A 44,993-nucleotide genomic window follows, 5' to 3' on the forward strand; every position below is an offset into this window, starting at 1 on the left:
TCTTCCTGCTGGCAGGCGTGTCTGCTTTGACAGGGTGTTCGCGGCCGGCCGGTCCGCCAGTTGCGAATTCACATGATGCTCTTCTGCGGCCGGTGGTTCCTGACCGGAGTGCGGACAATCCGGATGATGGAACGGTTTCGGACAGGAAAGTTCACGGATCGATAACCGTCGGTAGCGGCTTTGGTTCGGGTCGGAATTATGGGGAGGGGCTTCCTGGTGCTTCTTTGCCTGGACAGGGTCTGACAGGTTCTGAAAGGGCCGGCATGGGGCCAGGAACAGGTAGCGATAGTATAAACGGCGCTATGGATGGTTTCTGACAGGCTTAGAGACCGACATGGAAGGTCTTCGTAGAGAGAGTGACGTCTCAGGTTGAGTATTGGGAACCAGCCTGAGACGTCATGCTGTCTTCAGAAGACACCGGTGTCTGTTGTCAGTCAGAGCAGATCAGTGAAGAACCGGGCTGAACGGGAGGTGTTGTTCCGTTTTCTTTTTCAATCTGGATGTTACGGAACCTGGCGCGTCCTTCAATGCGCTGGAAGAACGAGCTGGCGATCAGCCAGATGCTGACGATGCGTTCCGGGTTGGGGCCGGGAATGGCGCGGTTGTAATCGAACAGCAGACGACGCTTTTCGTCGTGCCATGTTCCGAGGTCGTTGGTTCCGGAGCGGACGACCCAGTGCGTTTCCCGCTGGCACCACCATGGGAGGGGGCAGTTGAAATGATGTCCGGCCGGGAGGTCCTTGCTCCACATGTATGTCAGATCGCGGCCATTATCGAATTCGAATGCGATGCTGATGTAATCATGCGTGACGGACAGATCTTCCGGAAGGTTGGAGGGAAGCTGCTCCACCATCCATGACCATGAGACGAGTGTTTCCCGGTCGAGAGGGACGTCAACCGCGGTCTTGATGATGCAGCAGTCTCCCTCGGAGGTGCAGACATCAATATCGTTGCTGGAGCCGGAGAAGATGTTCGTGGCTCCGAAAGAAGACATGTACTCCCAGTGTTCGGGTAGGGAGGGTTTTGTGACCTCTTTCTCGCTGGCGCAGACGTTGACGCCAATTCCGCCGGGGTGATGCCTGCGGGGATCAGGCATGAAGTTGCCTGTCTTGTCTGTCCATCTCGGGGTCAGCTGGGCGAGGACTTCGACCGGGCCGGACGCCCAGGCCTCGAACACGGTCTCGGTGTCAAAGACGACCTTGCGGACAGGCGCCTTGTCTCCGATCCTGACCCACAGTCCCGATTTGGGCTGCAGGAAAAGGCTGAGGGCCTTGTTGATCAGAAGGGCGCCCGAGGCGCGGACAGCGAAGCGTTTTCCTTCCTCGGCGGTGTAGCCGGTTTTCGTCCAGGAAATCTCGTTACCGTTCAGAACGACATCTGACGGGCCGATGGGAGAGATTTCCTTGAGATTGTGCGAGCGGTTGCGGAGTTGCTGTCCGATAAAGCGCGCGTAAGTGATCCCCTTGTTCCAGTTGGATCGCTCGACGTCCTCCATGATTATCCTTTCCGGTGTTCCTGTATTGATTTGCGGACATTATGCCGGGACGGGACAATTTTCATGACATCTTTTGAAACAAAATATCGTGAGGTTTATCTGTCTTTCGCTCAGACCGTTCTGTTATGAATGACGGAGACATCGTTTCGATTTTGTTCTTGAGAAGCGAAGTCTAAAAAGACGTCATTTTCAGAATTTTGTTGGAAACACTCTTTTTTCTTTTTCGATACTTTCGGTAACTTTCTCGGAACTCAGGGAATATGCAAATGACGCTGAAGGAAGACTGGAAAAATACGCAGCATCTTGCCCAGTCTCTTGGGCAGGTCGTCCGTGCCATGACACTGTCAGCCTGGATGAAAGTCCGGGAATCCGGGAAGAGCGCACACGACGGGAAATAGTCGTTCCCGCAGGAAGGGGGCCTGTCAGCGCGGGGCGAAAAGCCCAAGATCAAGCTTGTGCCCATTGGAATAGTTCAGGCCCTTGATCCGTCCGTATTCCACTGTTTCGAGGTCATTGGCTTTCAGGGCCTGCATGAACGTGGGTTCGTCTTTGCGATCCACGAGTGCCAGACTGCAACGGGGGTGGTCGTGCAGATAACGGGCGGCTTCGACGGGGCCGATCAGCTGTGTCTGCTGACCAACCAGGAAGACCAGACTGGGCTCTGAATAGGATGTCGAGACCAAGACACTGTTTTCGCAGGGACGGACTTCATCAAAAAGAGCGGCAATGCGCGGGGCCAAGCGGATGGTGTGCAGGTCAGGGATGACAGCCAGGAAAAGGCCGGCCTGTGACAGGACGGCGGCCCCCATGGCACAGAATGCGGCCTGCTGGCGGTAGCGGCGCAGGAGGAGAATGATGGCGGCCAGCATGAGGGGAAGTGACCCTCCGAACGCCATCAGTTCCCGTACCGAAAGCAGATGCTCCATCCTGTACAGCAGGACGGTCCCGGCCACGCAGAATGCCAGCCCGATTACACTCCACAGGACGCCGTAAAATCCGATCAGGCCTTTGACCCAGGGCCGGGTGGCCACGGCAGGCCATGCCATGAGACCGGCGGCGGCTAGGATCGCGATGGGGGGATAGGTTGGCAGGACGTAATGGGGGAGTTTGGTCGCGATCAGTTCAAAAACCAGCCAGTGCGGAATGATCCAGCACAGGAGGAAGCGGACCTGGGGTAATTTGCGCTTGGCCCAGATTGCCGGGATGGCCATGACGGCAAACAGGGAGCCCGGCCAGAAGGCCAGACCGAAGACAAGCAGGTGAAAGCCGGGCGGAAGGCCGTGTGCTTCCTGACCGTGAGCAACCTTGCCGAGAAAATTGCGTCCCACGGCCCGGGCGAAGAAGTCACCTCCGCTGATGACATCAATGGCGACACACCACGGGACGACGACGGCCAGCATTACGAGCCAGCCCCATGAGGGGCGCAGGCGGCTCCACCAGGTGCGGTCACGTGTGGTGAGCCAGAGGGCGAGCGGGGTTCCGAAACCGGGAATGAGGGTGACCGGTCCCTTGAGCATGAGGCCGACCCCAAGGGCCAGCCAGTACCCCAGGGCGACGGGCAGCGGGGTTGGATGTCCTTTCTGTTCGTCCGTATAGGCGCGCAGAAGCATGGCCTCGATGCAGAGGATATCCAGCAGGAGAACGGTGTCGATCGTGGCCATATGGCTTTCGGCCACGAACAGTGTGGAGACCATCAGCAGGCCGGCGGCCATCAGTCCGGTTGCACCGTTGAAAAGCAGTGCGCCCATCCATGCCGTCAGGGGAATGATGAGGGCGGCGGCCAGCAGGCTCGGGATGCGGTAGGGCCAGGTCTTGCGCAGGACGCCCGGGCCCAGAAGTTTTTCCATGGTGGCCGTGGAGGCGGCTTCCAGCCAGTATATGCCTGCCGGCTGAAGATACCGGGGTTTGTCCTGAAAACGCACATCGATGAAATTGCCGGAGGTCAGCATCTGTTCGGATGCTTCCATGTACCGGGGTTCGTCGCGATCCAGCGGAGGAAGGGACATGCGTCCGGGGAGGGCCAGAATGAACGTTACAAGCCCGAGCAGGACATAATGCCGGAGGGTCAGTTTCATGAAAGGCGCTCCGTTCCGGTCCGTCAGAACATGCTGGCCCGGGAATGGCCTGATGACCAGCCCGGCCGGATGTGGATCAGTGTTCGATCAGACGATCGGGAAGATGTGTCCGGTTCTGAAGCCACATCACACCGAGCAGATCGCGGATGCCCACGAGAGCCCGATTGAAATTGGTATATTTGGAGACCCCGTACAGGCGGGCGCGATGCTGCACCTCGATGCAGATGAGGGGCGCGCCATAATGACCTAGCAGCGCGGGAAGAAAGCGGTGGACGCCTTCGAATTGCGGAATGCGGAGGAAAAGCGCCCGGGAAAACAGTTTCAGGGGTGCGCCCGTATCGGGGCAGCCGTCATTGAGCAGGCGGCGGCGCAGGCCGTTGGCCAGGCGTGTTGCAACACGGCGGGAGAGGCGGTCATTCCGCTTGCGCCGGACGCCGACGACGAGCGGGGGCGCGCCGTTGGATGTCCGGGCCCGCTCCAGCATCTCGACGATGGCCTGCGGGTCATCCTGTCCGTCACCATCAATGGTGGCGATCCATGAGCCTTTTGCAGCGGTAACGCCTGTGCGCAGGGCGGCGGATTTACCCAGCCGTGTGGGGTGGCTGATGATGCGGAGGGTGGGGATCAGGGTCCGGCGTGCTTCCAGCAGCTGCTGGACGGTTGTGTCGGTGCTGCCATCGTCGATGGCGAGGACTTCTGTTCCCGGAGAAAGGCGTGAGAGGGTTTCAGCCAGTTCCCGGCAGACGGGAAGGATGTTTTCCCCTTCATTGAGAACCGCCATGACGATGGACAGGGACGTGTTTTCTTCTCCGTCCTGTCCATGTTCGCGCAGGGAGGCAGATGCCATGGATCAGGCCGCTGAACGGCGCAGGGCGTCCGGCAGGCTTGCGATGCTCTTTTCCACCAGGCTGGAGGCGACTTCCGGCTTTTCGGACAGCTGGCTGGCAACGACTTCACGCGTGGCGGACACGGCGATCTGCAGGGCGCATTCCTGAATTTCACGGATGGCGGCGCGCTGGGCCGCATCAATGCGGTCACGGGCCATCTTTTCATAACGGGCGGCCGCTTCTTCCGATTCCCTGCGGGCGCGTTCGGCTAGGGCGGCGGCCTCGGCTTCGGAATTGGCGATCATGGCCTGCGTCTCCGCCAGCGTCTTTTCACGCTCGCGGGTGGCGTCTTCCAGCATCTGCTCGGCTTCCCGGCGTAGACGGGCGGCCTCGTCCAGATCGCGACGCACGTCATCGGCGCGGGCATCCAGGTAGCCTGTCAGGGCCGGCCAGATCTTCCGCCCGAAAATGACGAAAAATAGGATGAAGGCGAGAGCAGTCCAGAAACGGGGCTCGTGGAACATCGTCGTCTCCTTCAGGCGCTGGCGCGTTCGACGGCGCTGGCGACAGTCTGTTCATCCTGCTGCGTCCCGAGCAGACGCGTCACCAGAGCCTGTGCGGTGCCGGTGGCGATCTGGGGCACGCTGGACAGGGCCTGTTCGCGGGACTGCGCGATCTGGTTCTCGGCGCTGGCGATCTCGGATTCGAGGCGCTTGGCCGTTGCTGCTGCGTGGGCTTCCGCGTTTGTCCGGGCTTCGTTCTGAATACGCTCGATGTTGGCGCGGGCCTGTGCGGCGGCTTCATGACGGGCCCGGACCAGATCGGCCGTGGCCTTGTCGGCTTCGGCTTTTGCGCGGCGGGCAATATCGAGGTCATTCTGGATGCGGGTCCGGCGATCGGACAGCACCCGTTCGATCCGCGGCAGGGCGGAGCGGCTGACAACCAGGTAGAAGCCGGCAAAGATGACGGCTCCCCAGACGACCTGTCCGATCAGCAGCGGATCGTGGACGTTCAGCTGTGGCATGCCCGCAGCCAGCGCTTGGACCGGCACGGCCGCCAGCGGAGCGGCGAACAGGAAAAGGCGTGGCGTGCGGTGCATGTCCGGCCTCAGGCGAACAGGATCAGGAAGGCGATCAGCAGGGCGAACAGGGCCACGGCTTCCGTCAGGGCGAAGCCAAGGATGCCGATTCCGAAGACATGCGGACGGGAGGCCGGGTTGCGGGCGACGGAGCTGACGAGCGTGGAGAAGATGTTGCCGAGGCCCATGCCGACGCCGGCGAGAGCGAACATGGCGATACCGGCGCCGAGGTCGCGGGCGGCCTGGGCGATACCGATGCTGAATTCGTGAGCGGCTTGAACGTCCATTTGGTCAGTTTCCTTTAGGATCTATACAGGGAGTGGCGGGGTCGTGCTCAGTGAGCAACAGCCTCGCGCAGGTAGATGCAGGTGAGGATGGCGAACACATAGGCCTGAAGCGCACCCACCAGCAGCTCGAGAGCCGTCAGCGCAATATTGATCGCGATCGGAGCGACGGCCAGGATGTGGCCGAACGCGCCCAGACCGGCGAGCATGATCGTGAAAGCGGCAAACACTTCCAGCAGCACGTGACCCGCCACCATGTTGGCGAACAGACGGATCGACAGGCTGACCGGACGGGAAAGGAAAGAGATGAGTTCGATCGGCACGAGCAGCGGGGCAAGCCAGATCGGCGTGCCGGCCGGGAAGAAGTGCCGGAAGAAGCCAAGTCCCTGAAAGCGCAGGGAGGCGAGGATCGAGATCACGAAGACCAGCGCCGCCAGAGCGAAGGTTACGGCGATGTGGCTGGTATAGGTAAAGGAGAAGGGCAGAAGGCCGAGGTAGTTGCCGGCGAGGATGAAGAAGAACAGCGTGAAGACGAAGGGGAAGAAGACGGCGCCTTCTTCACCCATCGTGCCGACGGCGAGATCCCTGACGAAATCATATCCGATTTCGGCGGCGGCCTGGAGGCGGCCCGGAACCACGGCGGCAGGGCGCATCCCGATATACAGGAATGCCAGCACCAGGACGACGGCGATGATCATGAACAGGGGTGACTGCGAGAACCGCAGGGCCTCGCCCACGGACCCGAAGACCGGATGGAGCTCGAACTGTCCGAGCGCGTCAATCGTCGATCCGGCTGCCACGCTGGCTTCTCCCATCATCTGTGGGGCCTGACACCATGCCCGCCCCATTCAAAACCCGCCAGACATTCATCATGCCGGCACAACATCCAAGCAGGGCGAAGACCGTCAGGAACAGGGCCTTGTATCCCAGCCAGTAGCCCAGAGCGTAACCAATCGCCACGCCAACGGCCAGACCGGCAACAAGGTCCGTCCCCACCCGGATCGCGAGGCCGAAGGATGACATCGTTGTGCCATCGTCATCGGCGTCTGCGGAGGAGTCCTCCGAATGGGGATTCAGTCTCCGGCTTGCGCGTTTCAGGCGCGCATCGAAGTTTTCGTCACCATCGGAAGGGGCGTGTCCCACGCGATCTGATCCCTTGCCCTGTGCGCATCCTCTTCTCCGGTCATCATGAGCCGGATTCCGTGTCAGCGCAGGCGCTTGCTACCGGCGTGTCCCCGGGCTGTCAATGTATTCCCGCCACGGGACCGCCGGAGCATGCATTTTCTTCCTAACTTACCAGTCTCAGGCGGCGTCCGCGAGGGGGTTCTCCGGAAGACTGGTCGAAGGGAAGCATCGGGGCCGGATCGTCAGCATCCGGTTCAATCCGGGGAGCATCCGGCATGTGTTCGCCGAGATAGGCATCCGACAGGGTTCGGAAGGCGTAATCCAGCATGGAGCTGGCATAGGCTGCCTTCGGATCGCCCTCGACGGTTCCGGCGGGGCCGAAGCGCGTGTAGGCGAATCGTTCTACGAATGCTTCCAGTGGTGCCCCGAACTGGAGACCGATGCTGACAGCCTGTCCCAGGCATTCCATGAGCCCACGGGCCATGGGGCTTTCACGGGTCGGGACGAGGCTGAGTTCACCCAGCGTTCCGTCTTCGAATTCGCTGGTGCGCATGAAGAGGCTGTGACCTCCGACGGCGGTCCGCTGGGTAAAGCCTGTCTGACGCATCGGCAGGGGGCGTCGGACGCCGCGTTCCAGCCGGGCCAGCATGTTCGCCATTTCCGGTTCCGGAACTTCGGGCAGGAAATCGACCAGTCCCTCCAGAGCCCTGTGCATGAGCATGTGGGCTTCGGGACGGGGCGGGGAAAGGGGAAATTCCCCGGAGAGGGCCATGGCCAGCGCGGATTCGGGCGTCAGGCCGCGATGGGCCAGTCTTGCGGTTGTCGAGGCGCGCAGATGGCCGTCTTCCCGCAGGGGGGAAAAGACCGGAGCGAGGCCGCAGGCTTCCACGCCAAGCAGGGCATCGGAAGGGCCGGGGGAAGAGAAGCCCGTTTCAAGCGGGCAGAGTTTCTGTCCGTCCAGCGCCGTGAGGGCTGAAAGGGTCAGGTCGCGCATATCCGGGAGGGGGGAGGCCGGAATGGCGGGAATGGGGAGATCGGTCCCGGCGCGGGCGATGGCGGTGGCAGTGGCCGCCAGTGCCCGGGCAGCGTTGCGGCCGTCGTTGCTGTCGTAGTCCAGGCCCATGGCCGCTAGGCAGGCATCAAGATCTGTCAGCAGGAGTATTCCGGCGGGTTCATGGGCCGGATCGGGCGGCAGATCGAACAGGGGAAGTTCGCCCGTGCGTTCGATGCGGGTGGCGGCGTGAAGGCGGCGCAGGGAATCACAGGCCAGCTTCAGGCATGCGATGTAATGCTCCGGCGCGAAACCGTCTTCCTGAACGAAGCTGGACAGGCGGATGACAAAGCCCGGCGTTCCGTCCGGCTGGCGCTGCCAGAGGGCGGCGTTCGGCGCGAGCTGGCGCATCAGGAGCAGGCAGGAGAGGCTGCGGCCCGGCGACGGCATGCCGGATGGTGAGCCGGGCAGGGGCGGGCAGGTATCGATGGTGTCGATCCAGCGTGCTGCTTCCGAGGACAGGCGGACGGGGCCGACGCCGGGGGTCAGCTGTGCCAGAGCCTGCGCGGCGTCATCTTCCCATGCAGCGGGAAGGGTGACGGCACGGAGGGTGCTGTCGTCAGGATCGGTCGTGACCCGAAGCGTTCTCATCCGAACGCCGGTCCAGTGGAGGCGGGCTGTCATGAAGACGAATCTACGCCTCGGCTCGGGGGTGCCGGAAGCCGGAAAAAGCACTCCGGAAAGGCGTTAATGGGCGGAAACATGGGGATATGGGGGATAACATCTGAATTCCATCCGGGACGGGGCCGGTTTCTTCATGATGGAGGGGTTGGACGTGGGCGGCGGAGTCGGGTAGTGCAGATGGGAATGAGTTTTTCGAAGGTGTCGTCATGACCGCAGCTACGGCCCGCCACGACCGGGTGGACCTGATGGCCGGATTCATCGTGCTGGCCTGTCTGGGCGGCCTGCTCGTGGCTGCCATGGTGGGCCATCAGCAAAGCAGTGATGACGGCTATCCCGTGCATGCGTCGTTCAGCCAGATTGACGGGCTGGGGATCGGGTCTGATGTGCGTCTTGCGGGCATTACCGTCGGGCATGTGCTGTCGGAAACGGTGGATCCCAAGACATTTCAGGCGCAGGTCACCTTCACTCTTGCACCTGATGTGAAGCTGCCGACCGATTCTGCTGCGATCGTGACCTCGGACAGTCTCCTAGGGGGCAAGTATATCGCGCTGTCTCCTGGCGGGGCGGACACTCTGCTCAAGCCCGGCGGCCTGATGACGGAAACGCAGGGGGCCATCAGTCTGGAGCAGCTTCTGAGCAAGTTCATTTTCTCTGTGACGGATTCCCTCCAGAAAAGCCGGAAGGCTTCGGGACCTTCCTCCGGGGGGCTGTCGGATCAGCCGTGACGGAGAAGGATTTTCCATGGGTTGATCGGCAGGGAGAGGCCGTGTCCTGTACGGAGAAGCTGCGTGTCCTGCGGGAAAACGATGCGGAACTGCGTCAGGCCCTTCAGGACGCATTTGAAGACGGAATCCTCATGGGAGTGACGCCGGACGCCATGCGCCGCACATTCGAAGCCATGCTGGCCGACCTGAAAGACCCGACGCATCCGGGACAGAGGGCATGATGCGGCGGAACATCCTTTCTTCTGCGGTCCTGCTGGCGTTTTCGATGGCCGGGTCAGCGTTGGGAGCGACGCCGGTGGCGCCGCCTGCCATGTATCCTGCCACGATATGGCAGGGGCGGACGACGGCCGTGATCCGCGTTCTGGACCGGCTGGATTCCCATCTTGAGACCCTGACGGTCCCGGTGGGCGGTTCGGCGTCCTATCACAGTCTGAATGTTGCGGTGGAGCGGTGTGTCAGTCGGCCCGAGACCCTGCCGGCGGATTCGGCTGCGCTTCTGCATCTGAAGGATGCGACGGATGAGACGCGTCCACCTTTTGACGGGTGGATGCTGGCCCAGGAACCAGCCGTCGCGACCTATGGCAGTCCGCTTTATGATGTCCGCGTCATTTCCTGTGGGGGAGAGACGGTGGCTCCGCAGGCTGGTCCCCTGCCAGTCACAAAGGCGCCACAACTGACTGATACGTCTGTCCCGGAGGAAGAGGGCGGCGATGATCGGCCTGATCAGGCTTCACCGGATGGTGGGGCGGTCCCTCTGGCGCCGGACAGTCATACGCCGATTCCGCTTGCTCCTCCCGTTGGGGGCGCCCCTTCGCTAGCGCCCGCTGCTCCTGCAACGCCGTCCGCTCCCCGTAACGGCCAGCCCCTGCCGCCTCCCGAAGCCGATCCGGGCCTCGAGTAGGCAGAAGGGGGAGCGGCCATCATCCAGAGACCGGAAGAGATGTCAGCCGCATGATTCATGTCCCTTTTCCTCCTTCAAAAGCAGCACTTCTGCTGGATTTCGACGGTACGCTCGTCGATATTGCGCCCACTCCTGACACCGTGAAGGTTTCCGAAGGTCTCGTACCTGACCTGTTGCGTCTGAAAGACATGCTCGGAGGTGCCCTGGCGATTGTGACGGGGCGTCCCATTGCCCAGATCGATCATTTTCTGCCGGGTGTACCTCATGCTGTTGCCGGTGAGCATGGTGTGATGGTTCGTGCCGCGCCGGGTGCGGACATTCAGGGGCGTGCCCTGCCCGATGTGCCGGAAGACTGGCGCCGGGCTGCAATGGACATCGAGGCGTGTTTCCCCGGGGCACATGTTGAACATAAAAAAGCCGGAATGGTGCTTCATTATAGGAAAGCACCTGAAGCGGAGCCTGATTTCCGTGCGCTGACGGCCAGCTGGCCGGTCGAGCGGAGCGGCTTTCATCTTCAGGATGCTCTGATGGCCATCGAGCTGCGCCCGCTGGGTGTGGACAAGGGCACGGCACTCCGTGAACTGATGGTCGAATCTCCTTTTCGTGGGCGTCTGCCACTCTTTGTGGGAGATGACGTTACGGACAGGGACGGAGTGAGGGCCGCGCAGCAGATGGGTGGTGCGGGCTGGCTCATTCCGGACGATTTTCCGGATGCGAAAACATTCCGGGAATGGTTGCATGGACTGGCGGAGGGTCGTGGATGGGGCGTCTGATTATTGTTTCCAACCGTACGCCTGCACCTGGGGAGCGCACACAGCCGGCTGGCGGTCTGACCGTTGGGCTGTATGACGCGATCCAGAAGCGGGAGAGCCTGTGGTTCGGGTGGTCCGGACAGCAGGCTGAGGATGCGGGGGAACGACCTGTAGAGGAGGACCGGCTTGATAACGTGACCTATGTCACGTTTGACCTGACGCCTTCACAGTATGACCGGTTCTATCTGAACTTTTCCAACGGGGTTCTCTGGCCGCTCTGCCATTATCGCACCAATCTCATCCGCTACACGCGTGAAGACTGCGATGTCTATTACGAGACCAACGAGGTCTTTGCAGACAGGCTGCTTCCGCTGCTGCAGGATGACGATGTTGTCTGGATCCATGATTACCACCTGTTTCCGCTGGCCCGGATGCTGCGTGAGCGCGGGGTCAGGAACAGGATCGGGTTCTTCCTGCACATTCCGTTCCCGCCATGGAGCGTTGCCCGGCTTCTGCCGCAGCTGAAACGTCTGCTGGAGGGGGTTGCCGGATGTGACCGCATTGGTGTGCAGACACCGGAAGACGCCGCCAACCTGAAAGGGTGTTTCGAGGTCTACGGCATTGACGAGGAGGTGGAGGCGGTTCCGATCGGGATCGATCCGGTCAGTTTCCGTCAGCAGGCGATCGAAAGTGCGGCGTCCGATGAGGTCAGCCGGATTGTTGATACGCTGGAAGGCACGCGCATGATCGTGGGGGTGGACCGTTTGGATTATTCCAAGGGTCTGCCGGAGCGGATGCGCGGGTTTGAGATGCTTCTCAAGAACTATCCGGAGCATCGCGGGCAGGTCACGTTCATCCAGATCACGCCTGTTTCGCGTTCGGGGGTCGAGAGCTACCGGATCCTGAAGGAGGAGTTGGACGGTCTGGTCGGGACGATCAATGGCGCCTATGGCACGCCGGACTGGGTGCCGATCCGCTATACGACCTGGCCGATTGCGCGGCAGATCCTCGCGGGGCTCTATCGTGTGGCGGATGTCGGGTTCGTCACGCCGCTGCGGGATGGCATGAATCTGGTCGCCAAGGAGTTCATTGCGGCACAGGACGAGGATGATCCAGGTGTGCTGGTTCTGAGCCGTTTTGCCGGGGCTGCTCCGGAGATGCCGGAGGCGCTTCTGGTCAATCCCTTGGACGCGGAAGGGATGGCTGATGCACTTCATGCGGCTCTGACCATGGACGCGAAGGCCCGTCATGATGCATGGTCCGCCATCTATGGCGAAGTGAGCCGCAATACGGCGGGGAGCTGGGCCAAGCAGTTTCTCGAAAGTCTGGAGACCGTCCGAGCATGATCCTGAGCAGAACGACACAGCCCGCCCAGACACGATTACTGGGGGGGCTGTTCGTTCTGTCCGGGATTATTGCGCTGGGGATGGTCTGGTACGCCGAGCACCGGTTGCAGCTTGCGCCCTGCGAGCTGTGTCTATGGGAGCGGCGGCCGTGGCGCGTTCTGATCGGGGCTGGCGCCCTGACGCTGATCCTGCCAAAGCGGTTTGCGAAATATGGGGTGTTCGTCGGGCTGCTGTGCCTGATGACCAGTATCGGGCTGGCGGTTCTACATTCCGGTGTGGAGCATGGGTGGTGGCCCAGCCCGGCGCCTGAATGTCGCGCTCCGGTTTTTCATGGCGGGAGTTTCAAGGACTGGATGGCCAGTATGCCGGCCCGTCCGAACAAGCCCTGCGATGCACCGGATTATCTTTTTGGGCTGCCCATCTCCATGACGGAGACGGGCGGGCTTTATGCAATCATCGTGTTTGTGCTGGCCGCGTTCGGGAGCGTGCGGATGCTGCGCTCCCGGCGCTAGGCGGTCAGAGGCGCGTCCGGCCGCGACCGAAGATGAGGCTGACGATCAGCAGGACTAGGAAGACGAAGAAAAGGATCTTGCCGATATAGGCAAAATCACCTGCAATTCCGCCGAAGCCCAGAACTGCGGCACATAGGGCGAGAATGAGGAAGACAACCGTCCAGCGAAGCAGATCCATGGGTATTTCCCCTGTCGTTATGGTATCCTTCGAAGGAAGGAACCGGAATGAATAGTTCTGAACGGGGCTCGCCTTCACAGGTTCACTTCTGCAACAGTCTTTTCATGAAAATTCGCAGCTGCCTTAACGGGCAGGCCCACTCGTTCCGGGGAGGCACTCCATGACCCGCTTCCATTCCCTCTATCATCAGGAATTCGCCCGGATCGCGGCCTGTACGCTGCCGGTAACGCTGGCGGTGCCCGAGGAAAATGGACGCAGGATACGGGCCATTCTGGAGGACTGTGACCGGCAGGGTGTGGCGGTGGCGGTGTTTCCCGAGCTTGGGCTGACCGGGTACACGCTGGATGATCTGCGCTTTCAGGACGTGGTGCTTTCGGGGGCGGAAGAGGCGTTGCGGGATCTGGCGCGGGACACGCAGTCTCTCATGACCGTGGCTGTTGTGGGTGTTCCGCTGCGGCGGGGGGACCTGCTGTATAACTGTGCGGCGGTGCTGCATCGGGGGCGGGTTCTCGGGATCGTGCCCAAATCCTGGCTTCCCCGGTATCGGGAGTTCTATGAGCCGCGGCAGTTTACCGCCGGGCTGGGGACGACAGGAACGGTGTGCTTCCAGGGCGAGGAGGTTCCGTTCGGCACCGATCTTCTGTTCAGGGCGGAGGATGTTCCCGGGCTGACCCTGGGGGTGGAGATCTGCGAGGATCTCTGGGTTGCCGCGCCGCCCAGCAGCGGTCTGGCGCAGGCGGGGGCGACGGTCGTTCTCAATCCCTCGGCTTCACCGGTGACGATCGGACGGACGGATGACCGCTCCCTTCTGTGCCGCGCGCAGTCCATGCGGACCCTGACGGCCTATGCCTATGCCGCGGCGGGGGAAGGGGAATCCACGACCGATCTGGCTTGGGACGGGCAGGTTTCCATTCACGAGGCCGGTCGGCTTCTGGCGCAATCCGATCGCTTTCCGCAGGGAGAGCGACTGGTTACGGCGGATGTGGATCTGGCGCTGCTGCGGCAGGAGCGGATGCGGACGGGGCAGTTCGGACTGGATGCGCTGTCCTGCCGGACGGTCGGATTTGTGCTGGCCCCGCCGGAAGGGGATCTGGGGCTGCGCCGTGATGTGCCGCGCTTTCCGTTCGTACCGTCTGACCCGGCCACGCTGGCGCGGGACTGTTATGAGGGGTGGACCATTCAGGTCAGTGCGCTTCGCCGCCGTCTGGAGGCCAGTGGGGCGCAGCGGGCCGTGATCGGGGTTTCGGGCGGGCTGGACAGTACGCTGGCCCTGCTGGTGGCGGTCCGGGCGGCGGATGAGCTCGGGTGGCCGCGGTCGCATGTGCTGGCTTACACAATGCCGGGTTTTGCGACGGGGACGGAAAGCCGGAGCCTTGCGCATCTTCTGATGGAGGCACTGGGCGTTCAGGCCAACGAGCTGGATATCCGCCCGACGGCCCGGACCATGCTGGCGGGGATCGGGCATCCTTTTGCGGAGGGACAGCCGGTTCATGACATCACGTTTGAAAACGTGCAGGCCGGGCTGCGGACGGATTTCCTGTTCCGTCTGGCCAATTTCCATAATGGGATCGTGATCGGGACGGGGGATCTGTCCGAGCTGGCGCTGGGCTGGTGTACGTATGGCGTGGGGGACCAGATGTCCCATTACAACGTCAATGCCGGGATGCCGAAGACCCTGATCCAGCATGTCATCCGCTGGCTGGCGAAAGAGGGTGGGCTGGGAGAACGGACTGCCGGTGTTCTGGAACGGATTGTCAGTGCCGAAATTTCACCGGAACTCGTGCCGGATACGGGACAGGGCATCCAGAGCACAGAGCAGACGATCGGGCCTTATGCCCTTCAGGATTTCACGCTGTTTTATGTGCTGCGATACGGGTTCCGTCCGTCCCGGGTGGCTTTTCTGGCGGAAAAGGCCTGGAGCGATGCGGACAAGGGAACGTGGCCGGCCCATTATCCAGCGGACAAGCGGGCTGCGTATGGGCTGGGAGAAATCCGTCACTGGCTGGGGGTGTTCGTGAAGCGGTTTTTTGCTACGAGCCAGTTCAAGCGCTCAGCTGCCCCGAACGGACCGAAAATCGTTGCGGGGGGAGCGCTGTCTCCGCGTGGGGACTGGAGAGCACCTTCGGATGGAAATGCCCGTTTGTGGATGAAGGATCTGGCGGAAAACGTCCCGGAGACGAACACGGGTTTGTAAACTTTTTCGGATTTGGGCGGTTGGATCTTTCGCATCGGGCTTTCCATACCAATATGCGAATTACCCTTTTCAACAGGCAGGGACTCACATCGTCATGGCATATGCAACGACAAACCCTTACACGAACGAACTGGTCAAGAGCTTTCCCGAAGCGACGGATCAGGAAGTCCAGACGGCTTTGACCGAAGGCTATGAGGCGTTCAAGAACTGGCGGAACGCGTCTTTTGCGGACCGTGCAAAGGTTATGACGGCAGCCGGCGCCATCCTGCGCCGCGATATTGAAAAACACGCCAAGCTGATGACGCTTGAAATGGGCAAGACCTTTGCGGAAGCGAAGGCCGAGGTCATTCTGTCGGCGGAAATTCTTGAATATTACGCCAAGAACGCAGAAAGCCTGCTCAAGCCGGAGAAGCTGCCTGTTGCGGATCCGAAGGAAGGCGAGGCCGTCCTGATCCATCAGCCGCAGGGCATCGTGTTCGCCATCGAACCTTGGAACTTCCCGTACTACCAGATCGCCCGTATCGTCGCGCCGCAGCTTTCGGCTGGTAACACGGTTATTCTCAAGCATGCTTCCAACGTTCCGCAGTGTGCTGCGGCGTTTGATGCGCTGATGCAGGAAGCCGGTCTGCCGAAGGGTGGTTTCCGCAACCTGTATGCCGCCCGTCATCATACGGAAGTCATTCTGAATGACCCGCGCGTCTGTGGTGTGGCCCTGACGGGGTCCGAGAAGGCGGGTGCGATCGTGGCCAGCACGGCGGCCCAGGCACTGAAGAAGTCCACCATGGAACTGGGTGGTTCGGATGCGCTGATCGTTCTGGAAGATGCGGATCTCGAGAAGACCGCGAAGTGGGCGGCTTATGGCCGTCACTGGAACGCTGGTCAGGTGTGCGTGAATGCCAAGCGCATGGTTGTTGTGGACGCCGTCTATGACAAGTTCCTGGAGCTGTACAAGGCTGAGGTTGCCAAGCTGATTCCGGGCGATCCGATGGACCCGAAGACCACGCTGGCACCGCTTTCCTCGCAGAAGGCTGCGGATGATCTGATGGCGCAGGTTGAAGACGCCAAGAATGAGGGTGCTGTCGTCGAAGCGATCGGTCCGGAAGTGCCGAAGCAGGGTGCCTTCTTCCGTCCGCTGCTGATGACGAACCTGCATGAGAAGAACAAGGCCCGTCTGTGGGAGTTCTTTGGTCCTGTGACGCAGCTTTATCGTGCGAAGGACGAGCAGGATGCGATCCGCATTGCCAATGACTCGCCGTTCGGTCTGGGTGGTTCGGTCTTCACGAAGGATACGAAGCGCGGTGTGAAGGTTGCCGAGCAGATCTACACGGGCATGGTCTATATCAACCATCCGACGATGGTGAAGGCTGATCTGCCGTTCGGTGGCGTGGCCCGTTCGGGTTATGGCCGCGAACTGATCGGTCTGGGCATCAAGGAATTCGTCAATCACAAGCTGATTGACGTGGTCGATATCGACGCTCCGTTCTGATCGGGCGTCTGTCTTTCAGGGGCCGGTGACAGACCGGTCTCCTGACTGAAGATCTGGAAAAACCGTCACCGGCCTTTGCTGGTGACGGTTTTTTTGTTTCAGAGGCGCTGGCGGGCGCTTTCGGCTGTCAGGCGGATCCAGGGATGCCGTTGCTGTACGAAGTCCACGACGCGGGCTTTCTGGGTGGCTTTTTCCGTGGAGGTGTTGGTCATGGAGCTGTCATGCTGGCGGTAATCAGCCAGAATGTCGGGGACCAGATGGCCTGGCAGGCCCATTTCCGCGAAGGTGCACCACAGATCGAAATCTTCCCAGCCCATTGCTTCACGTGAAACATAGTAGCCGCCAGCTGCTGCCCAGGCCCATTTTGCGATCATGGCCATGGCGTCCACCCTGTTGCCGGACACGAGGGCCAGGGGGTGGAACGGAAGATCGCCCAGAAGTGCCGTTGCTCCGGGAGGAGAGGGCAGGTCCGTGTCCGAACGGGCTGGAATCGGGCCTTTTTCACCGAAACATTCAATGACCGGGTAGGCGTAGGCGGTGCCGAAGGTCATGGCTTTCAGCAGGGTGTCACATGCCGCGGGGCGCAGGGTGTTGTCAGCATCCAGTTGCAGGATGAAGGGTGTTTCTGCGGCGTCCATGCCGATATTGCGGGCACCTCCCAGTCCGGCATTGTGCAGGGATCGTCGCAGGATCAGCCGGTTGAAGCGGTCGCGCTTCCGTTCCATCCAGGCCAGGACCAGGTCTGTTGAGTCATCGGTCGATCCGTCATCAACAACAATCAGGTCAAGCAGGAGGAGGGTCTGGGACGCGACGGAATCGAGGGCGTCCAGGATATGGGCTGCATAGTTATAGGATGTGATCACGACGCTGACGTCCGCTTCGGCCAGGGCGTCATGATGGAAAAGGGTTTCGCTGTCCGGGATGACAGGGACTTCGGGGCGGCCGAGGCGCTGGCGGGCGAGGAGGGTTTCGACCGATGCTGCGGCGTCTTCGTCATTGCGCAGGGATGTGAGGGCCAGTTTCATGCGGCGGCTTTGTGCTTGGGGGCTGAATGGCCACAGGACATCATGATAGGCGTCCCGTGCCATGCGCAGGCGTTGCCCGGGATTGTCGATCAGGGTCAGGAGGGCGGCTTTCCAGTCGTCTTCAGTGTCTGCAAGCAAGCCCGTTTCACCGTTGCGCACGATACGGCGGAACGGGGCGGTGGGAGACACGATGGTTGCGGAGCCTGCGAGGGCGGGTTCGAAAAACTTGATCTCGCTCTTGGCTTCACAGAAGACGTTCCCCGTTTCCAGGGGGGCGATGGAAATATCGAAGCGGGCGAATTCTGCGGGGAGTTGCGAAAGCGGGACCATATCCCGCCATTCGATCTGGGATTCAACGGCCCGGAGAGCCGGGAATTCCTCCATCAGAAGGACCGGACGGTGGTTGTCCTTCTCCCGGAAGAGGACAAGACGGGCCTGTGGACGCTGGGCGAGGACTTCGGCCAGGGCGGAACAGGCGCGTGCGAAATCGCGCTGATGGGTGCGGGAGCCGGTGGCGTATCCGATCCTGACAGGATCCGTGGCGGGAGCGGGGCGACCAGGCTCCCCGCGCATACGGAGGGCCAGCCGTGCCTGATGGAGAGAGGCCTCGTCATAGACATTGGGCAGGAGATGCACGACCGGTTTGAGTTCATGCATCGCGTGGGCCAGTTCCTCGGTGGAGGCTGAACCCTGATCGCATCGCAGAAGGGTGCGGCGCATGTCGGTAAAGCAGCGCTCGATGCGTTCTTCCGTGGCGCCGATCGAACGGATGCCGTCGATCAGGTCGATGCGGGCGTAATGGGGGACGAAGACGATGTCATCGGCGTCAAAGATGGTGAGGACATCGTTTTCCCTGGCTAGATCCAGAATGGTGCCCACATGGCCGCTATACTCGACCCGCCAGAACACCATGACATCCGCCCACTGGATATCTTCGTAACCGACGGTCGCGCAGGGCTGGATGCGTGCATTGAAACCGGCATGCCGCGCGGCGTCCGCATTGCGGTCGCAGCGATAGGCGACGCCAGGCGTATCGGGTTCGCCGGCGATGAAGAGAATGTTCTGGATGGTGCTTTGTATCTGCGGGGCGGGCGGTTCCGAAATCAGGGTCATGTCTTCGGCCTCAACGGACTGAGGCAGTTGGACGGGTGGTAAATCCGGAAGTGTGGGAATGGACAGGGTGGGTGGCAGTGTCGGGATGTGGGGGACGAAAGGCTTTCTGAGCGCACGCAGGATCCGCCGCCAGAGTGGTGCGGGATGGGAAAGAAAGTCCCGCAGGGCGTCCAGTCCGGCGTTGCTGTCTGTTAGCCGGGTGTTCTGGTCCTGGACGGCCTGTTCTGTCTGACGGGCGTTGTGCTGGATTGCGGACTGCCAGTATTGGAACTGTTCGAGCCTGAGGCGGGACTCTGTCTGCTCAAGTAAAAGCGTCTGTATTTTCTGTTCCAGGTCTTCACTGAGCGACTGGTAGTGACTGGCGCGGATCTGAAGGTCTTGTGTTTCCTGTTCCGCCAGGAGTTTTTCGGTCGTCTGGATACGGGTCTGTATGCGCAGGTCACAGGAGGCGTGGTGACTTCGGGATAAAAGGTTCTGTGTCATGGAAAGCTGTTTTTCCAGGCTTTCGCGTGTCTGGTCCTGTTGCAACTGGGTTCTCAGGAGACGATGAAGCGACTGGCGTAATTCGAGGGTGTCCGGTGTGTGTGTGTCCAGAAGCTGCAGGAAGTCTGAGGCGCCAGCGGCGAGGAGTGTCAGGTCATCTCCGAGTGAAAGACCTTGTGCTGGTTCCTGTCCGGTAGACTTATACAGCAGGATGGGTGTTTTCGGGGAAGCTGGGCGGTCTTGCGGGGAGCCCGTAATGCCCAGAATGGTTTCCGGCGGATAAGGTGCAGGAGCCGGAATCTGAAGGACGGTCAGTTCAGCGGGGTAGGTTTTTTCCTGAAGAAACAGGGACAGGGTGCGGATGGCTGTTGTGGAAAAGCCACTATTTTCACGGATAGAGACAAGGCCTGGTGTGCCTGTTTCCCGGGCCAGCTGTTTCCCTAACCATGCAATCACCCGGATGTGATGTCTGTCTGTGGCTGAAAGGGCGCATTCTTCCGGAAAAGAAAAGGGCTCCGTCAGGAGCAGGATCAGTTCGGCGAGAAGGGTGTTGGTTCCGGCGAGAGGGGAAACGGGTGAGGCTGTCTCGGGCACAGGGAATACTCGTGATAGGAACGGTGACGTCATAGGTAGTGCATTAAAATTTGTTGGCAAATCCGAAAAGAAATTCCACTGCCCAGGAAAATTGTTGAGAATTTATTAAGTTCTTCATTCCATTAAATATCGTGAAAAGTGCAACCTTTCGGCTTGTCCGGGTATTTTTGACCGGGGTATTGCGTTTTCCCCCTTTCTTCCTTTTCCGGAGTGAAGAAAGATAACCGTGCATTGGGAACGGAACTGGGAAACTGTCCTGTTTGATTGTGACGACTTTAGGTTCGTGCCTTAAAACGTGTTTGCATCCTGCAGGCCGTGTTTGGTATAGACTGGAGTCGATACTCGATCATTTGGGTGGTCTCAGGGCTGCCAGTGCGAGACAACTTTGTTTTAGGAGCGCAGGGTAATGGCTGACATTACTACAGTTGTTGGCGCCTCCGGCCAGACTTTCGCAGTCACGGTCGATGGTGCCCAGGCCAAGACGCTCGCGGGACTTTACAGTTCTGCGGTGGCAGGCCTCAAGAGCAGCGCCCATTATGATCTGACGTCTGGCAGCAACTCCATCACGGGTGGAAGCGCTGCACAGGGCCTGATCAGTTCGGGTGGCTATTATACAATCAATGGTGAGCTTGGTTACATTGCTGCCGGCAGCTACGGGGACTCTTCGAACCCGCAGGATACGCTGAACAGCGGTGTGGCAATCGACCTGCGGAACAACACGGCTTCGTCCGTCAGTGTTCTCGCCGGCGATCAGGCTGGTGTTACGGTGTATGCCGGTGACCAGAGCGGTTCGTTTGTTGGTGGCCTCGGGGACAACGTGTTCCTTGGCAGCGGCAAGACGGGCAGCTGGAACGTTGCTACGGGTTCGGGCAATGACACGATCTTGGGCACCAATGGTAACAGCACCATCGACGGCGGCACGGGCGACAACCTGATCTATCTGGGTAGCGGCACGAATGTCGTCCGTTCGGAAGGTCAGGATACGATCGACGGCGGCGGCGGTGTTGACACCGTGACCCTGCTGGGCGGCAGCTCTGTCGTGAGCCTGCAGAACAATGCAACGGTTTACGACACGACCGGCCACAACGATGTTACGGTTGGCAGCAACAGCAGCATCACCGGCGGCAGCTCGAGCACGTACTTCACCACGGGCAGCATGTCCACGATCTCCGGTGGCCAGAACGATACGATCTCGGCTTCGGGCGATCTGGAACAGATCCGCGGTTCCGGCAACAACCTCAGCGTTGGTGGCTCGCTCACCTTCCTGAACGGCACCGGTTCCACGACGATCACGGCTGGCAACGCCACCCTCTTCGGCGCTTCCGGTCAGGACATCCAGTACACGGGTACGTCTGGTACGGCTCTGTACGTGGCTGGCGATGGCAGCGAGACGATCGACGCCTCCGCTTCCAAGACGGCTATCAATGCGTTCGCTGGCACGGGCGACGACACCATCATCGGCGGTTCTGCTGCTGATACGATGGTCGGTGGTTCGGGCAACGCGACCCTCACGGGTGGTTCGGGCGCAGCTAACCTCTTTGCTCTCGTTGATGGCAAGGCTGGTGGCGACTACACCATTACTGACTTCGGCAGCGCAGCCGGTAACCTGGTGGCCCTGTACAACTATGGCCTGAACAGCAACACGCTGCAGACGGTCCTGAACGACGCGACAGTCAGCGGTGGCAACACCACGATTGCCCTGTCCGACAACTCCAAGATCACTTTCGTTGGTGTCACGGATCTCAAGACTTCCAACTTCACTGGCTAATTGATCTGTTCCGTCTTCGGGCGGAGGATTGTAGAAAAGAGCTGGGTCTTCTAGGCCCAGCTCTTTTTTTGTTTTCCCGTCCGGATTTTTGCTTTCATGACTTCTGTATTTGAGCCTGAACAGACTGATTTTCTCGGTGCGGAAGGTGATCCGGAAAAAATCCTTCTGGATAGTTACCGGAGTTCGGCGCGTCTGAACGGAATGCGGGCTGATGGCCTTCAGGGAGAAAATGCTCACCTTCGGCATCAGATTAATCTGATGCACAGGTCCCTCTCCTGGCGGGTGACGATGCCGTTGCGGGCTCTTCGGTCCCTCAGTCTGGGACGTCTGCCCTCCGGAAAGCCGTTGAAGGTTGCCTCGGAAGAACTGTCGGAGCTGTGGCATGAAGGGGGGCTTCCTGCGGTTCGACAGGCTCTGGGGAAAAAGGCAGCGGTCTATCGCCGGCAGCGCATGGAAGTGCGGCAGGCGCGGAAGAAAGCCGGCCTGAAGATCGATCCTTCAGTCGCGGAAGCTGCGGCCTCGCCGGAAAGCGCGACGGAAGAAGAGCGTTCTGCGTTGTCATCTCCCGGCCGGAAGCAGGCATCGGAGGCTTTGTATGACGATGTTCTGGATTTGCGGGCCACGCCTCTGGCGCCGCGCATTCTGATTATTGCCGAGATGAGCCTGCGTCAGTGCGCGAAGTATCGTGTCTGGCAGAAACGCGATGCTTTTGAGGCGCTGGGATGGACGGTTCAGGTTGTGGACTGGCGGGACATCGTGGTGGCCATGTCTGCCCTGCAGCTTTGCACCCATGTGATTTTCTATCGTGTGCCGGGATTTGATGATGCCCTGAAGCTGGTGCACGAGGCGCATCGTCTCCGTCTGAAGCCGCGATGGGAGGTCGATGATCTGATCTTCGATGCGGATGAGTATCGTCAGAACGGCAATATCGACAGTCTTCCCAGGTCCGAGCGGGATCTGCTGATGTCAGGGGTCGTGCTGTTCCGCAAGTGTATGCAGGCCTGTGGCCGGGGCGTGGCATCCACGCGGGCGCTGGCGGGAGCCATGAAGGCAGCCGGTCTGTCAGATGTCGATATTGTGGAAAATGCGCTTGATCGCGAAACGCTGGAGATTGCCGCTTCGCTGCCGCCTTATTCCGGAAGCGATGACGGGCGCGTCTGGGTGTCTTACGGATCCGGCACGAACACGCATGACGAGGATTTCAGGCAGGCGGAAGCGGGTCTGCTGGCGGCGATGGAAGAAGAACCGCGGTTATGTTTGCGTGTGATCGGGCAGCTGACGCTTTCGCCTGCGTTTGATGCTTTTGGAGACCGGATTGATCGTCTGACCGAGCTTTCCTATCGCGATTATCTGCAGGCGCTGTCTGAAACCGATATTGCGATTGCGCCTCTGGAGGCGACGCTGTTCAACGATTGCAAGAGCAACATCAAATTTCTGGAAGCCGCAGTGGTGAGGGTCGCTGCTGTCTGTTCGCCGCGGGATGCGTTTCTGGCGGTTATCCGCAATGGGGAAAACGGGTTGCTTGCGGTCACGACGGATGAATGGCGGCAGGCTTTTCTGACGCTGGCGCGTGATCCTGCCCTGCGTGCACGCCTTGCGGACGTGGCTCACGGGGATGTTCTGGACCGTTATGCGCCGGACGCCATGGCGCAGACGCAGGTGCGGGCGCTGTTCGGCATGCCGCCGGCGCCCCGGAAGCGCGACAGGCTGCGTGTCATGGTGGCGAATGTCTATTTTGCGCCGCGTTCTTTCGGGGGCGCCACGATTATTGCCGAGGAAATGGCCTATCGCCTGAAGGAGCAGGGGGTAGAGGTGGGTGTGCTGACCTCCCGACCGCATCTGGAGGGACGGCTGTCGGGGAACATCCGGTATGTCACGAACGGGGTGGATGTTCTGTCGGCGATTGTGCCGGGGGACTCGGATGTCATTGCGTCTCTCGATAATCCTCATATGGCCGAGCAGTTTGCGGGCTGGCTGGAGGCCTATCAGCCGGATGTGGTTCATATCCATGCGGCGCAGGGGCTGGGGACGGCCATGCTGCGTCTCTGTCAGGAGCGGGGTGTGCCTTATGTTCTGACGCTGCATGATGCCTGGTGGCTGTGCGACCGGCAGTTCATGGTGCGTGAGGACGGGAAATACTGCTTCCAGACCAGGATTGACGAGCGGGTCTGTCAGGCCTGTCTGCCGCATGCCCGGCATCTGGAGGATCGGCGTGTCATCATGCATCAGGCACTGGCAGAGGCCGCTCTGCTCATCAGTCCGTCGGAAGCGCACCGGCAGCTTTATCTGGCCAATGGTGTGGAGCCGGCGCGTATCGTCGTGAACCGGAACGGTTTCCGCTGGCCGGAACGGCCGCACTGCAGGCGCGAAAGAGGTGCTCCTTTACGGTTCGGGTTCGTTGGCGGAACAGAGGCCGTCAAGGGTTATCCGACCCTGCGGAAATGCATGCAGTCTCTCAAGCGCGGCGACTGGGAGCTGGTGCTGGTGGATAACAAGCTCAATCTGGGTTTTGCGTCCATTCATCCGGAAGACTGGTCTGTCAGGGGGACGGTACGGATTGTTCCGGCTTATGGGCAGGATGGGCTGGACGATTTCTATGATCGGATTGATGTCCTGCTGTTTCCGTCCCAGTGGAAAGAAAGTTACGGGCTGACGGTGCGCGAGGCGCTGGCGCGGGACGTCTGGGTTGTTACGACGGCGCCGGGGGGACAGTCTGAAGACGTTGTGGATGGTGTGAATGGCACGTATCTGCCGCTGGACGGAAAGGCGCAGACGCTGGCGCGGGCAATCGAGGCTCTTCTGGACAGTCCGGAGCGGTTTGAGGGCTATGTGAATCCCTTCAAGGATCGTCTGGCGACGTATGAACAGCAGGCGTCCGAGTTGCTGGGGTATCTTCAGGATGTGGCCCGCGACGCGTCTTGATCAGCGTCCGAGCAGCAGGGCAGGAAGGGCGCGGCGTCGGTCTTCGCTGGCGATGGCCTGAACGAGACGGGCCCGGAAGCCTGCGCGTTTCTGCTGATGGCGGGGAGGATGGAACGCCAGGTAGCGGGCAATCCAGTCCGGATTGAAAAAAGCCGGGTCCGGTATTTCCTGCCGCCACAGGGATGCGGAGGCGATGCCGCTTGGATTGTCCCGCAGGAGTTCTGTCTTGATGAACGGGGCGCGGCCTGAATGCAGGACCGTGCGCCAGTCCGTATGCATGGGATTGAGGGAGAGCAGGCGGGCCAATCCGCGGCGGCTGCTCCATGAGGCGCCTGTTTCAAGGCCGGAAGCCTTCAGGGCCAGCCCAAGGCCCAGTTCGCCGTGAAGAACGATCTCCGGTTTGCTCATTTCCGTGAAAGGCTGCTGGAAGACACGCCGGATGGCCGGATGATCCAGCGCCTTGCGGTTCATGACCATAAACCAGGATTGCAGGTGCTGGACCACGGCTTCGGAACGGACCATGCCCCAGACATCATGATTCTTCTGACGCATGGTGTCCATCAGGGAGGGAAGCGGGGTCAGGGGGCCGAAGACGCTGTCATTCGCGAAAAGGATTTCCTCGGCGTCTGCGTCGCATCCCTGTGCCAGCAGTTCCTGCCAAGCGCCGAAATCGAGGCCTGTATTGGAGCGCGGATGGAAGGTTGCGCAGATGGAAGGATCGGTTTCCGCCAGTGTACGGCGGAGCATTTCCGCAATGCTTTCCGCTGCGGGGTCGGAGACGGCAATATGGAGATGGAAACCACAGGCTGCAATCTGGCGTAAAAGATGGTGTGTATGCGGGGCCAGCGTCCCGGAAGGATCGTAATAGGCAAAAAGGCAGACAGAGCGCGACATGGGGACACCGGGGTTTTGAAACGTTCGAGAATTCTGGATTTTGTCAAAGACGTCCTGTTTCTTGTCTGAAATTCCGATCCACCGGTCTATAGTTTATCTGTTGTTCCGGGAGTTTGCATATGAGTAAAGCTTTTCTTGCCGCTGTTCTTCAGGATTCGATCCAGTGCACCGGCGTTGTGGCGCAGCGGGCCGCCAATGATCTTCTGGATGCGATTATTGAGGAATTACGGCAGGAAGGGCGGTTTACCCTGCCTTCGTTCGGGACGTTTACTGTCTGTGAAACGGGAGCGCGTCAGGCGGTCAATCCCCGGACTGGCGCGCCCGTCGAGGTGCCGGCGAAGCGGACAGTGCGCTTCAAGGCCAGTCCGGGCCTGAAGCAGACGCTTGATAAGGAAGAATGAGACTGGCTGGGGTGGGAGGATTCGAACCTCCGCATGGCGGAATCAAAATCCGCTGCCTTACCACTTGGCTACACCCCATCGGAAACTGGTCCGCTGTATTGGCCGGTTCGGGTTTTAGTCCGAACCGACGGGCTTCGTAAAGCCCGAACTCAGGATTCCAGTTCCAGATCGTGATCCGGCAGGCCGGTATTGGCCATGGCCTCATCCATCTTGCGGCGAGGGGACGGTTTCAGGATACCAAGACGCTCGGCACGGCCGAGGGCGCTGTCGAGAGCGGCCATTGTGCTGGACAGGTCGGAGCTTTCGTCTTTTTCCCATGCCCGGAAGGCATGCCCCCAGACGGCGGCAAGAGCGTTGACCCGCCATATTCCGCCCAGACCGGCGCAATCCACGCCTGCGGCTTCGGCGAGCCAGCGCATGGAATCCAGCGTGGCACCGGTGAGCAGGGCTGCGAGCGGCGGATCATAGGGCAAGGCATGCAGGACGGCACGCAGGCCTTCGCGGTATTCCTGAAAAATGTCGAAGCGGCGCATCATCAGGTCGAACAGATACTCGCGCAGCGTTCCGCCGTTTCCGTCATCACGCAGGGCGCTTTCATCTGCCAGCCGTCCCAGCAGAAGGAGCAGAAGCGGTTTGACCGGATAGAGCGCACGGACTTTCTCGACCGGCAGCCCGGCATCACGGGCAGCCTCCACAAGGGAGAAGCGATGCCAGCCCCGGTCGCCCGCAAGGGTCAGGGCGGACTGTAAAAGGGCAAGGTCAAAGGCTTCCCTGTCCATTTCCGACCGGCTTTCCGAAGCCATATCGTCGGTTGCAAATGGATCCTGCCGTTCGTCCATACCCGTCTCCTGTCTGTGAGGACTGCCTTATGGTGGGAGTGCCTGCTGCTGGCAACAAGTCCTCTACCATAAACAAATAACTAGTTCGCCAGTTCGTCGGCCCGTTTCGTCGCGGCGTCAACGGCTTTTTCAACCGTCCGGGGCCAGGCGTCAGGAGCCATCAGGATTTCGAGTGCGGCGGCCGTGGTTCCTTTCGGACTTGTGACGGCCTTGCGGAGTTCATCGGCGTTTTCGGGCATGTCATCAAGCATTCTGCCGGCGCCGTAGATGGTGCCACGGGCCAGACGACGGGCGATCTTGGGGGAGAGCCCTTCCGTGATGCCGGCTTTTTCAAGCAGCTCCGCCAGCAGGAAGACATAGGCCGGACCAGACCCGGAAATGGCCGTGACGGCGGAGAGGTCTTTTTCATTGTCCAGCGTCACGACATCGCCAACCGCGAACAGGAGGTCGTGACAGACGGTTTTCTGTTCTTCCGTGGCTGCCGGAGGAGCGTAAAATCCGCTGATGCCGGCGCCGATGGCGGAAGGAGTGTTGGGCATGCCGCGCAGGACGGGGATATCCGCGCCGGCTTTTTTCGCGGCTTCAGAAAGCGAAGCGCAGGTGCGACCGGCCATGACGGACAGGATGGCGGTTCGGGCTAGTCTCGGGCCAAGGGCGGCGCCAAGTGCTGCGATCGTGTCGTCCGCGGCGCCGGGCTTGACCGCGAGGACGATGATGTCCGGCTGAAAATCCGCCGGGATCTCGGATGGGGTTCGGACAATGCGGACATCATCGTCCGAACCGGTGCGGTGACGGTCGAGGACAACCAGACGTGGCGGCGTGGGGGAGGCGAGCCAGCCATCGAGCAGCGCGCCTCCCATCTTGCCGCAGCCTGCCAGAAGGATTGAGGGAACGGATGGCACGGTCAGGCGTCTCCGGCGCAGTCAAGCATGGCGGCATCCAGGGCGGCCTGTGGTGCTTTTCCACCCCAGAGTGCGAACTGGAAGGCCGGATAGAAACGTTCACATTCGGACATGGCGATATCGATGAGGTCTTCCATGCTTTCGCCGGGCAGTGTCCTGACGCCCCGCATGAGCAGGGTATGGCGGTAAGCGGGGGTTCCGGTTTCCGGATCGATGGTGAAATGGCCGACCCAGAGGCGGTTATTGGCCAGCGAGACCAGTTCATGCACGTCACTGCGGCGTGCCGCGGGAGAGCGCAGATCCAGCATGCAGTTCAGATGCAGGGCGGACAGTTCGTCAGACCATGTGAAATGCAGGGTGTAATCACACCACTGACCGGGAGCCTGCGCGACCATTTCGGTCGGGGCGAGGCGTTCGAAATCCCATTCGTACAGGCCCATGACCTGTTCCATCAGGTCGAGCGGATGGGATTCGGTTTCCTGGAGGGATGAAGTGGTCAGGGCAGGCATGGCGTGTCTCCCAAGGCCGTGGCGCCTGGCACCGGCGGTGCGCCGGCGCGGCGCTCCAGATGTCTGCGTCCGGAAAGAGGGTTCCACTTTCCGGTATGACCACGTTATGGGGCGTTTGGGCTCCGTGCAAGTATTACCGCACGGAGCCCGGCATCTCTGCCACAGATGTGTTGCAGATCAGCCCTGAGGACCGCCCTTTTCTTCGGTGGCCAGTTCTTCGACGGCGGTAAGACGCGATTCGATGGCGCTGAGGCGGGCTTCCGTTTCGGCCTGAGCCATGCGGGCGCGGGTTGCCATTTCCTGCACGGCGTCGAATTCGTCCCGGCGGACGAGGTCGAGGCTGTTCAGGATTTCGTCCACACGGGTGCGGATGATGGAATGGAGCTCCTCGCGGGCGCCGGTCATGGCGGAAAAGGCATTGCCGGCGAGGCCGGCGAGGTCATCGAAAAAGCGGGGGCGGTCGGACATGATGGAATCTCCTGCGGGTGGGCGGCGTGTCGTCTGTGGCGCGTCGCTTGGATCGTTGTGTGGGGCAGACTATACAGGAAGGATGATTATCGTCACCGGCGGGGCCGGATTCATTGGCTCATGTCTGCATGCCGCCCTCCGTCTCCGGGGGTACAGGACTGTTATTGTCGACCGGCTGCATGACGGGGGGAAGTGGCGCAATCTTGCGTCCCATGCGCCGGATCGCATCATTACGCCCGAGGAGCTTCCCGGTTTTCTGGCAACCGAGCCCCAGGTCGAGGCCGTGTTCCACATGGGAGCCGTCAGTGCGACGACGGCCCGGGACGGGGATCTTGTCTGGTCCACGAACGTGGCCCTGTCCCAGAGACTCTGGCAGTGGTGCGCGCGGCGTGGTGTGCGGATGATCTATGCGTCCTCGGCTGCGACCTATGGCGCGGCGGACCGGCCGGAACTTTTCCATGACGGGCTGGACAGCATCGACCATCTGAAGCCGCTGAACCTGTATGGCTGGTCCAAGCAGGCTTTTGACCTGTGGGTAAAGCGGGAAGTGGAAAGCGGGCATCCCGTGCCGTCGCAGTGGGTGGGACTGAAGTTTTTCAACGTCTATGGGCCGAACGAGTATCACAAGGGGTCGATGATCTCTGTGGTGAAGGTCAAGTATGACGAGCTGCTGACGGGTCATGCCGCGCGTCTGTTCCGGTCGGATGTGCCCGGGCTTGCGGACGGGGAGCAGAAGCGGGACTTCATCTGGGTCGGTGATGTGGTGGAAGTCATGCTCTGGCTTCTGGATCATCCGCAGGTCAGCGGTCTGTTCAACTGCGGCACGGGTGTTGCACGGAGTTATCTTGATCTGGCCCATGCTGTCTGTGATGCCATGCACCGCGCGAGAGATGTCGAATTCATTGACATGCCAGAGAAGCTGCGCGGGCAGTATCAGTCTTTTACCTGTGCGGATATGAGCCGTCTGCGCGCTGCTGGTTATGATCGGCCGTTTACGTCCCTGGAAGAGGGAATTGGCCGTTATGTCCGTGATTATCTGTCCCGACCGGAGCCCAATCTTTGAGCCATCCCCTGATGTTCCCGGGGTTCGACCCGGTTGCCTTCCATATCGGTCCGCTGTCCGTGCGCTGGTATGCGCTGGCCTATATGGTGTCCTTCATCATTGCGCTGCCTGTTGCCAAGAGGCTGTGCCGTCTGTCGCCGGCTGTGGCGACGGGAGAGCAGGTGGATGACTTCCTGTTCTATGCCATTCTGGGCGTTCTGCTGGGGGGGCGGCTTGGCTACGTCCTGTTTTACCGGCCGCTGGATTATCTGTCCCATCCGCTGGAGATCGTGAAGACCTGGGATGGGGGAATGTCGTTCCATGGCGGGGCGCTGGGCGTCATTCTGGCGCTGGCCTGGTTCGCGCACAGGAACCGGTTCAGTTTTCTGGGGTTTTCGGACCGGATTGTGCCGGTGGTGCCGATTGGCCTTGGACTGGGCCGCTGCGCCAATTTCGTGAACGGGGAACTGTGGGGGCGTCCGGCGTCTCCGGATCTGCCTTGGGCCATGGTGTTCCCGACGGGGGGTCCGCTGCCGCGGCATCCTTCTGAACTTTACGAAGCCCTGACAGAAGGGGTTCTGCTTCTGTGTGTGATGCTGTTTGCCGCGGGGAAGCCGGTTCTGCGGGCGCATTTCGGTTTCCTGTCCGGGCTGTTTCTCTTCGGATATGCCTGCGCCCGGAGTTTCTGTGAATTTTTCCGGCAGCCGGATGCGAATATCGGCTTTCTGCCCGGGGGTGTGACGATGGGGCAGATTCTCTGCATTCCCATGGCGCTCGCGGGGATCGGGCTGATGACCTATGCATTCAAACGTCCTGCGCAGGAGACGGCTCATGTCTGATGGTGAATGGTTCCTGCGCAGCGGGATTCTGAATGTTTCGCATGGTTTCTTTACGCGCGAGGGCGGCGTTTCCCCGGCGCCCTATGACACGCTCAACTGTTCGCTGAATTCCCAGGATGAACAGGCGAATGTTCTGGAGAACCGGGCCCGGGTCGCGAAGGAAATCGGGGTCGAGCCGGCGAATCTTCTGGGACTGCGTCAGACGCATAGTGATGTGACGGTTCCGGTGACGTCCGGGACGTCCCTGTGGAAGATCGGTGACGGGCCGGATGGCGATGCGCTGGCGACGGACCGGCCGGATGTGGCGGTGGGCATCATCACGGCGGATTGTGGGCCGGTGCTGCTGTCTTCGGCGGACGGGAAGATTGTGGGGGCGGCTCATGCCGGGTGGCGTGGAGCGGCCGGGGGCATTCTGGAATCCGTCATCAGGCAGATGCAGACGCTCGGCGCGAAGGAAATCGTCGCGACGGTTGGTCCCTGTATTGGTCCGGAGAGCTATGAGGTCGGGTCGGATATGCACGCCGATGTGCTCAAGCAGGATGGGGAAGCGGAACAGTTCTTTCTGCCGGGGCAGAAGGAGGGGCATTTCTATTTCAACCTGCCGGGATACTGCCTGTTCCGTCTGAAGCGGGCGGGACTGAAGACGGTCAATTCCTTGGGTGTGGATACCCTGACCAATCAGCGGTTCTTCAGTCACCGGCGGCGTACGCTGGCGGGTGGCGGTCAGATCGGGCACCAGATTTCGGTGATCCGGGCCAAAGGCTGAGGGATGACATGAAAAAGCCGGGGCGTTGACCCCGGCTTTTTTTTGTACTGGACGGCTGGTGACGTTCAGACGGCGTGTGTTCTGGTTTCCCGGTCCCAGAACCGGAGTTTCCGGCAGGCTTCGATGAAGGACTGGAAGTCTCCCGCCGTGTTGAGGGGCAGGATGCCGGGGTCGATGTCGTCCGGTGTGATGCCGCCTTTGGCCAGCAGGGGGCGGGCGTCCTTGCCGTAACCGATGAATTTGGCGTGCGCGAAGGCGTCTGCCACGAAGTCACGGGCGGTCGCCTCACCGGTCAGCAGCTTGGCACCGCTGGCGGAGGGGAGCAGGACCACGGCGTCATACAGAACAGACGGGGCGCCGACGATTTTCTGGTCAGCGGCCAGAACCTTGCCGTCCGAGAGTTTGACGCTGCCGACGACGGGCGCCACGAGTTCGAGAATTGTCCCTTCGGCGTCTGCGGCGTCCTTCAGGGCATGGAGCAGGCCCGTATCCGTTCCGTCCGTGACCAGAACACCGATCTTGCGCCCCTTGAAGCTGGAAGGACCGTTCTTGAGGATGCTCAGGGGGTTGGAGGGCGGCAGGTCCGTCAGGGGTTCGCGGGCAGGGGGAGCCGCCTCAGGAAGGGACGTCAGGCCCAGCCCTTTCGCGACGCCCCGCGCCAGCTTTTCATCGACGTTCAGCAGATGGGCGACGACCCGTTCGCGGATGGCCGGGGTCTGGCATTTGCTGAGTTCGAAGACGAAGGCGTTCTTGATGTGCGTCTGTTCGGGCGGGGTCTGGCTGATGAAGAACTGCCGGGCCTGGCTGTAGTGATCGGCGAACAGTTCGCCCCGTTCGCGGGTTTTCTGGCCGCTCAGTTTTTCAGGGTAATGTTTGTAGCCGGTGGTCGGATTTTCACGCGGTCCACGGCCCCAAGAGTTGGGCTCGTAATTGGCGCGGCCCCTGGGGTTGTGCATGGCCATATGGCCGTCCTGCTGGAAGTTTTGGAACGGGCATTTGGGTGCGTTAATGGGGATGTGGGTGAAGTTCGGGCCACCGAGGCGCTTTGTCTGGGTGTCGAGATACGAGAAGTTCCGGCCCTGTAGCAGGGGGTCGTTCGTGAAGTCGATACCGGGGACGACGTTCTGGGTGCAGAATGCCACCTGTTCCGTCTCGGCGAAGAAATTGTCCACTGTGCGGTCCAGCACCAGGCGGCCGATGCGACGGACGGGCACCAGTTCCTCGGGGATGAGCTTCGTGGCGTCGAGGATGTCGAAATCGAATTTGTCGGCGAAGTCATCGTCGAAAAGCTGCACGCCCAGTTCCCATTCCGGGTACTGCCCGGACTGGATGGCGTCCCAGAGGTCACGGCGATGGAAGTCGGGGTCTGCGCCGTTGATCTTGACGGCTTCGTTCCAGACGACTGACTGCAGGCCCTGCTTCGGCTTCCAGTGGAACTTCACGTAGGTGGATTTGCCTTCGGCGTTCACCAGACGGAAGGTATGGACGCCAAAACCTTCCATGAAGCGGAAGGACCGGGGAATGGCGCGGTCGGACATGATCCACATGAGCATGTGGACCGTTTCCGGGGAAAGGGAGGCGAAATCCCAGAAGTTGTCATGGGCCGACTGGGCCTGCGGAAAGCCGGAGTCTGGCTCTTCCTTCACGGCGTGGACCATGTCGGGGAACTTGATGGCGTCCTGAATGAAGAAGACGGGAATGTTGTTGCCGACGAGATCCCAGTTGCCTTCTTCCGTGTAGAGTTTTACGGCGAAACCGCGCACGTCACGGGCCACGTCGAAAGAGCCGCGGCCGCCGGCGACCGTGGAGAACCGCACGAAAGCCGGAACGCGGACACCGGTTTTTCCCAGAACGCTGGCTGACGTGTAGTCGGACAGGGAATCCGTGAGTTCGAAATAGCCGTGAGCGCCGTAGCCGCGGGCGTGGACGACGCGTTCGGGGATACGTTCATGATCGAAGTGGAAGATCTTCTCGCGGAAGTGGAAGTCTTCCAGTAGCGCGGCACCGCGGGCGCCGGCTTTCAGGGTGTTCTGGTCATCGGCGACGGCAACACCCTGCTGGGTGGTCATGGTGGGGGTGTCGCTGCCTGCGACCTGATGGGTGGCGCCCTGGGGCCCGCGTTCCACGGTCTGGTCATTGATCGTGACGGTCGTACGTTTGTCCGAACTGTCTGTCATGTCGTGTGGCCTCTTTCGTGAACCCGCGGGAATGTGACTGGATCGCAGGCCCGGTGATCTGGAGGGAAACAGCCGTGCGCAGGGCTGTGATGGTCTAAGAAGCCGGGAACTGGACAAATGTTCCGGAAAATATTTCCTGAAAATATTCTGAACCGGGGAGGAAGATGTCTCGTTGATCGACACGATACATGCCTTGCTGGACAGGAAATGACCGATGTCCGTTGACCCCCGTCACTGTTATCCCCGCCCTCCTTTCAAGGCGCAGCCACAGCGCTTTCCCGGCCTGTCTTCGAAAATGACGCCGGAACCGGATTATGGTGAGAAAACCTACAGGGGATCCGGGAAGCTGAAGCATCAGGTTGCTCTGATCACGGGGGGTGATTCCGGGATCGGACGGGCGGTTGCACTGGCCTTTGCCCGGGAAGGGGCGGATGTCGCCATCGCTTATCTGGAGAGCGAGGAGTCAGATGCCCGCGATATTGCGGCGCAGGTGGAAGCGGAGGGCCGGCGATGCGAACTGCTGCCGGGGGATCTGCGGGATGCGAAGCATTGCAGCACCATCATCGAGCAGATCATCGAAAAATTCGGGCGCCTGGATATTCTGGTTAATAATGCCGCCTTCCAGAAAGCGCGGGCGAAGCTGGAACAGGTGACCGAAGAGGAATGGCAACGTCATTTCGATACCAATACGTCGGCTCTCTTTCATCTGACCAAGGCGGCATTGCTGCATCTGAAGCCCGGGGCGAGCATTATCAACACGTCTTCGGTCAATCTGCGTGTTCCGCAGCCGATTCTTGTGCCGTATTCCATGACGAAAGCCGCGATTGCGAATTTCACGGTCAGCATGGCGCAGCAACTGGCCGGACGGGGCATCCGGGTGAATGCGGTTCTGCCGGGTCCGATCTGGACGCCTTTCATTGCGACGGGCATGCCAGTTGAGGATCAGGAAGAGTTCGGGACCGATGTTCCGCTGGGCCGGCCGGGGCAGCCGGCGGAACTGGCCGGAGCTTACGTCTATTTCGCGGATCCGTTGAACAGCTACACCTCCGGAGCGCTTCTGACGGTTAATGGCGGAACACCGATGCTCTGAGGCGGCGGTCAGCGGTCTCAGGAGACAGGAACGGAAAGCGCCGGCTCGTCATCGAGCGGGCGTTTTTCTGTTTTGGGGCCGAAGATCAGTGTGACGGCAGCACCTGCGAGCAGGACGGCGGTTGTCAGGCCGAACACGCCCGGGAAGCCGGTTGCCGGATAGAGCCAGCCGATCAGGATGGGAGCGGAGAGGGCGCCGAGGCGGGAGATGGCGGCGGCCAGTCCCATGCCACGGGCGCGCAGGGACGTGGGGAACAGTTCGGGCGTGTAGGCATAGATGCCGCCGTATGTTCCGTTCATGAAGAAGGACATGAGGATACCGCTGGCGAGAATTTGCGCAGGTGTCTGGCTGGCGGTCATGCCGATCGCGCTGATGCCGCCCAGGACCATGAAGAGGGCGACGGTTGTGCGGCGTCCGATGCGTTCCGTCAGCAGGGCGGCGGCCATGTATCCGGGAAGCTGTGCGGCATAGATGGAAATGGCGTAACCGAAGCTGCGGGTAATGGTCATGCCCCGGGCGATCATGAGGCTCGGGATCCAGGTGAAGAAGGCATAGAAGCTGAAGGTAATGGCGAGCCACATGATCCAGCTCATGAAGGTGGTGCGCCGCATCGGGGGTTCGAACAGGGTCTTCAGGGGAGGCGCGGGGGCGATCTCGCAGGTTCCGGGTGGGACTGATCCGGGTTCCAGTCCGGCATGGCGCTCCATCTGTCCGACGATCAGGGAGGCTTTTGCCGTCTGGCCGCGCCGGGCCAGCCAGCGGGGGGATTCGGGCAGGGCGCGGCGCCACCAGAGCAGCATCAGGATGGGAAGGCCAGTGCAGGCCAGGGCCCAGCGCCAGCCATCCGGAGATGCAGGGATCAGCAGGAAGCCGAGAATGGCGGCTGTGACGTATCCGAAGGAATAGAAGCCTGTCAGGGCGGCCGTGAAGGCGCCGCGGTAGCGGTTTCCGACGAATTCGCTGAGATAGGGGGCGATGATGGTGCCTTCCGCGCCGGCGCCCAGACCGGCAATCAGGCGGAAAATGTAGAAGCCGCCGAAAGACGAGGCCTGGGCGGAAAGCAGGGAGCCGATGGCGTACACGATCAGGGCGCTCATCATGACGTATCGGCGGCCTGCCCGGTCCCCGAGCCATCCGGCCAGCAGGGCGCCGAGTCCGTAACCGAGATAGGTGGCGCTGCCGAGAGTGCCGAGTTCCGGGCCGGTCAGGTGCCACTGGGTTTTCAGCATGGGGAGCGTGAAAGCCACGATGGCAGAGTCCAGCCCGTCGAACGTGTAGCCCAGACCGCCGAGGAGAAGCAGTTTCCAGTGAAAGGCGGTAAAGGGCAGGCGTTCGATCCGGGCGGCGATGGTCATGGGGGCGGGACAGTGTTCTGGACGTTGCGGAAAGGAAAGAAAGCCTATCCGTGGCGGTGTGTGGGGTCCAGAGAGGAGGCGTGAGGCAGCGGTGGGAGCGGAAAAGGTTGTGTTATGCGGTTTTTTCCGCTAATCCGCCGCTCGCACGGGCACCCCTGGAGGTCCGTGTTTGACGAATAATTTCATACGCAGGAGCGTAACAGTGGCTAAATTGACGACACTCGCTGTCTCCCCGCGCGCGAAGGCTGGTAAGGGGGCAGCGCGCGCTACGAGACGTCAGGGACTGGTTCCCGCCGTGGTTTACGGTGGCAAGCAGGAGCCTGTCATTATCTCCCTCGACCCCCGTCTGGTTCTGAAGGAACTGCACCGTGGTGGCTGGTCCTCCCGCGTGTATAACCTGCAGGTCGAGAGTGGCGAGCCTGTCCCGGCCCTGATCCGTGACGTTCAGCTGCACCCGGTCACCGATGCTCCGCTGCATGTGGACTTCCAGCGCGTTGCCGCCGGTCACAAGGTTCATGTCCAGGTGGCCATCGCCTTCACGGGTGAAGAACAGGCTCCGGGCATCAAGCGCGGTGGCGTTCTGAACGTTGTGCGTCACTCCGTGGACGTCGAGGTTGATCCGGTCAGCATTCCGGAACACTTCACGGTCGATCTGAGCGCGCTCGACATTCATGACAGCGTGCGCTGGGAAGACCTGAAGGGCACGGAAGGCGTTGTGCTGACGAGCGGTCAGAGCGCGGACATGGTGATCGCCTCCATCGCGCCGCCGACGATCGACGCCGAGATGGAAGCCGAAGCTGCCGCCAAGGCTGCTGCTGAAGCCGAAGCTGCTGCTGCACCCAAGAAGAAGTAAGTCATGAGGCTCTGGACCGGTCTCGGCAACCCCGAGCCGGGGATGAGCCGTCATCGACACAACATCGGCTTCATGGCGGTTGACGAGATCGCCAGGCGCCACGGTTTCACGCCGTGGCGCAAGCGCTTTCGGGGGGAGACGTCCGAAGGTGTGCTGGGGGGGGGGCAGAAAATTCTGCTCCTCAAGCCGATGACCTATATGAACCTGTCGGGTGACAGCGTTCAGCAGGCCGCGCAGTTCTTCAAGATCGCGCAGGCCGATATTACCGCCTTTCATGATGAACTCGATCTTGCCTTCGGCAGGCTGCGCATCAAGCGCGGTGGCGGTGCGGCCGGTCACAACGGGTTGCGGTCCATGGACCGGTGTCTTCCGGGGCCGGATTACTGGCGGGTCCGGATGGGCATTGGCCATCCGGGGCACAAGGACCGGGTGACGGGGCATGTGCTGGGCAATTTTTCCAAGGCTGAAGAGCCGGAGCTGGAGCGCTGGCTTGAAGCCATCGCGGATGCTGCTCCCATTCTGGCCAGGGGCGAGAATGAAGCCTTCATGACGAAAGTGGCGCTTCTGACGGGCTGAAATGCTGTCAGGTTAAATACAGATATTTTGCTGTCGCCTCTGTGGTCGTGGTTTTTTCAAATCGCGAAATTATAAGGCGTGGCCCGTGTTTTGTCGGGGCGGGCTGTTGTTTGCTACGCCGGTTTCTGCGAACACAGGGCAACGGATTTTCAAGCTGTGGCCGCCATTTTGCGTGGCCTGAGAGATGGAGAGCATCATGGGTTTTAATTGTGGCATCGTCGGTTTGCCCAATGTTGGTAAATCCACGCTGTTCAATGCCCTGACGGAAACGGCGGCGGCACAGGCTGCGAATTACCCGTTCTGTACCATCGAGCCGAATACGGGGCGTGTTGCGGTACCGGATGCGCGGCTCGATACGCTGGCGCGGATTGGCAAGTCCCAGCGGACGATACCGACGAGCCTTGAGTTCGTGGATATTGCCGGGCTCGTCCGGGGCGCGTCCAAGGGGGAAGGTCTGGGGAACCAGTTCCTGGCCAACATCCGTGAAGTGGATGCGATCATCCATGTGCTGCGCTGTTTCGAGGATGATGACATCACCCATGTGGAAGGGGGCGTCGATCCGGTTCGGGATGCGGACATCATTGAAACCGAATTGATGCTGGCGGATCTGGACAGTCTGGAGAAGCGGCAGGTCAATCTGCAGAAGCGTGCCCGCGGAAATGACCGCGACGCACAGGCCCAGCTTGAACTGATCGAACCGCTGATCGCGGCGCTGCGTGAGGGGCGTCCTGCTCGGACTGCCGTGCCCGAGGGGCAGGAAAAGGAGGCTGCACGTCTTCAGCTCCTGACCACGAAGCCGGTTCTGTATGTCTGCAATGTCGAGGAAGCCTCCACGGCGACGGGCAATGCGCATTCGGAGGCTGTCCGGCGGCGGGCTGAAGAGGAAGGGGCAGGCGCGGTGGTTGTCTCGGCTGCCATTGAGGCCGAAGTCAGCCAGCTGCCACCGGAGGATCGCACGGAATTCCTTGAAGGGCTGGGGCTGAGTGACAGCGGGCTGGATCGTGTCATTGCGGCTGGTTACAGTCTTCTGGGGCTTCGGACCTATTTCACGGTTGGGCCGAAGGAAGCGCGGGCCTGGACGATTACGGAAGGCACCAGGGCCCCGCAGGCTGCGGCGGTGATCCACAATGATTTCGAGCGCGGATTTATCGCGTGTGAGACCGTGGCTTTCAACGACTATGTGGCCTGCAACGGGGAAGCGGGGGCAAAGGAAGCCGGAAAGTTGCGGATCGAAGGCAAGGACTATGTTGTGCAGGACGGTGATGTCCTGCTGTTCCGGTTCAATGTCTGAAGCACGGGCCGTTCTGAAAGGCCTGACGGACAGGGCCCGTCAGGCAGGTCGTTCGCTGGCGCGGGCGAAGACGGCTGTGCGTAATGAGGCCCTTCGGGCTGCTGCTGCTGCCCTGCGGTCACGCTCGGAGCAGATCGTTCTGGCGAACCGGCAGGATCTGGACGGGCTTTCCGCGGACCGGACGGTGGCCTTCCGGGACCGTCTGACCCTGACGCCGCAGCGGGTCGAGGCCATGGCGAAGGGTCTGGAGGATGTGGCGGCGCTGCCGGATCCGGTGGGACGTGTCCTTGCGGAGTGGGATCGGCCGAACGGGCTTCATTTCCGTCGTGTGGCGGTGCCGATCGGTGTGATCGGGATGATTTACGAAAGCCGTCCCAATGTCGGGGCGGATGCGGCCGCTCTGTGCATCAAGTCCGGAAATGCCGTGATCCTGCGTGGGGGCAGGGAAAGCCTTCATTCCGCCCGCGCCATTCAGGATGCCATGGCGCAGGGGCTGGAAGAGGCGGGGCTTGATCCGGCCTGTGTGCAGATCCTACCTTCGGCTGACCGTGCGCTTGTGGGGGCCATGCTTCAGGCCGCTGACGGCATTGACCTGATCATTCCGCGCGGTGGCAAGGCGCTTGTGGAGCGCGTTCAGCAGGAGGCGCGGGTGCCGGTTTTGGCCCATGCGGATGGGCTGAATCATACTTATGTTCACGCCAGTGCCGATTTCGGCATGGCGCGGAAGGTTCTGCTGGATGCCAAGATGCGGCGGACGGGTATCTGTGGAGCGACGGAAACCCTGCTGATTGACCGGGCGATGGCTCCGGAACTCCTGCCGCTTCTGATCGCGGATCTCTCGGCCAAAGGGTGCACTTTCCGGGCGGATGACGCTGCAAGGGCCATCGTGCCATCCCTGCCCGTGGCAAAGGCTGAAGATTTCGACACGGAATGGCTGGATTCCATCCTGTCCATTGCGGTTGTGGACGGTGTGGAGAGTGCATTGTCCCATATTGCACGGCACGGCAGCCGCCATACGGAGGCGATCATTGCGGAAGACGCGCAGGCTGCGGCGGACTTTTTGAACGGTACGGACAGTGCGGTCGTTCTGTGGAATGCGTCCACGCAGTTCTGTGACGGCGGGGAGTTTGGATTCGGCGCCGAGATCGGTATCGCCACGGGGCGGATGCATGCCCGTGGGCCAGTGGGACTCGAGCAGTTGACCTGCTACCGTTACGAGGTGACGGGTAACGGGCAGGTACGAGGCTGACGCAGATTTCACAGATTCCGACTTTTGGTGATGGTCGCAGGATGCGAATCGGGTTGCTTGGCGGGTCCTTCAACCCGGCTCATCCGGGGCATCTGCAACTGGCGCGGCGGGCATTGCGGGCTTTGCGGCTGGACCAGGTCTGGCTGATGGTCTCGCCGGGCAATCCGCTCAAGCCCCGCAAGGGCATGGCATCTTTCAAGGCGAGGCTGGCGTCAGCGCGGCGGCTTGCGGATGGGCGGCGCATTTTTGCGACCGATATCGAATCGTGTCTGAAGCAGCGTTACACGGTCCGGACGGTGACGTTGCTGAAGCAGCGTTTTCCGCATGTCCATTTTGTCTGGCTGATGGGGGCGGATGGTCTGGCGCAGCTCTCGCATTGGAAGAACTGGCGCAGGCTGGCGGCTCTGGTGCCGATTGCCGTTCTGCCCAGACCGGGAAGTGTCTCGCCTGCCCTGAGAGGGGCGGCAGCGTCCGTGCTGCGGTGGCATCGCGTACCGTCCCGGCAGTCGCCCGTGCTGGCGAATCGAAAAGGGGGAGCGTGGACGTTCCTTTCTGCCCCGCAGAACGATATATCGGCTACAGCGTTGCGTGAGTCCGGGCAGGTGTGTCCGGAACCGGATCAGGAGTAAAAACCATCATCAAGACGACTTCCACCGACCCGCAGGTTCCGGTAACCCCGCGCAAGAAAGCGGCGGCGGCTGGTCCGAAGAAAGCCGCTGCCAAGCGCACGAAAGCGCAGCCCGATGTGCTGACGAAGCTGCTTGGCATCATCACGGCCAGCCTGGAAGATGACAAGGCTGAAGATATTGTGGTGCTTGATCTGGTAGGGCGCGCCAGTTTCGCTGATTCCATGGTGATTGCGACTGGTCTGGCTGACCGTCAGATTGCGTCCATGGCGCATCACATCGAGCGCAAGCTGGGTGAAGAAGGCCACAAGAACATTCTGGTCGAGGGCGCCAATGGCAGCGACTGGGTGCTGCTGGATGCCGGCGACATTGTTGTTCATCTTTTCAAGCCGGAAAGCCGGGAGCTGTATGCTCTTGAGCGGATGTGGGGCGCGGACCTCGATGCGCTGGATGCTGAGGAAGTGGCTGTAGGCCAGGGCAGCGACGAACAGGACTGACAATGAAACTGGTCGCGATTGGCCGGTTGAAGGCAGGACCGGAACGGGATCTGTTCGAGCGCTACGCAGCGCGACTCCGGCCTGCCCTCGATGTGGTTGAGCTGAACCCTTCCAAAGGGTCTGCCAAGGAACAGAAGCGGCGTGATGCAGCGGAGCTTCTGGGAGCGTGTCCCGAAAATGCCCTGGTGGTGGCGCTGGATGAAGGCGGGAAAACGCCTGACAGTTCCCGTTTCGCCGGGATGATGTCACGCTGGCAGGAATCGGGACGGCCGGTTCATTTCATCATTGGTGGGGCGGAAGGGCTTGACCGGTCCGTGATCGAGCGGGCCGATGCCGTCATTTCTCTCGGAGCGCTGACCTGGCCGCACATGCTGGTACGGGTCATGCTTGCTGAACAGGTCTTTCGTGCCCAGGCGATTAATAGCGGTCATCCCTATCATCGCACATCGCGACCGGACGACTGACAGACGTCTTCAGAACGGACGAATCGGAAAAGGCAGACTGTCAGGACAGTCTGCCTTTTTTCGTTGGGGCATCAGGATGGGCTGTGTTCAGCGAATTGAGCGATTCGGAGCATCTGATGTGAAGGCATCGTCCGGGGCTTCAGCGACTTCCGTTGTGCTCATGGGGTGGTTCAGCGGGCTGCTACCCTGAATGGTGCCGCGATGACGGAAGGTCGTCGCGCGGGCAAGCACCACCTGCGGGGCTGCGTTCTGACCATCCGGGCGGCTGTAAATGAAGCCATAGGTCGGATAGATGCTGCCAAGGCGGCCGCTGCTGTCATTGAGGGAGACGCGGACGGCGCTCCAGTCATTGTTGGGGGAAACGTCCACGACGCGGACATTCCGGGCCACCCCGTTCGAGTTCCAGTGGGACTGGTCGATATAGATCGTCCGGTTGTCTTCGACGGCCCGGACAACGGCGACATGTCCCAGAGGCATGCGGCGGATACCGCGGAAGTTCAGGATGGAACCGGCTTCCGGTGCGTTGCCCCGGGCGTAGACCCCGGCGGCATTATACCACCAGTCACGGGCGTTACCGCGGAGGGAGACTTCCGAAGCCTCCTTGGCGAACGCCACGCATTGAAGCACGTGACCATATCCGCCGCGATGGACGCTGTGATGCCGGAAAGATGCCCGGTGCGTGGCGTGGCCACGAACGTGCCGTGCCTCGGCATGGCCCGAAAAGAGCATGACTGCTGCAAGCGCCAGAGTAGAGAAGAAAGATTTCCGGCAACTTTTTTGCGTCACGATCTTTATGATCCTGTGATGGGGTGTGTTATCGGGGTTACAGGGAGGTAACAATCTTCCTGCAACCCTGACAAGTGCCGAATGCAGAGCTTTGGCCTAAAATTTCGTTTTGAACGAAAATCCTTTGCCTGCCCCACTCTGCCATCAAGATGCCTTATTTGTCCGGACGAGTTATTTCGTGGTGGTCAGCATGATTTCCACGAGAACGCGCGGGTCTGCCATTTCGGCCTGAACGCAGGCGCGGGCGGGTGCCATGTTTGCGGGAAGCCATGCGGACCAGACGCGGTTGAGGGCGTCGCGGTCACTGATGGACTTCAGCCAGATCTGGGCCTGGAGGATGCGGGTGTTGTCAGTGCCATGTTCTTCAAGGATCTCGTCCAGTTGGGCCAGAATGTCGCGTGTCTGACCTTCGGCATCCAGGGAAAGATCGCGGGCGACGACACCCTGCGTGAAGATGAAGCCGTGATATTCGACCGCTTTCGAGAGAATGGCGTTCGGTTCCGTGCGGATGATGCGGCTCATGTCGGAATGTCCTCTTGAGATTATGGGAAGAATACGGAGGCCACATTGACTGCCAGTTCAGAGGCGGTCAATCGGGATGGCTTGTGATGATCTGGCGGAGCCTGTATCGCCCGGAGAAGGATGAACTGCGGAGAGCAGGAAGATCATGGCTTCTCTCGAAGTGCAAAGAATACCCGTCACGCCGTTGCGACAGAACTGCACTGTTCTTTCTGACGGACAGGGGCGGGCTGTCGTGATTGATCCGGGTGGGGATGTTGATGATCTGCTGACCGCGGTTGAAGGGCAGGTTGTGGAGGCCATCCTTCTGACGCATGGACATTTCGATCATGCCGGCGGGGCTGATGCTCTGCGTGAGCGACTGAATGACAGACAGGAGACGCGTGTTCCCGTGCTGGGGCCGGACAGGAGGGATGCTTTCCTGCTGTCCGGTATTGAAGCGCAGGCGGCCAGTCTGGGTCTGAGCGGACTGCGCAATGTGAAGCCGGACCGGTTTCTTGCGGGAGGTGAGACGCTCTCGCTTCTGGGGCATGAACTGACGGTTGAGCATGTGCCGGGTCATACACCGGGGCATGTCGTCTTTATTGATCGGGCCAGTCAGCGGGCGATCGTGGGGGATACGCTTTTCCGGAATACGGTAGGGCGCACCGATTTTCCGTATGGCGATCATGAGGCCCTGCTGGCAGGCATAAAGCGGCATCTTCTGACATTGCCGGAGCATACCGTGGTTCTGTGCGGCCATGGTCTTCCCACGACAATTGGTGAAGAGCGGCAGTCTAATCCATTTTTTGCGCACCAATTCTGAATTTTTAAGGATAACTGATGATGCGTCGGCTTGTATTGGGTGTTTTGACGGCTGTTCTGGGTGGAGCCGCGACGTCTGTCGTTCCGGTTCAGGCGCAGGAAACGATTACGAAAGCGCAGGCGGAATTGCCGACATCTTCGCTGGTGATCCGGACGAAAGACGGGCAGGCGCATCATTTTACGGTGGAACTGGCCAAGACGCCCCGGGAACAGGAGGTCGGCGAGATGTTTCGGACCAGTCTGCCGAAGGATCGGGGGATGCTCTTCCTGTGGCCGCATCCTCAGGTCTCCGATATGTGGATGCGGAATACGCTCGTTCCACTGGATATCGTTTTCATCGACGCGACGAATCATGTGCATGCCATCGTCGAAAATGCTGTTCCGCGGAGTGAAGCCATTCTCAGCAGTCAGGGAGAGGTGGCGAATACGCTTGAGCTTGCAGGCGGGGTCACGGCGGAACTGGGAATTCAGGTCGGGGATGAGGTCAGTGGCGCTTCTCTGAAGCGTTGAGCCTGTGACGAAGATCTTAATTACGGGCGTTGCGGGATTTATTGGATCCCATGTTGCTCAGGCTTTTCTGGATCGTGGCACCGAGGTGATCGGTATTGATACACTGAATGACTATTACGATCCGGCTCTCAAGAAAGCACGTCTGGCGCGTCTCGCGGGTCGGAAAGGTTTCGGGTTTCAGAAGCTGGATATTGCTGATCGGGATGGGGTGCAGGAACTGATCGGCCAGCATCCTGATATTGAGGGGATTGTGCACCTGGCAGCGCAGGCTGGTGTCCGGTATTCGCTGGTAGATCCGTATTCCTACGTCAATGCCAATGTCATGGGGCAGGTTGTTCTTCTGGAAGCGGCCCGGAAGCTGAACAACCTCCGGCATTTCGTCTATGCGTCATCCTCTTCTGTTTATGGACGCAACAGATCTCTGCCGTTTCGGGAAACGGACCGGGTTGATGAGCCGGGATCGCTGTATGCTGTCACGAAGCGGGCAGGCGAACTGGCATCGTCTGCATATGCCTATCTGCATGGTCTGCCACTGACGGGGCTGCGGTTTTTTACGGTCTATGGGCCCTGGGGCAGACCGGACATGGCCTATTACGGTTTTGCCAGGGCAATCTGGGAGGGCCGTCCCCTTACGCTTTACGACGGGGATGGGCTGGCAAGGGATTTCACCTACATTGATGATATCACGTCAGGCGTTCTGGCGGTTTTTGACAGGCCGCCCCTGAAAAGTGAGAGAAAGGCGCGGGTTCTGAACCTGGGTGGGGACTGTCCGCAGAAAGTGACCCGGCTGATCGATCTGCTGGAGAGCAATCTGGGGAAAAAGGCTGTCATCCATCGGCAGCCGAGACCTGCCGCGGACATGGAATCGACCTGGGCGTCTTTGGACGAAATTGAGCGTGTCTGTGGCTGGAAACCGGTTACGAACCTGCCTGCAGGGGTGGAGCGGTTCTGTCACTGGTTCAGGGAATTTCACGCAGA

At 60.8% G+C, this 44,993-nt stretch carries 46 protein-coding genes and 1 tRNA gene; 26 read left to right on the top strand and 21 right to left on the bottom strand.

From position 1 onward, the window contains the following. Positions 1–430: 430 nt before the first annotated feature. On the bottom strand, positions 431–1,495 hold the full coding sequence (locus tag GMO_RS09395) for a DUF3047 domain-containing protein (protein ID WP_008852148.1): 1,065 nt from the start codon (positions 1,493–1,495) through the stop codon (positions 431–433). 266 nt (positions 1,496–1,761) lie between these two features. Between GMO_RS09395 and GMO_RS14870 the strand changes: the two genes are divergently transcribed. Next, positions 1,762–1,893 (top strand): hypothetical protein, encoded by a 132-nt coding sequence (locus GMO_RS14870; protein WP_008852149.1) that lies wholly within the window; start codon positions 1,762–1,764, stop codon positions 1,891–1,893. A 24-nt stretch (positions 1,894–1,917) separates the two neighbouring features. On the opposite strand, the gene GMO_RS09400 is transcribed toward GMO_RS14870, so the two are convergent. The 8 genes from GMO_RS09400 to GMO_RS09435 all read right to left on the bottom strand — a co-directional run bounded on the left by GMO_RS09400 (position 1,918) and on the right by GMO_RS09435 (position 8,559). Further along, positions 1,918–3,570 (bottom strand): ArnT family glycosyltransferase, encoded by a 1,653-nt coding sequence (locus GMO_RS09400; protein WP_008852150.1) that lies wholly within the window; start codon positions 3,568–3,570, stop codon positions 1,918–1,920. 76 nt (positions 3,571–3,646) lie between these two features. Next, complete coding sequence (locus tag GMO_RS09405) at positions 3,647–4,417, bottom strand: glycosyltransferase family 2 protein (RefSeq protein WP_008852151.1); 771 nt, start codon at positions 4,415–4,417, stop codon at positions 3,647–3,649. A 3-nt stretch (positions 4,418–4,420) separates the two neighbouring features. Then, positions 4,421–4,921, bottom strand: a complete 501-nt coding sequence (locus GMO_RS09410) for a F0F1 ATP synthase subunit B family protein (protein ID WP_008852152.1) — start codon at positions 4,919–4,921, stop codon at positions 4,421–4,423. An 11-nt stretch (positions 4,922–4,932) separates the two neighbouring features. Further along, on the bottom strand, positions 4,933–5,496 hold the full coding sequence (locus GMO_RS09415; protein ID WP_008852153.1) for a F0F1 ATP synthase subunit B family protein: 564 nt from the start codon (positions 5,494–5,496) through the stop codon (positions 4,933–4,935). An 8-nt stretch (positions 5,497–5,504) separates the two neighbouring features. Then, positions 5,505–5,762, bottom strand: coding sequence for an ATP synthase subunit C family protein (locus tag GMO_RS09420; RefSeq protein WP_008852154.1), 258 nt, complete (start codon positions 5,760–5,762; stop codon positions 5,505–5,507). 47 nt (positions 5,763–5,809) lie between these two features. After that, on the bottom strand, positions 5,810–6,559 hold the full coding sequence (locus GMO_RS09425) for a F0F1 ATP synthase subunit A (protein WP_008852155.1): 750 nt from the start codon (positions 6,557–6,559) through the stop codon (positions 5,810–5,812). Then, entirely contained in the window at positions 6,537–6,902 is a 366-nt protein-coding gene (locus GMO_RS09430; protein WP_008852156.1) for an AtpZ/AtpI family protein, read from the bottom strand. Before GMO_RS09430 ends, GMO_RS09425 begins: the two co-directional genes overlap by 23 nt. A 145-nt stretch (positions 6,903–7,047) precedes the next feature. Continuing rightward, positions 7,048–8,559, bottom strand: coding sequence for a TSCPD domain-containing protein (locus tag GMO_RS09435; RefSeq protein WP_008852158.1), 1,512 nt, complete (start codon positions 8,557–8,559; stop codon positions 7,048–7,050). Positions 8,560–8,765: 206 nt separating this feature from the next. On the opposite strand from GMO_RS09435, the gene mlaD reads away from it, so the two are divergent. The 6 genes from mlaD to GMO_RS09465 are packed head-to-tail and all read left to right on the top strand — an operon-like array spanning position 8,766 to position 12,795. Next, positions 8,766–9,284: an outer membrane lipid asymmetry maintenance protein MlaD gene (gene mlaD, locus GMO_RS09440; protein WP_040508952.1), complete on the top strand. Its 519-nt coding sequence runs from the start codon at positions 8,766–8,768 to the stop codon at positions 9,282–9,284. Continuing rightward, on the top strand, positions 9,281–9,505 hold the full coding sequence (locus GMO_RS09445; RefSeq protein WP_008852160.1) for a hypothetical protein: 225 nt from the start codon (positions 9,281–9,283) through the stop codon (positions 9,503–9,505). The genes mlaD and GMO_RS09445 overlap by 4 nt, the downstream gene beginning before the upstream one ends. Further along, a complete protein-coding gene (locus tag GMO_RS09450) occupies positions 9,502–10,185 on the top strand; it encodes a DUF2155 domain-containing protein (protein WP_008852161.1) in 684 nt (227 codons plus the stop codon). Before GMO_RS09445 ends, GMO_RS09450 begins: the two co-directional genes overlap by 4 nt. A gap of 50 nt (positions 10,186–10,235) precedes the next feature. Next, positions 10,236–10,958 carry a trehalose-phosphatase gene (gene otsB, locus GMO_RS09455; RefSeq protein WP_008852162.1) on the top strand — a complete coding sequence of 241 codons (723 nt, stop codon included), beginning with the start codon at positions 10,236–10,238 and terminating at the stop codon, positions 10,956–10,958. Continuing rightward, on the top strand, positions 10,946–12,283 hold the full coding sequence (locus GMO_RS09460; RefSeq protein ID WP_008852163.1) for an alpha,alpha-trehalose-phosphate synthase (UDP-forming): 1,338 nt from the start codon (positions 10,946–10,948) through the stop codon (positions 12,281–12,283). Before otsB ends, GMO_RS09460 begins: the two co-directional genes overlap by 13 nt. Continuing rightward, positions 12,280–12,795, top strand: coding sequence for a disulfide bond formation protein B (locus GMO_RS09465; protein WP_008852164.1), 516 nt, complete (start codon positions 12,280–12,282; stop codon positions 12,793–12,795). Before GMO_RS09460 ends, GMO_RS09465 begins: the two co-directional genes overlap by 4 nt. A gap of 4 nt (positions 12,796–12,799) precedes the next feature. Here the strand turns inward: GMO_RS09465 and GMO_RS13945 are convergent, their stop codons facing one another. Continuing rightward, a complete protein-coding gene (locus GMO_RS13945) occupies positions 12,800–12,973 on the bottom strand; it encodes a DUF1328 domain-containing protein (protein ID WP_008852165.1) in 174 nt (57 codons plus the stop codon). Positions 12,974–13,133: 160 nt separating this feature from the next. On the opposite strand from GMO_RS13945, the gene GMO_RS09475 reads away from it, so the two are divergent. Further along, positions 13,134–15,167, top strand: coding sequence for an NAD(+) synthase (locus tag GMO_RS09475; RefSeq protein ID WP_008852166.1), 2,034 nt, complete (start codon positions 13,134–13,136; stop codon positions 15,165–15,167). Between the two features lie 94 nt (positions 15,168–15,261). Then, positions 15,262–16,653, top strand: a complete 1,392-nt coding sequence (locus tag GMO_RS09480; RefSeq protein WP_008852167.1) for an NAD-dependent succinate-semialdehyde dehydrogenase — start codon at positions 15,262–15,264, stop codon at positions 16,651–16,653. Between the two features lie 98 nt (positions 16,654–16,751). On the opposite strand, the gene GMO_RS09485 is transcribed toward GMO_RS09480, so the two are convergent. After that, positions 16,752–19,868, bottom strand: a complete 3,117-nt coding sequence (locus GMO_RS09485; RefSeq protein WP_008852168.1) for a glycosyltransferase — start codon at positions 19,866–19,868, stop codon at positions 16,752–16,754. 406 nt (positions 19,869–20,274) lie between these two features. On the opposite strand from GMO_RS09485, the gene GMO_RS09490 reads away from it, so the two are divergent. Both GMO_RS09490 and GMO_RS09495 read left to right on the top strand, forming a co-directional pair. Further along, positions 20,275–21,636 carry a beta strand repeat-containing protein gene (locus tag GMO_RS09490; RefSeq protein ID WP_040508956.1) on the top strand — a complete coding sequence of 454 codons (1,362 nt, stop codon included), beginning with the start codon at positions 20,275–20,277 and terminating at the stop codon, positions 21,634–21,636. A 96-nt stretch (positions 21,637–21,732) separates the two neighbouring features. After that, positions 21,733–24,558 carry a glycosyltransferase gene (locus tag GMO_RS09495; RefSeq protein ID WP_008852171.1) on the top strand — a complete coding sequence of 942 codons (2,826 nt, stop codon included), beginning with the start codon at positions 21,733–21,735 and terminating at the stop codon, positions 24,556–24,558. On the opposite strand, the gene GMO_RS09500 is transcribed toward GMO_RS09495, so the two are convergent. Next, positions 24,559–25,452: a rhamnan synthesis F family protein gene (locus GMO_RS09500; protein ID WP_008852172.1), complete on the bottom strand. Its 894-nt coding sequence runs from the start codon at positions 25,450–25,452 to the stop codon at positions 24,559–24,561. A gap of 119 nt (positions 25,453–25,571) precedes the next feature. Here GMO_RS09500 and GMO_RS09505 point away from each other — a divergent pair, with 119 nt between their 5' ends. Continuing rightward, the gene (locus tag GMO_RS09505; protein ID WP_008852173.1) at positions 25,572–25,853 is read left to right on the top strand and encodes an HU family DNA-binding protein; all 282 of its coding nucleotides are present in this window, start codon (positions 25,572–25,574) and stop codon (positions 25,851–25,853) included. 3 nt (positions 25,854–25,856) lie between these two features. Here the strand turns inward: GMO_RS09505 and GMO_RS09510 are convergent. From GMO_RS09510 to GMO_RS09530, 5 genes are all read right to left on the bottom strand, one after another. Beyond that, positions 25,857–25,931: transfer RNA gene (locus tag GMO_RS09510), tRNA-Gln, on the bottom strand. A gap of 71 nt (positions 25,932–26,002) precedes the next feature. After that, positions 26,003–26,692, bottom strand: a complete 690-nt coding sequence (locus GMO_RS09515; protein ID WP_008852174.1) for a hypothetical protein — start codon at positions 26,690–26,692, stop codon at positions 26,003–26,005. A gap of 80 nt (positions 26,693–26,772) precedes the next feature. Next, a complete protein-coding gene (proC, locus tag GMO_RS09520; protein WP_008852175.1) occupies positions 26,773–27,594 on the bottom strand; it encodes a pyrroline-5-carboxylate reductase in 822 nt (273 codons plus the stop codon). A gap of 2 nt (positions 27,595–27,596) precedes the next feature. Then, positions 27,597–28,103: a type III secretion system chaperone family protein gene (locus GMO_RS09525; RefSeq protein ID WP_008852176.1), complete on the bottom strand. Its 507-nt coding sequence runs from the start codon at positions 28,101–28,103 to the stop codon at positions 27,597–27,599. A gap of 177 nt (positions 28,104–28,280) precedes the next feature. After that, positions 28,281–28,571 (bottom strand): accessory factor UbiK family protein, encoded by a 291-nt coding sequence (locus GMO_RS09530; protein WP_008852177.1) that lies wholly within the window; start codon positions 28,569–28,571, stop codon positions 28,281–28,283. A gap of 82 nt (positions 28,572–28,653) precedes the next feature. Between GMO_RS09530 and rfaD the strand changes: the two genes are divergently transcribed. The 3 genes from rfaD to pgeF are packed head-to-tail and all read left to right on the top strand — an operon-like array spanning position 28,654 to position 31,218. Continuing rightward, entirely contained in the window at positions 28,654–29,634 is a 981-nt protein-coding gene (gene rfaD / locus GMO_RS09535) for an ADP-glyceromanno-heptose 6-epimerase (protein ID WP_008852178.1), read from the top strand. Positions 29,635–29,645: 11 nt separating this feature from the next. Next, positions 29,646–30,452: a prolipoprotein diacylglyceryl transferase gene (lgt, locus tag GMO_RS09540; RefSeq protein WP_008852179.1), complete on the top strand. Its 807-nt coding sequence runs from the start codon at positions 29,646–29,648 to the stop codon at positions 30,450–30,452. After that, positions 30,445–31,218: a peptidoglycan editing factor PgeF gene (gene pgeF / locus GMO_RS09545; protein ID WP_008852180.1), complete on the top strand. Its 774-nt coding sequence runs from the start codon at positions 30,445–30,447 to the stop codon at positions 31,216–31,218. Before lgt ends, pgeF begins: the two co-directional genes overlap by 8 nt. Before the next feature lie 65 nt (positions 31,219–31,283). Here pgeF and GMO_RS09550 read toward each other — a convergent pair whose 3' ends face one another. Next, complete coding sequence (locus tag GMO_RS09550; RefSeq protein ID WP_008852181.1) at positions 31,284–33,395, bottom strand: catalase; 2,112 nt, start codon at positions 33,393–33,395, stop codon at positions 31,284–31,286. 214 nt (positions 33,396–33,609) lie between these two features. Between GMO_RS09550 and GMO_RS09555 the strand changes: the two genes are divergently transcribed. After that, entirely contained in the window at positions 33,610–34,485 is an 876-nt protein-coding gene (locus GMO_RS09555) for an SDR family oxidoreductase (protein ID WP_008852182.1), read from the top strand. Positions 34,486–34,502: 17 nt separating this feature from the next. Here the strand turns inward: GMO_RS09555 and GMO_RS09560 are convergent, their stop codons facing one another. After that, the gene (locus GMO_RS09560; protein ID WP_008852183.1) at positions 34,503–35,840 is read right to left on the bottom strand and encodes an MFS transporter; all 1,338 of its coding nucleotides are present in this window, start codon (positions 35,838–35,840) and stop codon (positions 34,503–34,505) included. 202 nt (positions 35,841–36,042) lie between these two features. On the opposite strand from GMO_RS09560, the gene GMO_RS09565 reads away from it, so the two are divergent. From GMO_RS09565 to GMO_RS09595, 7 genes are all read left to right on the top strand, one after another. After that, the gene (locus GMO_RS09565) at positions 36,043–36,693 is read left to right on the top strand and encodes a 50S ribosomal protein L25/general stress protein Ctc (protein WP_040508961.1); all 651 of its coding nucleotides are present in this window, start codon (positions 36,043–36,045) and stop codon (positions 36,691–36,693) included. Positions 36,694–36,696: 3 nt separating this feature from the next. Beyond that, a complete protein-coding gene (gene pth, locus GMO_RS09570; protein WP_040508964.1) occupies positions 36,697–37,269 on the top strand; it encodes an aminoacyl-tRNA hydrolase in 573 nt (190 codons plus the stop codon). Positions 37,270–37,465: 196 nt separating this feature from the next. Beyond that, entirely contained in the window at positions 37,466–38,560 is a 1,095-nt protein-coding gene (gene ychF, locus GMO_RS09575; protein ID WP_040509048.1) for a redox-regulated ATPase YchF, read from the top strand. After that, complete coding sequence (locus GMO_RS09580) at positions 38,553–39,809, top strand: glutamate-5-semialdehyde dehydrogenase (RefSeq protein WP_008852188.1); 1,257 nt, start codon at positions 38,553–38,555, stop codon at positions 39,807–39,809. Before ychF ends, GMO_RS09580 begins: the two co-directional genes overlap by 8 nt. Before the next feature lie 41 nt (positions 39,810–39,850). Next, the gene (locus GMO_RS09585; protein WP_040508967.1) at positions 39,851–40,438 is read left to right on the top strand and encodes a nicotinate-nucleotide adenylyltransferase; all 588 of its coding nucleotides are present in this window, start codon (positions 39,851–39,853) and stop codon (positions 40,436–40,438) included. Positions 40,439–40,446: 8 nt separating this feature from the next. Next, positions 40,447–40,932, top strand: a complete 486-nt coding sequence (gene rsfS / locus GMO_RS09590) for a ribosome silencing factor (RefSeq protein ID WP_040509052.1) — start codon at positions 40,447–40,449, stop codon at positions 40,930–40,932. A gap of 2 nt (positions 40,933–40,934) precedes the next feature. Further along, complete coding sequence (locus GMO_RS09595) at positions 40,935–41,396, top strand: 23S rRNA (pseudouridine(1915)-N(3))-methyltransferase RlmH (RefSeq protein WP_008852191.1); 462 nt, start codon at positions 40,935–40,937, stop codon at positions 41,394–41,396. Positions 41,397–41,483: 87 nt separating this feature from the next. Here GMO_RS09595 and GMO_RS09600 read toward each other — a convergent pair whose 3' ends face one another. Both GMO_RS09600 and GMO_RS09605 read right to left on the bottom strand, forming a co-directional pair. Continuing rightward, positions 41,484–42,182 (bottom strand): CHAP domain-containing protein, encoded by a 699-nt coding sequence (locus tag GMO_RS09600; protein WP_008852192.1) that lies wholly within the window; start codon positions 42,180–42,182, stop codon positions 41,484–41,486. A gap of 171 nt (positions 42,183–42,353) precedes the next feature. Beyond that, on the bottom strand, positions 42,354–42,704 hold the full coding sequence (locus tag GMO_RS09605) for a RidA family protein (protein ID WP_008852193.1): 351 nt from the start codon (positions 42,702–42,704) through the stop codon (positions 42,354–42,356). 145 nt (positions 42,705–42,849) lie between these two features. Here GMO_RS09605 and GMO_RS09610 point away from each other — a divergent pair, with 145 nt between their 5' ends. The 3 genes from GMO_RS09610 to GMO_RS09620 all read left to right on the top strand — a co-directional run. Next, on the top strand, positions 42,850–43,506 hold the full coding sequence (locus GMO_RS09610; protein WP_008852194.1) for an MBL fold metallo-hydrolase: 657 nt from the start codon (positions 42,850–42,852) through the stop codon (positions 43,504–43,506). Positions 43,507–43,523: 17 nt separating this feature from the next. Continuing rightward, on the top strand, positions 43,524–44,015 hold the full coding sequence (locus tag GMO_RS09615; RefSeq protein ID WP_175282608.1) for a DUF192 domain-containing protein: 492 nt from the start codon (positions 43,524–43,526) through the stop codon (positions 44,013–44,015). A 4-nt stretch (positions 44,016–44,019) separates the two neighbouring features. After that, on the top strand, positions 44,020–44,993 hold a 974-nt coding region (locus GMO_RS09620), incomplete at its 3' end, for an NAD-dependent epimerase/dehydratase family protein (protein ID WP_040508970.1).

It is taken from the genome of Gluconobacter morbifer G707, from assembly GCF_000234355.1.
Taxonomy (GTDB): Bacteria; Pseudomonadota; Alphaproteobacteria; order Acetobacterales; family Acetobacteraceae; genus Gluconobacter; species Gluconobacter morbifer.

What these genes read in the sequence shown, in the direction of transcription:
- GMO_RS09395 (WP_008852148.1), bottom strand. Translation starts at nt 1,495, where the DNA reads ATGGAGGACGTCGAGCGATCCAACTGGAACAAGGGGATCACTTACGCG.
- GMO_RS14870 (WP_008852149.1), top strand. Translation starts at nt 1,762, where the DNA reads ATGACGCTGAAGGAAGACTGGAAAAATACGCAGCATCTTGCCCAGTCT.
- GMO_RS09400 (WP_008852150.1), bottom strand. Translation starts at nt 3,570, where the DNA reads ATGAAACTGACCCTCCGGCATTATGTCCTGCTCGGGCTTGTAACGTTC.
- GMO_RS09405 (WP_008852151.1), bottom strand. Translation starts at nt 4,417, where the DNA reads ATGGCATCTGCCTCCCTGCGCGAACATGGACAGGACGGAGAAGAAAAC.
- GMO_RS09410 (WP_008852152.1), bottom strand. Translation starts at nt 4,921, where the DNA reads ATGTTCCACGAGCCCCGTTTCTGGACTGCTCTCGCCTTCATCCTATTT.
- GMO_RS09415 (WP_008852153.1), bottom strand. Translation starts at nt 5,496, where the DNA reads ATGCACCGCACGCCACGCCTTTTCCTGTTCGCCGCTCCGCTGGCGGCC.
- GMO_RS09420 (WP_008852154.1), bottom strand. Translation starts at nt 5,762, where the DNA reads ATGGACGTTCAAGCCGCTCACGAATTCAGCATCGGTATCGCCCAGGCC.
- GMO_RS09435 (WP_008852158.1), bottom strand. Translation starts at nt 8,559, where the DNA reads ATGACAGCCCGCCTCCACTGGACCGGCGTTCGGATGAGAACGCTTCGG.
- mlaD (WP_040508952.1), top strand. Translation starts at nt 8,766, where the DNA reads ATGACCGCAGCTACGGCCCGCCACGACCGGGTGGACCTGATGGCCGGA.
- GMO_RS09450 (WP_008852161.1), top strand. Translation starts at nt 9,502, where the DNA reads ATGATGCGGCGGAACATCCTTTCTTCTGCGGTCCTGCTGGCGTTTTCG.
- otsB (WP_008852162.1), top strand. Translation starts at nt 10,236, where the DNA reads ATGATTCATGTCCCTTTTCCTCCTTCAAAAGCAGCACTTCTGCTGGAT.
- GMO_RS09460 (WP_008852163.1), top strand. Translation starts at nt 10,946, where the DNA reads ATGGGGCGTCTGATTATTGTTTCCAACCGTACGCCTGCACCTGGGGAG.
- GMO_RS09465 (WP_008852164.1), top strand. Translation starts at nt 12,280, where the DNA reads ATGATCCTGAGCAGAACGACACAGCCCGCCCAGACACGATTACTGGGG.
- GMO_RS13945 (WP_008852165.1), bottom strand. Translation starts at nt 12,973, where the DNA reads ATGGATCTGCTTCGCTGGACGGTTGTCTTCCTCATTCTCGCCCTATGT.
- GMO_RS09475 (WP_008852166.1), top strand. Translation starts at nt 13,134, where the DNA reads ATGACCCGCTTCCATTCCCTCTATCATCAGGAATTCGCCCGGATCGCG.
- GMO_RS09480 (WP_008852167.1), top strand. Translation starts at nt 15,262, where the DNA reads ATGGCATATGCAACGACAAACCCTTACACGAACGAACTGGTCAAGAGC.
- GMO_RS09490 (WP_040508956.1), top strand. Translation starts at nt 20,275, where the DNA reads ATGGCTGACATTACTACAGTTGTTGGCGCCTCCGGCCAGACTTTCGCA.
- GMO_RS09495 (WP_008852171.1), top strand. Translation starts at nt 21,733, where the DNA reads ATGACTTCTGTATTTGAGCCTGAACAGACTGATTTTCTCGGTGCGGAA.
- GMO_RS09500 (WP_008852172.1), bottom strand. Translation starts at nt 25,452, where the DNA reads ATGTCGCGCTCTGTCTGCCTTTTTGCCTATTACGATCCTTCCGGGACG.
- GMO_RS09505 (WP_008852173.1), top strand. Translation starts at nt 25,572, where the DNA reads ATGAGTAAAGCTTTTCTTGCCGCTGTTCTTCAGGATTCGATCCAGTGC.
- GMO_RS09515 (WP_008852174.1), bottom strand. Translation starts at nt 26,692, where the DNA reads ATGGACGAACGGCAGGATCCATTTGCAACCGACGATATGGCTTCGGAA.
- GMO_RS09525 (WP_008852176.1), bottom strand. Translation starts at nt 28,103, where the DNA reads ATGCCTGCCCTGACCACTTCATCCCTCCAGGAAACCGAATCCCATCCG.
- GMO_RS09530 (WP_008852177.1), bottom strand. Translation starts at nt 28,571, where the DNA reads ATGTCCGACCGCCCCCGCTTTTTCGATGACCTCGCCGGCCTCGCCGGC.
- rfaD (WP_008852178.1), top strand. Translation starts at nt 28,654, where the DNA reads ATGATTATCGTCACCGGCGGGGCCGGATTCATTGGCTCATGTCTGCAT.
- lgt (WP_008852179.1), top strand. Translation starts at nt 29,646, where the DNA reads ATGTTCCCGGGGTTCGACCCGGTTGCCTTCCATATCGGTCCGCTGTCC.
- pgeF (WP_008852180.1), top strand. Translation starts at nt 30,445, where the DNA reads ATGTCTGATGGTGAATGGTTCCTGCGCAGCGGGATTCTGAATGTTTCG.
- GMO_RS09550 (WP_008852181.1), bottom strand. Translation starts at nt 33,395, where the DNA reads ATGACAGACAGTTCGGACAAACGTACGACCGTCACGATCAATGACCAG.
- GMO_RS09555 (WP_008852182.1), top strand. Translation starts at nt 33,610, where the DNA reads ATGTCCGTTGACCCCCGTCACTGTTATCCCCGCCCTCCTTTCAAGGCG.
- GMO_RS09560 (WP_008852183.1), bottom strand. Translation starts at nt 35,840, where the DNA reads ATGACCATCGCCGCCCGGATCGAACGCCTGCCCTTTACCGCCTTTCAC.
- pth (WP_040508964.1), top strand. Translation starts at nt 36,697, where the DNA reads ATGAGGCTCTGGACCGGTCTCGGCAACCCCGAGCCGGGGATGAGCCGT.
- ychF (WP_040509048.1), top strand. Translation starts at nt 37,466, where the DNA reads ATGGGTTTTAATTGTGGCATCGTCGGTTTGCCCAATGTTGGTAAATCC.
- GMO_RS09580 (WP_008852188.1), top strand. Translation starts at nt 38,553, where the DNA reads ATGTCTGAAGCACGGGCCGTTCTGAAAGGCCTGACGGACAGGGCCCGT.
- GMO_RS09585 (WP_040508967.1), top strand. Translation starts at nt 39,851, where the DNA reads ATGCGAATCGGGTTGCTTGGCGGGTCCTTCAACCCGGCTCATCCGGGG.
- GMO_RS09595 (WP_008852191.1), top strand. Translation starts at nt 40,935, where the DNA reads ATGAAACTGGTCGCGATTGGCCGGTTGAAGGCAGGACCGGAACGGGAT.
- GMO_RS09605 (WP_008852193.1), bottom strand. Translation starts at nt 42,704, where the DNA reads ATGAGCCGCATCATCCGCACGGAACCGAACGCCATTCTCTCGAAAGCG.
- GMO_RS09610 (WP_008852194.1), top strand. Translation starts at nt 42,850, where the DNA reads ATGGCTTCTCTCGAAGTGCAAAGAATACCCGTCACGCCGTTGCGACAG.
- GMO_RS09615 (WP_175282608.1), top strand. Translation starts at nt 43,524, where the DNA reads ATGATGCGTCGGCTTGTATTGGGTGTTTTGACGGCTGTTCTGGGTGGA.